At 59.8% G+C, this 47996-nt stretch carries 45 protein-coding genes and 1 tRNA gene; 13 read left to right on the forward strand and 33 right to left on the reverse strand.

Features of this window, described 5'->3' with window-relative positions:
• From P792_RS22465 to P792_RS22490, 6 genes are all read right to left on the reverse strand, one after another.
• Window positions 1-984, reverse strand: a 984-nt coding sequence (locus tag P792_RS22465) for an aminotransferase class V-fold PLP-dependent enzyme (protein WP_369794193.1), incomplete at its 3' end; no start/stop codon positions are given.
• Window positions 981-2198, reverse strand: a complete 1218-nt coding sequence (gene sufD, locus P792_RS22470) for a Fe-S cluster assembly protein SufD (RefSeq protein WP_023977502.1) — start codon at window positions 2196-2198, stop codon at window positions 981-983. The genes P792_RS22465 and sufD, both read right to left, overlap by 4 nt.
• Complete coding sequence (gene sufC / locus P792_RS22475; protein WP_023977503.1) at window positions 2195-2965, reverse strand: Fe-S cluster assembly ATPase SufC; 771 nt, start codon at window positions 2963-2965, stop codon at window positions 2195-2197. Before sufC ends, sufD begins: the two co-directional genes overlap by 4 nt.
• A gap of 11 nt (window positions 2966-2976) precedes the next feature.
• Window positions 2977-4467 carry a Fe-S cluster assembly protein SufB gene (gene sufB / locus P792_RS22480; protein ID WP_023977504.1) on the reverse strand — a complete coding sequence of 497 codons (1491 nt, stop codon included), beginning with the start codon at window positions 4465-4467 and terminating at the stop codon, window positions 2977-2979.
• Window position 4468: 1 nt separating this feature from the next.
• Window positions 4469-4954, reverse strand: a complete 486-nt coding sequence (locus P792_RS22485) for an SUF system Fe-S cluster assembly regulator (RefSeq protein WP_023977505.1) — start codon at window positions 4952-4954, stop codon at window positions 4469-4471.
• 187 nt (window positions 4955-5141) lie between these two features.
• Window positions 5142-6473 carry a DUF445 domain-containing protein gene (locus P792_RS22490; RefSeq protein ID WP_035439216.1) on the reverse strand — a complete coding sequence of 444 codons (1332 nt, stop codon included), beginning with the start codon at window positions 6471-6473 and terminating at the stop codon, window positions 5142-5144.
• Window positions 6474-6724: 251 nt separating this feature from the next.
• On the opposite strand from P792_RS22490, the gene P792_RS22495 reads away from it, so the two are divergent.
• The 3 genes from P792_RS22495 to P792_RS22505 all read left to right on the forward strand — a co-directional run bounded on the left by P792_RS22495 (window position 6725) and on the right by P792_RS22505 (window position 10332).
• Complete coding sequence (locus P792_RS22495) at window positions 6725-9478, forward strand: phosphoenolpyruvate carboxylase (protein ID WP_051395786.1); 2754 nt, start codon at window positions 6725-6727, stop codon at window positions 9476-9478.
• A 169-nt stretch (window positions 9479-9647) separates the two neighbouring features.
• A complete protein-coding gene (locus P792_RS22500; protein ID WP_023977508.1) occupies window positions 9648-9866 on the forward strand; it encodes a hypothetical protein in 219 nt (72 codons plus the stop codon).
• Between the two features lie 208 nt (window positions 9867-10074).
• Complete coding sequence (locus P792_RS22505; RefSeq protein WP_023977509.1) at window positions 10075-10332, forward strand: GlsB/YeaQ/YmgE family stress response membrane protein; 258 nt, start codon at window positions 10075-10077, stop codon at window positions 10330-10332.
• Between the two features lie 49 nt (window positions 10333-10381).
• Here the strand turns inward: P792_RS22505 and P792_RS22510 are convergent, their stop codons facing one another.
• The 4 genes from P792_RS22510 to P792_RS22525 form a co-directional block, all read right to left on the reverse strand.
• A complete protein-coding gene (locus P792_RS22510; protein ID WP_023977510.1) occupies window positions 10382-11323 on the reverse strand; it encodes an ABC transporter substrate-binding protein in 942 nt (313 codons plus the stop codon).
• Window positions 11324-11382: 59 nt separating this feature from the next.
• Window positions 11383-12402: an ABC transporter permease subunit gene (locus tag P792_RS22515; RefSeq protein WP_023977511.1), complete on the reverse strand. Its 1020-nt coding sequence runs from the start codon at window positions 12400-12402 to the stop codon at window positions 11383-11385.
• A gap of 12 nt (window positions 12403-12414) precedes the next feature.
• A complete protein-coding gene (locus P792_RS22520) occupies window positions 12415-13971 on the reverse strand; it encodes a sugar ABC transporter ATP-binding protein (protein WP_023977512.1) in 1557 nt (518 codons plus the stop codon).
• 230 nt (window positions 13972-14201) lie between these two features.
• Window positions 14202-14798, reverse strand: a complete 597-nt coding sequence (locus tag P792_RS22525) for a TetR/AcrR family transcriptional regulator (RefSeq protein ID WP_035439279.1) — start codon at window positions 14796-14798, stop codon at window positions 14202-14204.
• Between the two features lie 99 nt (window positions 14799-14897).
• Here P792_RS22525 and P792_RS22530 point away from each other — a divergent pair, with 99 nt between their 5' ends.
• Entirely contained in the window at window positions 14898-15494 is a 597-nt protein-coding gene (locus P792_RS22530) for a hypothetical protein (protein ID WP_023977514.1), read from the forward strand.
• A gap of 205 nt (window positions 15495-15699) precedes the next feature.
• Here the strand turns inward: P792_RS22530 and fusA are convergent, their stop codons facing one another.
• From fusA to P792_RS22550, 4 genes are all read right to left on the reverse strand, one after another.
• Window positions 15700-17805, reverse strand: a complete 2106-nt coding sequence (fusA, locus tag P792_RS22535; protein WP_023977515.1) for an elongation factor G — start codon at window positions 17803-17805, stop codon at window positions 15700-15702.
• Window positions 17806-18041: 236 nt separating this feature from the next.
• On the reverse strand, window positions 18042-18344 hold the full coding sequence (rpmB, locus tag P792_RS22540) for a 50S ribosomal protein L28 (protein ID WP_023977516.1): 303 nt from the start codon (window positions 18342-18344) through the stop codon (window positions 18042-18044).
• A 120-nt stretch (window positions 18345-18464) separates the two neighbouring features.
• Window positions 18465-18809 carry a hypothetical protein gene (locus P792_RS22545; protein WP_205206823.1) on the reverse strand — a complete coding sequence of 115 codons (345 nt, stop codon included), beginning with the start codon at window positions 18807-18809 and terminating at the stop codon, window positions 18465-18467.
• Between the two features lie 64 nt (window positions 18810-18873).
• Complete coding sequence (locus tag P792_RS22550) at window positions 18874-20679, reverse strand: ABC transporter ATP-binding protein/permease (RefSeq protein WP_084331019.1); 1806 nt, start codon at window positions 20677-20679, stop codon at window positions 18874-18876.
• Between the two features lie 89 nt (window positions 20680-20768).
• Here P792_RS22550 and P792_RS22555 point away from each other — a divergent pair, with 89 nt between their 5' ends.
• From P792_RS22555 to P792_RS22560, 3 genes are all read left to right on the forward strand, one after another.
• Window positions 20769-21605 (forward strand): NUDIX domain-containing protein, encoded by an 837-nt coding sequence (locus P792_RS22555; protein ID WP_023977519.1) that lies wholly within the window; start codon window positions 20769-20771, stop codon window positions 21603-21605.
• 11 nt (window positions 21606-21616) lie between these two features.
• The gene (locus P792_RS0117700) at window positions 21617-22153 is read left to right on the forward strand and encodes a DUF3574 domain-containing protein (RefSeq protein WP_023977520.1); all 537 of its coding nucleotides are present in this window, start codon (window positions 21617-21619) and stop codon (window positions 22151-22153) included.
• A 195-nt stretch (window positions 22154-22348) separates the two neighbouring features.
• Window positions 22349-23497: an AI-2E family transporter gene (locus P792_RS22560; RefSeq protein ID WP_369794196.1), complete on the forward strand. Its 1149-nt coding sequence runs from the start codon at window positions 22349-22351 to the stop codon at window positions 23495-23497.
• 249 nt (window positions 23498-23746) lie between these two features.
• Here P792_RS22560 and P792_RS22565 read toward each other — a convergent pair.
• The 7 genes from P792_RS22565 to P792_RS22590 form a co-directional block, all read right to left on the reverse strand.
• A tRNA-Pro gene (locus P792_RS22565) sits at window positions 23747-23820 on the reverse strand.
• An 84-nt stretch (window positions 23821-23904) separates the two neighbouring features.
• A complete protein-coding gene (locus P792_RS38175) occupies window positions 23905-24825 on the reverse strand; it encodes a MerR family transcriptional regulator (protein WP_235075369.1) in 921 nt (306 codons plus the stop codon).
• Complete coding sequence (locus P792_RS22570) at window positions 24822-25145, reverse strand: integration host factor subunit alpha (protein ID WP_023977523.1); 324 nt, start codon at window positions 25143-25145, stop codon at window positions 24822-24824. The genes P792_RS38175 and P792_RS22570 overlap by 4 nt, the downstream gene beginning before the upstream one ends.
• Window positions 25146-25214: 69 nt before the next feature.
• The gene (locus P792_RS22575; RefSeq protein WP_023977524.1) at window positions 25215-26168 is read right to left on the reverse strand and encodes a beta-ketoacyl-ACP synthase III; all 954 of its coding nucleotides are present in this window, start codon (window positions 26166-26168) and stop codon (window positions 25215-25217) included.
• A 68-nt stretch (window positions 26169-26236) separates the two neighbouring features.
• The gene (gene plsX / locus P792_RS22580) at window positions 26237-27328 is read right to left on the reverse strand and encodes a phosphate acyltransferase PlsX (RefSeq protein WP_023977525.1); all 1092 of its coding nucleotides are present in this window, start codon (window positions 27326-27328) and stop codon (window positions 26237-26239) included.
• A 65-nt stretch (window positions 27329-27393) separates the two neighbouring features.
• Complete coding sequence (gene rpmF / locus P792_RS22585; RefSeq protein ID WP_023977526.1) at window positions 27394-27597, reverse strand: 50S ribosomal protein L32; 204 nt, start codon at window positions 27595-27597, stop codon at window positions 27394-27396.
• 137 nt (window positions 27598-27734) lie between these two features.
• Window positions 27735-28352, reverse strand: coding sequence for a DUF177 domain-containing protein (locus P792_RS22590; RefSeq protein WP_081866767.1), 618 nt, complete (start codon window positions 28350-28352; stop codon window positions 27735-27737).
• Window positions 28353-28540: 188 nt separating this feature from the next.
• Here P792_RS22590 and P792_RS22595 point away from each other — a divergent pair, with 188 nt between their 5' ends.
• Complete coding sequence (locus tag P792_RS22595) at window positions 28541-29113, forward strand: outer membrane protein assembly factor BamE (RefSeq protein ID WP_023977528.1); 573 nt, start codon at window positions 28541-28543, stop codon at window positions 29111-29113.
• Window positions 29114-29314: 201 nt separating this feature from the next.
• Here P792_RS22595 and P792_RS22600 read toward each other — a convergent pair whose 3' ends face one another.
• The 4 genes from P792_RS22600 to def all read right to left on the reverse strand — a co-directional run bounded on the left by P792_RS22600 (window position 29315) and on the right by def (window position 32503).
• Window positions 29315-30661 (reverse strand): ATP-binding protein, encoded by a 1347-nt coding sequence (locus tag P792_RS22600; protein WP_023977529.1) that lies wholly within the window; start codon window positions 30659-30661, stop codon window positions 29315-29317.
• Window positions 30662-30668: 7 nt separating this feature from the next.
• A complete protein-coding gene (locus tag P792_RS22605; RefSeq protein ID WP_023977530.1) occupies window positions 30669-31403 on the reverse strand; it encodes a response regulator in 735 nt (244 codons plus the stop codon).
• An 83-nt stretch (window positions 31404-31486) separates the two neighbouring features.
• Window positions 31487-31969, reverse strand: a complete 483-nt coding sequence (locus tag P792_RS22610) for a MarR family winged helix-turn-helix transcriptional regulator (RefSeq protein WP_031239950.1) — start codon at window positions 31967-31969, stop codon at window positions 31487-31489.
• Window positions 31970-31972: 3 nt separating this feature from the next.
• A complete protein-coding gene (gene def / locus P792_RS22615) occupies window positions 31973-32503 on the reverse strand; it encodes a peptide deformylase (RefSeq protein WP_023977532.1) in 531 nt (176 codons plus the stop codon).
• A 221-nt stretch (window positions 32504-32724) separates the two neighbouring features.
• Between def and rpsU the strand changes: the two genes are divergently transcribed.
• Window positions 32725-32928 carry a 30S ribosomal protein S21 gene (rpsU, locus tag P792_RS22620; RefSeq protein ID WP_007283570.1) on the forward strand — a complete coding sequence of 68 codons (204 nt, stop codon included), beginning with the start codon at window positions 32725-32727 and terminating at the stop codon, window positions 32926-32928.
• 223 nt (window positions 32929-33151) lie between these two features.
• On the opposite strand, the gene P792_RS22625 is transcribed toward rpsU, so the two are convergent.
• From P792_RS22625 to P792_RS22640, 4 genes are all read right to left on the reverse strand, one after another.
• The gene (locus P792_RS22625) at window positions 33152-35302 is read right to left on the reverse strand and encodes a prolyl oligopeptidase family protein (protein ID WP_031239951.1); all 2151 of its coding nucleotides are present in this window, start codon (window positions 35300-35302) and stop codon (window positions 33152-33154) included.
• Window positions 35303-35496: 194 nt separating this feature from the next.
• Complete coding sequence (locus tag P792_RS22630; RefSeq protein WP_152530110.1) at window positions 35497-36972, reverse strand: glycosyltransferase family 39 protein; 1476 nt, start codon at window positions 36970-36972, stop codon at window positions 35497-35499.
• Window positions 36941-38032, reverse strand: a complete 1092-nt coding sequence (locus P792_RS22635) for a glycosyltransferase family 2 protein (RefSeq protein ID WP_031239953.1) — start codon at window positions 38030-38032, stop codon at window positions 36941-36943. Before P792_RS22635 ends, P792_RS22630 begins: the two co-directional genes overlap by 32 nt.
• The gene (locus tag P792_RS22640; protein ID WP_051395788.1) at window positions 38029-38526 is read right to left on the reverse strand and encodes an Lrp/AsnC family transcriptional regulator; all 498 of its coding nucleotides are present in this window, start codon (window positions 38524-38526) and stop codon (window positions 38029-38031) included. The genes P792_RS22635 and P792_RS22640 overlap by 4 nt, the downstream gene beginning before the upstream one ends.
• Window positions 38527-38785: 259 nt before the next feature.
• On the opposite strand from P792_RS22640, the gene trxB reads away from it, so the two are divergent.
• Both trxB and P792_RS22650 read left to right on the forward strand, forming a co-directional pair.
• Window positions 38786-39742, forward strand: coding sequence for a thioredoxin-disulfide reductase (gene trxB, locus P792_RS22645; RefSeq protein WP_023977537.1), 957 nt, complete (start codon window positions 38786-38788; stop codon window positions 39740-39742).
• Between the two features lie 175 nt (window positions 39743-39917).
• The gene (locus P792_RS22650) at window positions 39918-40808 is read left to right on the forward strand and encodes a LysR family transcriptional regulator (RefSeq protein ID WP_023977538.1); all 891 of its coding nucleotides are present in this window, start codon (window positions 39918-39920) and stop codon (window positions 40806-40808) included.
• Between the two features lie 189 nt (window positions 40809-40997).
• On the opposite strand, the gene P792_RS22655 is transcribed toward P792_RS22650, so the two are convergent.
• The 3 genes from P792_RS22655 to P792_RS22665 all read right to left on the reverse strand — a co-directional run bounded on the left by P792_RS22655 (window position 40998) and on the right by P792_RS22665 (window position 42888).
• Window positions 40998-41294 carry an integration host factor subunit beta gene (locus tag P792_RS22655; RefSeq protein ID WP_023977539.1) on the reverse strand — a complete coding sequence of 99 codons (297 nt, stop codon included), beginning with the start codon at window positions 41292-41294 and terminating at the stop codon, window positions 40998-41000.
• Window positions 41295-41361: 67 nt separating this feature from the next.
• On the reverse strand, window positions 41362-42306 hold the full coding sequence (sppA, locus tag P792_RS22660; RefSeq protein ID WP_023977540.1) for a signal peptide peptidase SppA: 945 nt from the start codon (window positions 42304-42306) through the stop codon (window positions 41362-41364).
• Between the two features lie 90 nt (window positions 42307-42396).
• A complete protein-coding gene (locus tag P792_RS22665) occupies window positions 42397-42888 on the reverse strand; it encodes a MucR family transcriptional regulator (RefSeq protein WP_023977541.1) in 492 nt (163 codons plus the stop codon).
• A gap of 964 nt (window positions 42889-43852) precedes the next feature.
• Between P792_RS22665 and P792_RS22670 the strand changes: the two genes are divergently transcribed.
• Both P792_RS22670 and guaD read left to right on the forward strand, forming a co-directional pair.
• A complete protein-coding gene (locus P792_RS22670; protein ID WP_235075370.1) occupies window positions 43853-45991 on the forward strand; it encodes an FUSC family protein in 2139 nt (712 codons plus the stop codon).
• Window positions 45988-47346: a guanine deaminase gene (gene guaD, locus P792_RS22675; protein ID WP_023977543.1), complete on the forward strand. Its 1359-nt coding sequence runs from the start codon at window positions 45988-45990 to the stop codon at window positions 47344-47346. The genes P792_RS22670 and guaD overlap by 4 nt, the downstream gene beginning before the upstream one ends.
• A 33-nt stretch (window positions 47347-47379) precedes the next feature.
• Here guaD and P792_RS0117710 read toward each other — a convergent pair.
• Window positions 47380-47996: alpha/beta hydrolase (locus P792_RS0117710; RefSeq protein ID WP_031239956.1), on the reverse strand; the 617-nt coding region annotated here is incomplete at its 5' end.

The following is a 47996-nucleotide window of genomic DNA, read 5'->3' on the forward strand; positions in this document are numbered from 1 at the left end:
CACGCCTTCGCTGCCACCCAGCACGTCACGCGTATAGGCCACAAGCGCATTTTCATGGGCGGCAATGGATGCAGCACCCAGCTCTTCCATAAACGAGAGCGCAGCGCCAAGCCCGATCACCTCGATGATAGGGGGCGTTCCCGCCTCGAACTTGTGCGGAATAGCGGCCCAGCTCGATTTCGCGAAACTCACCGTCTCGATCATTTCGCCGCCACCAAGGAATGGAGGCATGGCATTGAGCAATTCGCTGCGTGCCCAGAGCACACCAATCCCGGTCGGGCCGTAGAGCTTGTGTCCTGTGCAAACGAAGAAGTCAGCGTCCAGATCCTGCACGTCGATCGCGCGATGCACGGCCGATTGTGACCCGTCGAGCAGGATCTTCGCCCCGTATTGATGGGCCAAACGCGCGAGTGTCTTAGCAGGTGTCAGCGTGCCCAGAACGTTGGACATATGCGTGATGGCCACAAGCCCGACGCGGCCATCGGCCAGCAGGGATTCATAGGCATCGAGATCGAGATCGCCGGTTTCGGTAATGGGGGCAACGCGCAATTCGATCCCGGCGCGGTCACGCAGCATCTGCCACGGCACGAGATTGGAGTGATGCTCGAGTTCCGAAATCAGCACCGCCTGACGCGGCTTGAGCAAGGCGCCATAGGAATGAGCAACGAGATTGATGGCCTCGGTGCTGTTGCGCGTAAAGATGACCTCATGACGGTCGGGCGCGTTCAGAAAACGCGCGACCTGCGTACGCACCGATTCATAGGCTTCGGTCGTACGCTCGCTCATCCAGTGCAGCCCGCGATGAATATTCGCGTATTGATGCTGCATCGCGTGCATCATGGCCTCGATCACGCAATCCGGTTTCTGCGACGACGCCGCGCTGTCCAGAAAGACCAGCGGGCGGCCATGAACCGTCTCGGACAGGATCGGAAACCGGCTGCGCAGGGCAGCAAAACGGTCGAGCATGTCGATTGAGGACATCATCCCTCTCTTTTTTGCCACCAGGTATCCACGCGCTGGTCAAGCAGGGCATGAGCCGCCTCGTCAGTCACGAGAGACAGCGCATCCAGCAGGAAGGCGCGCACGAGAATAGCCCGTGCTTCCGCATAGGGGATGCCGCGCGCGCGCAGATAGAAAAGCTGCTCGTCATCAAGCGCACCAACGGTCGCGCCATGGCTGCACTTCACGTCATCCGCATAGATTTCCAGCTCGGGCTTGCTGTCAATCTGGGCCTTCTCCGAAAGGAGAAGCGCCTGATTCATCTGATAGCCATCGGTTTTCTGAGCAACACGATGAACGTGGATCTTGCCCTGGAACACGCCATGAGCCGCATCCATGAGCACGTTCTTGACGGTCTGGCGCGAATTGCAATCGGGTGCGGCATGGGTGATGACCGAGGTAAGATCGGCATGCTGCGCGCCTGCCAGAAGCTGGGCCGCATTCACATGCACCACTGCATGCTTTCCAGCCAGATGCGCCAGCACCTCATGACGCGAGAGCCTGGCCCCCAGCGTCAGGGTGAAGCTGTCATACGTTCCATGCTCAGCCACGCAGGCATTGACGAAAGCCAGGTTAGTGGCCTCAAGGCTGTCCTGCTGAACACGCAGATGGGTCAGATGCGCTTTTTCCGCGACCGACACCGTAAGGCTCGGATTGGCGAGATAGCCCCCCTCGCCCGACTGGATGTCGAGCAGGGTCAGCGAAGCCCCGGCCTCGAGCGTGACCTGATGCGCAAGATGGGTCGAGACCGGCGTATCGGTCGTCACCAGCGAAACGAGGCAGACCTGACCGGCCTCAACGTTCTCCGGCACAACCAGCGATAGACCGGGCTGACGCAAGGCGTTGTTGAGCACGCTCAAAGGCCGATCGGCCACCAGCGATGCCACGTCGCTTGTGATGACAACACCCTCAGGCAGGCGTGTCAGCCCGGAAACCAGCGACCCATTGATGAAGACAACGCGATTCCCGGTGCGCGCTTCAGGTGCCAGACTAGCGAGGAGCGCTTCCGCATCACCGAGCGACACGGGCTTTGGCGCGTCGAAGCTCGTTTTTTCAATCTCACGAAGCGGCGTATAGCGCCACGCTTCTGCACGACGCTGGGGCAGGCCCTGCTGCGCCAGCAGCGCGCGGGCTTCACCCTCATGGGCACGTGTCAGAAACGACCCGACCGCAGGCGACAAGGCTGCGACGTCGCTCATGCCACCGCCTCGAGATATTGCTGATAACCCTGGGCTTCCAGTGCGAGCGCCACTTCTGCGCCACCGCTATGGATGATGCGTCCCTTGGCCATGACATGCACACGATCCGGCTGGATATAATCCAGCAAACGCTGATGATGGGTGATGATCAGCGCCGAGAAATCAGGCCCGCGCAGGCTGTTGACGCCCTCGGCCACGATACGCAGGGCATCGATATCAAGGCCACTATCGGTTTCGTCGAGGATCGCGAATTTCGGGCGCAGCATACGCATCTGAAGCACTTCGTTGCGCTTCTTCTCGCCGCCCGAGAAGCCGACATTCACGTTACGCTTGAGCATGTCGTCCGACATGTGCAGGTGCTTGGTTTCTACGCGAACCGCCTTCAGGAAGCCCACAGTATCCAGCTCGTCTTCCTTGCGGGCGCGACGGACGGCATTCACAGCCGTGCGAAGGAAATTCGCGTTATTGACGCCCGGCAGTTCCACCGGTGCCTGAAAGGCGAGGAACAGACCAAGGGCTGCACGCTCTTCCGGCTCGAGGGCCAGCAGATCCTCGCCCTGGAAGGAGGCGCTGCCACCCGTGACTTCGTAATCGTCACGCCCGGCCAGCACATAGGACAGGGTCGACTTGCCCGATCCGTTGGGCCCCATGATGGCGTGGATTTCGCCCTTGGGTACTTCGAGATCCAGACCGCGCAGAATCTCCTTGGGGGTTCCGTTGTCGTCGATCTGCGCACAGAGACCGGAAATTTTCAGAAAATCATTCATGTTGCGGCTCTTTACCCGACGCTACCTTCAAGACTGAGTTGCAGGAGCTTCTGTGCTTCCACTGCAAACTCCATGGGGAGTTCCTTCAGGACATCCTTGCAGAACCCGTTGACGATCAGACCCACCGCATCTTCTTCCGACAGGCCACGGGACCGGCAATAGAACAGCTGGTCCTCGGAAATTTTCGAGGTGGTCGCCTCATGCTCGACACGGGCCGTCATGTTGCGGTTCTCGATATAGGGCACGGTATGCGCGCCACACTGATCACCGATCAGCAGGCTGTCGCACTGCGTGAAATTACGGGCACCACGTGCCTTGGGCATCATGCGCACCAGTCCACGATAGGTGCTGTCCGAATGTCCGGCCGAGATGGTCTTGGCGATGATGGTCGAGCGCGTATTCGGCGCCAGATGGATCATCTTCGTGCCCGTGTCAGCCTGCTGGCGGTTATTGGTCACGGCCACGGAGTAGAACTCGCCAACTGAGCCCTCACCCGCCAGAATGCAGGAAGGATATTTCCATGTAATGGCAGAGCCGGTCTCGACCTGTGTCCAGGAGATCTTGGCATTGCGACCGCGGCAGGCGCCACGTTTGGTCACGAAATTATAGATGCCGCCCTTGCCGTTCTCGTCGCCGGGATACCAGTTCTGCACCGTCGAGTACTTGATGGTGGCATCGTTCATGGCCACCAGTTCGACCACGGCCGCATGAAGCTGGTTCTCGTCGCGCATCGGCGCGGTGCAGCCCTCAAGGTACGAGACGGTCGCCCGGTCCTCACAGATGATCAGCGTACGCTCGAACTGCCCGGTATTGCGGGCATTGATGCGGAAATAGGTCGACAGCTCCATAGGGCAACGCACACCCTCCGGCACATAGACAAACGAGCCATCGGTAAACACGGCGGAGTTGAGCGCAGCGAAAAAGTTATCACTGACCGGCACAACTGAGCCGAGATAGCGCTTCACCAGCTCGGGATGCTCGCGAATGGCGTCCGATATCGGGCAGAAAATCACGCCAGCCTCTTCCAGAGTCTTGCGAAATGTCGTCACCACCGAAACGGAGTCAAACACGGCATCGACCGCTACGGGCAGGCGTGCCTCAGGCTCGCCCGCGCCCTCGACACCGGCCAAAATGGCCTGCTCGTGCAGCGGGATACCGAGCTTTTCATAGGTCCGCAGCAGCTCGGGATCGACTTCTTCCAGCGATTTCGGGCCGGGTTTCGTCTTCGGCTCGGCGAAGTAGAAAGCATCCTGATAGTCGATGGCAGGATAATGGGGCTTCTGCCAGCTCGGCTCTTCCATGGACTTCCAGGCGCGAAAAGCCTGAAGGCGCCATTCGAGCATCCATTCAGGTTCCTGCTTGCGCGCGGAAATGAACCGGATCGTGTCCTCGCTCAGGCCCTTGGGCGCAAACTCCATCTCGATCTCGGTCTCGAAACCCCATTTATAGGTCGACTGGCCAAGGGTTTCGACGGCTTCGCGTGTTTCGGTTACGGCTGGCATGTCATCCCTCCCTGGCAGGATGCTGGTCGTGATTTTCGGCGTGATCATGCGTCACGCAGCGTGACGCCGGCATGAAGCCGCCCGAGAGATGGGCGCGGCTCATATCCGCCAGATTGATGGCTTCAAGGGTCGAGCGAATGGCCGTGTTCACCATGTCCCACTGCCCCGAGGAGAGAGAACAGAGCGACTTGGCCTCGCACACACGCCCCTCGACACAGGCTGTGAGTGCAATCGGACCATCGACCGACGTAATGACGGCAGCGATCGAGATATCGGAGAGCGAACGGGCGAGACGATAGCCGCCGCGTGCCCCGCGATGCGAGGCCACAAGCCCGTCTGCTGCCAGTCCCTTGAGGAGCTTGGCAACCGTCGGCTCCGGCACACCGGTCGCACCCGCGAGCGCAGTGGCTGTCATGAGCGTGTCCTGTTGGCCAAGCTGCACGAGCAGAACCGTAGCGTAATCAGCGAGTTTCGATAACCTGAGCATCCTGCTCCCTCGATCAGTTCCGCATGAACAGAAATTAAAGACCTAAATGGTGCTATTTTTCTAGCAGATGCGCGTCCGAGGCTCCCGCGTCAACCCTTTTCGCCTTTTGTCATGCGGATAAAACAGGTGGTTGAGCATCCTGCGCGCGACATGTGACCGCACAGGCCTTGCACCGCAGGACGATGGGTCAGCCCAGATGGCCGAAACAGAGCCGCATGAGCATATCCAGCACCGCACCCACCACGAAACCGACCAGAGTCCCGTTGATACGGATATACTGCAGATCACGCCCTACACGCTGCTCCAGCCGCGCCGACAGTTCCGCCGGGTCCCACCGCTCCATGACGGAGGCGATATAGGCAGCCAGCTTGTCACGCAGCGACGGCAGGATGCGCACAAGTGTCGTCCGCAGCGTCTGCTCAAGGCGCGCGCGCATGGTGGGGTCGTGGTCAAGCTGGTCAGCCAGACTCTGCAATGCCGTCTCGATCACGCTGCGGCTCCAGCCATTCTCACAGGCCAGATCATCTTCAGCGAGGGTCCGAAAGCGCTGCCATATCTCGGACCACCACAGCTTAAGGCTGTCATGCCCAAGATAACCGCTTACGGCATCGCCAAAACGCGCCCGCCGCTCGGGGTCCTGTTCCAGCCGGTCGATCTCGGCACGTATCCAGCTGGTGAAACTCTCGCGCAGCTCGGAATCCTGAGGGTCGATCCGCTCGAGTTCCAGATAGAGGGCCGTGATCACACGATTGGCGACAGAGGGGCCAATGGCCCAGCCAATCATGCGACCGCCCTGCTCACGCACACGCTCCTCAATGAAGCTGCGCAACGTTGTCTCGCGTTTCTGCACGGCAATCTTGAAACGCTCCAGCAGCGCCGAGAGCACTTCCTGATGCAGCTCATCCTCAACCAATGCGCGCAGCGCACGGGTGATGACGTTGATGGAGGCCTCACCACGCGCCAGCACCGGCAGTGCTTTGGCAATGGCAGCACTGGCCCGCCCGTCCTCCAGACGGTCCAGCATGTCCGGCACGCTACGACGGAGGGCAGAGGCCGTGGCGTTGGCTGTGCGCGGCTGCCGCAACAGATTGGCCAGAATACGGGCGACATCTGCCGAGGCCAGCGCCCGCCCGGCATCCTCCTCAGTGAAAAACTGCGTTGAGACGAAGCGGCCCAGAGCCCGTGCCAGACGGGGCTGCTGACGTGGCAGAACAGCCGTATGCGGTATGGGCAGCCCCAGCGGATGGCGAAACAGTGCCGTGACCGCAAACCAGTCGGCAATGCCGCCCACCACCCCGGCCCGCGCCCCGGAACGCAGCACTTCCAGAACAAGGCCGTCCTTCACAAGACCCATGGCCGGCAGCCCGGCCGATACGACCATGAGCCCGCCCATTCCGACCAGCAGCCCGCCCGCCAGACGGCGGGACGCCCTGAGCGCGGCGAGCGCCTCGGCCTTGGTCGTGGCGGGTTCGGCAGGTCGTTGCGTTGGCGGCTGATTCTCGGAAAACGCTTGTTGCATGATGGATCGATTATCACCGGCGGGATAAAAAGTCCTGCGCCTCCCGCAATCCACCATTGCCATCACTCTTGGGGCATGGAAAACCGGGCGCAGTCCGTGAACTGAACATAAGCGAGAGTGCCTTGTCCAATACCGCGCCGCATCACGCCTCTTCCGGAACGCCTGCCCCGAAACCCGAGAGCAAGGCCGATCCGAAAACCGTGCCGGACCTGCGAGATGGCGCGGCTTTTGCCGAACGTCTCACCGGCGAGATGCAGGCGCTTCAGGACCGTGCCGCCCATGAGCGTCACGCGCCCGACCCGATCGAGACCCTGTCGAGCCAGATCGGTGATGAACTGATCGACGGTGCCCTGTCAGTTCCCACGCTTGAAAACGCGGTGCGCGTCCTGCGTGATGCGAATCTGAAGCAGCGTGCGGCTCGTCTGCGCAGTTATGTCGGGCTCAAGGACGAGACCACACCGGCAGCACGCCTCGCCGAGGCTGCGCGCCTGACCGTGGAAAGTTGCGACAGCGTTGAGGCGCTGGTTGCGCGCCTGTCGCGCCCCGGTTTTGCCGCTGTGTTCACCGCACATCCCACCTTCGCGCTGGCCGATAATGTCTATCGTCACATTGTCGAAATGGCGACCGAGCCGAGCCATCGCCTGCCCGAACTCAAATCCCATCGGCGCGAAGGGGCCCCGACCCTCGCGCACGAGCAGAATCTGGCGCTGACAGCCATATTGCGCGGCCGCGATGCCCTCGACATCTTCAACGCTGCCATTCTCGATCATGCCAGCAAGCGTTGGCCAGATCAGGGCGAAACGCTCGGCACACTCGATATCCGCACCCTGATTCTGGCAACCTGGGTCGGGTTCGATACAGATGGCCGCAGTGATATCCATTGGTGGGACACGCTGCGTATCCGGTTGGCGCTCAAGCGCACGCAGCTGGAACGCCTGCGCACACAGCTCGAATCCCTTCTGCCGCAGTGCTCGCAATTGGTCGCCCGCATCGATGTTGCCCTTGGCGCAGTCAAGGAGCAGGAGGCTGCCTGCCCTGACCAGCAGCATCACGACGCCAATGCCATCGCCGCCTTTGCGCAGGCGCTGGTAAGCCGACGCGAATCTGCCCTGATTTCCGCCGAGACGCTGCGCCCCCTTTTCGATGAGGCTCTGGCGCTGATCGATGGGGAAAAGCGCAGCGCCCTGCTGACCGCACGCTCGGGCTTCATGGCACATGGCCTTGGTGCTGCGCATATCCACACGCGTCTCAATGCGACACAGATCTATAACGTCGTGCGCCATCGCCTCGGCATCGAGGACGACCCGACCATTCCCTCACGCCGCCGACTGGTGCTGTCACAGATCAACGAGGCGCTGGAAGGGATCAAGGAACCGATTCCGGTCGATTTCGGCGCGGTGATGATGGAGCAGTCCTCTGCTGGCCGTCTCATGATGACGATGGCGCAGATCCTCAAACACATCGACAGCGCCACACCCATACGCTTCCTGATTGCCGAAACAGAAAGCGGCTATACGCTTCTCGCCACCCTCTGGCTGGCCCGCCTGCTGGGTATTCGCGACGAGCAGATCCAGATCTCACCCCTTTTCGAGACGCAAAGCGCCCTCGAACATGGTGAGATTATTCTGGAAGAGGCTTTCCGCTCGCCGCACTGGCGCCAGTATATCCGCAATAACGGTCGTCTCTGCCTGCAATTCGGCTATTCGGATTCGGGCCGCTATATCGGCCAGCTTGCTGCGACGAACCTCGTCGAACGCCTTCGCCTGCGTACCCTGTCGCTCATGCAAAAGCACGGCATGCAGGATATCGAACTCGTCCTGTTCGACACCCATGGCGAGAGCATCGGCCGTGGGGCACATCCTTTCAGCCTATCAGACCGCCTCAGCTATTTCTCGCCCGATCATACACGCGGCCTATTCGCAAAAGCCGGTATCCGCCTGCGCGAGGAAGCCGCTTTTCAGGGGGGCGATGGCTATACCCTGTTCGGCACGGCCCCGCTGGCAGCCTCGACGATCGCCACGCTTGCAGAACATCTTGTGCGCCCGCTCTCCACGGCGCGCGATCCGATTTATGACGAGCCCGATTTCTCCGCCGACTTCTTCTCGACCATCGCGCTCGACATGAGCAGCCTTGTGGAAGATCCGGGTTATGCGGGGCTTCTTGGTGCGTTCGGTCCGGCACTGATCGACAAATCAGGATCACGCCCTTCGGCCCGTCAGGGCGATGGCATCAGTGTCACGCGCATCACCCATCCCAGCCAGCTTCGCGCCATCCCGAACAACGCCATTCTCGAGCAGCTTGGCTGGTGGACCAATGTGCTCCAGGGCTTCGGTACGGCTGCATCACGCCACCCGGAAACATTCGAGAAACTGGCCCGCAGCAGCCGTCGCTTCGGCCTTGCGCTCGACTTTGCCCGCCAGGCTGCGGCCCATTCGGATATCGGCGCCCTGCGTGGCATCGTGCGCCTGCTGGACCCCGGCACCTGGCTTGATCGCGCGGCCTCGGCACGCAACGAGGAACAGCGCAGCCAGCACCTCGTTCTCGCCGATGGTCTGGAAGGGCTCGAATTCTGGCGCAGCCTGCCAGCCATGTTCCGCCGCATCCAGGCTGACCATATCGCGCTCGAATCCGTCTGGAGCCACACGCTCAAGATGAGCGCGCAGGAGCGCACGCTGCACGCCATTCGCCATGCCGTGATTGGGCAGATCTGGCTGTTAGCTACGCGCATCCCGTATTTCAGCCCGCGCAACGATATCAATCGTGAGACCCTGCTGCGCCTCGTGCTTCAGCTCGAAATTCCCGCCGTGCTCAAACGTCTTTCGGAAATCTTCCCGCAATCTGCGGGTATCGTGACCGATCTGGACTTCCACGAGCCGAGCGGCCCACGTGACGATCACGGCTTCACGCGCGAGCATGAAGAAATCTTTGCCCCGATGGCGCGCCTGTTTGCCCTGCTGCGTGAGATCAGCGTGGCGGTCATGCATGCCAATGGGTCGTTCGGCTAAGTCAGTCTCCCCATGCAGTCCGTCCCGCCTCTATAGGGGGCTGGACTGCATGGCCGGGCGCGACGGCTGAACAAACTCGTCCTGCCATCGTTCATGACCTGTGCGGCGCACCTTGCGCCCCTTGTCTGAAGCGGCGCCCACTTGGCCCGCATCTTGGAAAGGACAGATCATGATACGATACACTGCCCTGATTTTGTCACTCGCCGCACCCGGCATCGCCCAGGCCGCAGAGACAACGGGCATTCTTCCTGAGTCCGGGGTGAAATCACCCTATTCCGCCCCTGCCGTGCCGACAACGATGAAGCCGCTTGCCGGCTCTCTCGCCTCCCTGCTCGACCAGGGGTATGCCATCACCACAACGACACAAACCGGCCGGAACTCGTCATGACGCTGAGCCAGCGCGGCCACGTGGCGTTATGTGCACTCACACCCCCGGACCTGCGCAATGACCAGAATATTCCGACATCGCGATGCTGGGTGCTCAACGTAGCGCATTGACCTGTCACCCTTGCGACGCAAGTGGCAGGTGCCATGACGAACGCTTCGTGATACTCACGGCAACGTGATAGACTATCCTATCCAATCAAGGAGATGACATGCATCTGATCTGGACACTGATTGTCGGTTTCTTTGTGGGACTGATCGCGAAATTCCTGATGCCCGGCCGTGATCCGGGTGGTTTTATCATCACGATCTTTCTTGGTGTGGCCGGTGCGCTGCTGGCGAGCTGGATCGGCCAGAAGCTGCATTTCTATCATCCCGGTCAGCCTGCCGGTTTTGTCGCATCCGTATTCGGCGCCATGATCCTGCTGCTGATCTATCGCATCTTCGCAACCAATAATCAGCAGAACTAAAAGACTTTCCCCCGATGCCTCAGCACCGGGGGGATAGCTGCAAGGCGATTTACTCGCCAGTCCAGCCCTTGTAGCTGCCAACATTGTCACGCGTGATCAGGGTTGGCGGCATCAGGCGCACCGTACCCTTGGCAACCTTGCCATCCTTGATGGCCTGCCCCATCGCAACGCCGTCCTTGCCCATCTGGTAAGGATCCTGGCTGGCCGAGGCCACCACCGACGAGCGCGGATCCTTGAGCGACGAAACGATATCGGGTGCACCGTCGACAGAGGTAACGACAATACCCTGACGATGGGCCTGGCGAATGGCCAGATCGCCACCGATTGCCTCGGGGTCATTGATCGCGAACACACCCTTCAGGTTCGGGAAGCGTACCAGGAAGCCCTGCATCACCTTGAACCCGAGATCGCGCTCGGCACCACCATTCTGGTCGTCGCTGACGATCTTGATATCAGGGTACTTGGCAAGAACCTCCTTGCACCCCTTCACACGGTCGATAATCGACGAAACCTGCGGGCCATTTTCGATGGCGACCTCGCCCTTGCCGTCGATTTTCTTGGCCAGATACTCGCAGGAGATGCGCCCAGCGGCAACGTTATCTGTCTGAACCGTGCCATCGACACCCGCCGAGGCCACGTCAACCGCAATGACGGTCGCACCGGCCTTCTGCACACGTTTGACGGCGGGCATGACGGCCTGCGGATCCACACCATTGAGCAAGATCAGATTCACGCCAGAGGTGACGAAGCTGTCCATCTGCGAAAACTGCTTGTTGAGATCGTAATCAGCCGACAACGCATTGATGCTGGCGCTCGGGGCGATGCTCTTGAGCTGTGTGGTGGCGCCCTTCACCAGCGCCACGAAGTAGGGATTGCCGAGCGAGCCGACAGAAACACCGACATTGCTGATGCCATCAGCCCGTGCCGCGGGCGCCGCCAGAACGGTGGAGAGAGCGAGAGCACCGAGGAAAAATTTCGTACGAGTGATCATCTTGAAAAATCCGAAACGGAAGAGAAACAAACTCTGGAACCGGTGGAATAAATGGCGGCTCAGGTGCGGGCTGTCGGTGCACGGAACCTGTCGAGTGCCACGGCCACAATGATGACCAGACCCTTGACGATGAACTGCCAGATATCGGAGACGCCAATCAGGATGAGCCCGTTGGTGAGCACGGCAATCAGGAGAGCACCGACAAGCGTGCCCCAGATCGAACCGATACCGCCCACGAAAGAGGTTCCACCCAGAATGACTGCGGCAATTGCGTCGAGCTCATAGGATTGACCGAGTTGCAGGCCGTTCGCTGCGTAGAGACGCGCCGACGACATGACTGCACCCAGCCCGGCCAGAAGGCCCGAAGCCGCATAGACGAACATGAGAACCAGACCGACACGAATACCTGCCAGACGCGCAGCGGACGGATTGCCGCCAATCGCGTAGATATGCACACCCAGCACCGTGCGACGCAGGATGAACCAGCTTGCCACCACGACGGCAAAGGCGATGACAGCCAGCCAGGGAATGGTGAAGGTCGAGGTGATGGCGATGCCATCATTACCGATCCACGCAAAGGAAAGATCGGGGTTGAAGATCGTGCGGTCATTGCCCATCAGGCGGGCAAGGCCGCGCACGGCGGTCAGCGTACCAAGGGTGACGATGAAAGGCGGTATCTTCACACCCGCAATTAGCGCACCATTGAACACGCCAATCAGAAGCCCGGCACCAAGGCAGGCGGGCACGGCAAGCCAGGCCAGATGCGGCATGAGCGAGACGATCAGTCCGCACATGGCAGCGAAGGCGAGGATCGACCCAACAGACAGGTCGATACCACCTGTCAGGATGACAAAGGTCATGCCTGAGGCCAGCACGGTGTTGATTGAGGCCTGCTGGGCAATGATGGAAAGGTTCTGGCCGGACAGGAAGCGATGACCACCCAGGAAATGGAAGCCCAGCGCGAGAAGGATCAGCACAGGCAGCATGCCCGCTGCCTGAAGGATGCTGCGCGTGGTGGCGCGTGCGTTCAGCTGGGCAGCTGGTGAGGCCGCCACCGCCGGGTTGAGAGTGTTGCTCATGGAGATGATATCCTAGGCGGCGATTGGCGAGGGGGAGACGAGCCCGACAGCGAGAGACATGATGGCCTCCTGCGTGATGGCCTTGCCTTCAAGTTCACCGGTCATGTGACCTTCGCGCATGACAAGAACCCGATCACTGACGCCGATGATCTCGGCCATCTCGCTGGAGATGACGATGATCCCGAGACCCTGGGCAGCCAGATCGTTGATGATGCGGTATATTTCAGTCTTGGCCCCGATATCGACGCCGCGTGTCGGCTCGTCGAGAATCAGAACCTTGGGGCCGGTTTCGAGCAGGCGGCCAAGCAGGACCTTCTGCTGGTTGCCACCTGACAACCCCCCGACATTGGTGAGCATGTTCTGTGCCTTGATCCGCAGGGCAGAGAACGACCCGGTTGCGCGTGTGCGACCTTTGCCCTGATCGAGCACGCCCATACGGGAGTCACGCTCGACCACGCCAAGATTGATGTTGCCGCTGCACGACATATCCAGAAAAAGCCCGAGCGCCTTGCGATCTTCCGTGAGATACGCAATGCCCGCCGCCAGCGCGTCGCGCGGTGAACGGATGTCGATCTTGCGGGAGTCGAGCCACACTGTGCCGCCGGTCTTCTGATCCGCCCCGAAAATCAGGCGCGCGAGTTCGGTACGCCCTGCCCCGACCAGCCCGGCGATGCCGAGCACTTCACCGGGCCGCAGGTCGAAACTGGTTGGCTGAACGCGCTTGCCATCCGTCAGTCCCTCGACCTTCAGAATGGGCGCAGCATCATGGCGGATGTGATTGCCGTCTTTTTCGTAAAAGCTCGACAGATCACGCCCGACCATCAGGCTGACGATACGCCCGGAAGAGAGCTCATGCTTTTCGAGCGTGCCGACATGGGCACCATCGCGGAGCACTGAAACCCGATCTGCCAGCTCGTCAATCTCGTCCATGCGATGGCTGATATAGATCAGTGCCAGCCCCTTGGCCCGAAGCTGACGGATGAGCGCAAACAGACGATCCGTCTCGCGGGCTGAAAGGGCCGTGGTGGGCTCGTCGAGCACGAGAATACGGGCATCGCGATGCAGCGCGCGGGCAATCTCGACAAGTTGCTGCTCGGCTACCGACATAGTTGAGAGCAGGTCTTCCGGCCCGAAAGGTGCCCCGAGTTCCTTGAGCAGACCCCGACAGGCCTCGTTCATGGCGGCGCGGTCGATCATGCCGTTCTTGCGAAGCTCTGAACCCAGATGGATGTTTTCGGCAACGGTCAGGTTCGGCGCGAGCGCCAGTTCCTGATAGATGATGCCGATCCCAAGTGCCCGCGCTGAGCCCGGATTTGTAATTCTGGCTGTCTCGCCTGCAATGCGGATCTCGCCGCCCGGGTCTGCCGTGTAGGCACCGGAAAGGATTTTCATCAGGGTGGATTTACCGGCCCCGTTCTCTCCCATGAGCGCCAGAATCTCGCCGCCATAAGCGACCAGCGAAACATCCTTGAGAACTCTCACTCCCGAGAATGTTTTGGAAATACCCTCGACCTGCAGAAGCGGCGCACCGCCATGCGTGTCACACGAAATGTGTTGGGCCAGTGTCATGGGACCAGTCTCCCGGATTAAACGCTAGCAGCCGGACGGGTCCTTGCGCGTCCCTCTGCCTGACGAGAGAGAAGCAGATATTTTGTTAAATTTGTATAATGTTTTTGCAATCTTTAATCTTATAACGGATATGTGATAGTTAAATCCCATCCATGTTATAAATCACATTGTGAGCACTCTCATGACCGGTCGCTTGCCATCCTGATGGGACAGCATCCGATCATGGAATCTCACGATCCAGGCTTACCCTCACCGAGCGCCTTGCTCAAAAAGTCAGGAAGTACTCCGGCCTCAGCACTTTGGAGGAACGGGTCAAACATCCCGTCTATTGCCAGAAGCGAAAGGCCATGAACGCGCGCCCATAGTCCCGCCATGCGGGGCATTGCATCCGTCGAATCCGGGTAAGATTCTTCCCTGCCTGCGATTCCACGCAGAGCGGCAAAAGCACGCGATGACGCCTGCGCAAGGTCTGGCAGCGCGTAATCGAGCAAGCTACGTCGAAACATCAACCGAAACAGGTCCGGATTTTCCAGGGCAAAACCGATATAGGCCATACCTACAGCATGAGCGCTCACCCGAGGCGCTCCCGATATGGCCCGGGTCAAGGCATGGGCAAGGGCCTCATACCCTTCAGCTGCAAGAGCTGAGCGCAAGCCAGTCAGGTTGCCGAAATGTGGCACGGCAGCGGTGGCCGAGACGCCGACCTCCCGTGTTACAGCGCGCAGGGTCAGGGCCTCGATACCATCGCGCTGGATGACGACCCGCGCCGCCCGCATCAGCGCCTTGGCAAGATCGCCGTGATGATAACTCTCCAAATATTGGGTCATGAAATCCCCCTCTGCCAAATCTTTACAAGGAAAAGTTTGACATCATGACCCATGAAAATGCAATCTTTTCATGGAAAAGATTACAAGGGAAACAGATTAATGACTTATCTGAGAGATGCGCATCGTTTACCCCTCCGAGCGCTCCTTACCGAACTGGGTGCCCTCGCCCTGATCTGGGGTGGCGAATGGTTTCATGTTGAAGCATACGCCTTTCCCGCCTGCTGTGCTCTGATTGGCGCGAGCGTCTTTCGCCGTTGGCGCGCTTCTATTCCGTTCGATCGTCTGTGGCTGGCCTTGAATGGTACGGCTCTGGGATTCGGCATCATGGATATGACGCTGCGTGCGCAGCTTTCCCCGGATATCTTCGCGGCCCTCTGCGCCACACTGCTCGCAGCCCTTTTCCTGTCGGGGAGTTTCTGGCGTGTGCCCATGATCCAACTGCTAGCAGAGCAGCGCACGGGCCAGATGTTCGATCGTGGCAATCCCACTCTTCTGCGCTTCTTTCGTGTCTACACCCTCATATGGGCTGGGTATTTCAGCCTGCGTGCCCTGACACTGCTTCTGATGTCCTTGCAGACTCAGGACGTGCTTACAGAGCAGATCGGGCTGAAACTCAGCCTGCTCATCATGATCCTGCTCAGTTTTCGTGGTCCGGCGCTTTATCGCCTCTACCAGCGTGCCCACCCTGCCCTGTGACTGGATTGAGGCCGGATACATCGCCGGTGCCCATAAGCAGCGGCGGCGGGTAGAAGCGCCCCTCCTCACGCACGGCCTTGCTGGGGTTTCGCACCTCCTGCACCATCACCATCCCAGATACGCCCCCGTTGCGCACAATTGCCCAAAACGAAAAAAGCCGCCCAAAAGGGCGGCTTTTCCGTGTTCCGAGACTGAACCCGAGGGATCAGGCGCTCTTCGCCATGATCTCGTCGGCCACGTTGCGCGGCACCGGATCATAGTGATGGAACTGCATCGTGAACGACGCGCGGCCCTTGGTGGCCGAACGCAGATGCGAGATGTAGCCGAACATTTCCTTCAGCGGCACCTGAGCACGGATCATGACGGTCGAACCGGCCGTCTCCTGGCTCTGGATGATGCCACGACGACGGTTGAGGTCGCCTACCACGTCACCAACGTGATCGTTCGGGGTCGTGATTTCGACGTCCATGATCGGCTCAAGGATCACGGGGCCGGCATTCTTCATGCCTTCACGGAAGCAGGCCTTGGCGGCGATTTCGAAGGCGAGAGCCGACGAGTCAACGTCATGGTACTTGCCGTCAAGCAGCGTGAACTTGAAGTCCACCGTCGGGAAGCCGGCCAGCACGCCCGTCGAGGACTGCATGCGGATGCCCTTTTCGACAGCCGGGATGTATTCCTTCGGAACCGTACCGCCAACGACCTTGTTCTCGAAGCTGATGCCTTCGTTACGCTCGACAGGCACAAACTCGATCTTGACTTCAGCGTACTGACCCGAACCACCGGACTGCTTCTTGTGGGTGTAGGTCTCGGTGTGGGCACGCGAGATCGTCTCACGATAGGCCACCTGAGGCGCACCGACATTGGCTTCAACGCCGTATTCACGACGCAGACGGTCCACGATGATGTCCAGATGCAGCTCGCCCATGCCGGACAGGATGGTCTGACCCGTTTCCTGATCGGTCTTGAGCTGCAGCGAGGGATCTTCAGCGGCCAGCTTCTGCAGGGCCAGCGTCATCTTCTCAACGCCGTCCTTGGTCTTCGGCTCGACCGAGATGTCGATCACCGGAACCGGGAATTGCATGCGCTCCAGAACAACCGGATCGGCAGCGTCGGCCAGGGTGTCACCCGTCTGGGTGTCCTTCAGACCCACGAAAGCAGCAATATCACCAGCGCCGACCTGCTTGACTTCCTCACGCTTGTCAGCGTGCATCTGGAACATGCGGCCCACGCGTTCCTTATGGCCCTTGGTCGTGTTCAGCACGGTATCGCCCGACTTCAGGACGCCGCGATAGACGCGCACGAAGGTCAGGGTACCGTACTTGTCCGAGATGATCTTGAACGCGAGACCAGCGAACTTGCCGTCGGGATCGACCGGCACGATCGGCAGGAAGTTCTCGTCAACCTCTTCGCCTTCCGGCGGCGCGATACGGATGCCTTCGACTTCGTCAGGAGCCGGCAGGTAATCGATAACGGCATCGAGGAGCGGCTGAACGCCCTTGTTCTTGAAGGCCGTGCCGCACAGGACAGGACGGAACACACCGGAGATGGCGCCCTTCTTGATGCACTTCTTCAGCGTTGCAACATCGACATCGCCCTTCTCGAAGTATTCTTCGATAGCGGCTTCATCAACGCTCAGCGCGGTGTCCAGAAGGTTCTGGCGGGCTTCAGCTGCCTTCTCCTTCAGGTCATCGGGGATCTCGGCATAGTGGAACTTTGCGCCCAGCTCGCCGCCTTCCCAGATGATGGCGCGCATTTCGACCAGGTCGACCACGCCAACAAAGTTTTCTTCAATGCCGATCGGCAGCTGAAGCGGAATAGCGACGATGTCGAGCTTTTCCTTCAGCGTGTCGAATGCGCGATAGAAATCGGCGCCGGTACGATCGAGCTTGTTGATGAAGATGACGCGCGGAACGTTATAGCGGTCAGCCAGACGCCAGTTGGTTTCCGACTGCGGCTGAACACCGGCAACGCCTTCGATGATGAAGATGGCGCCGTCGAGCACGCGCAGCGAGCGGTTCACTTCGATGTTGAAGTCGATGTGGCCCGGGGTGTCGATGATGTTGATGCGGTGGTTTTCCCACTCGCAGGTCACGGCTGCCGAGGTGATCGTGATGCCACGCTCACGTTCCTGCGCCATGTAGTCGGTGGTCGTGTTGCCGTCATGCACTTCACCAATGCGATGCGACACGCCGGTGTAGTACAGAATACGCTCGGTCGTCGTGGTCTTGCCGGCATCAATATGCGCGGTGATACCGATATTGCGGATCTTCGAGAGAGCCGATTTGGCTTCTGCGACGCTGCTTTCGGACACGGGATACCTCCAGAATGCGATGAAAGGTGCTTCAGGCCGCCCCGAAACACCTTTGCCGTGGCCGTCACAGATCGACGCTTTTTCCGAAGAAACCCGGTAAGAAATACGTCGAAGCCGGACCGACCAAGTGGGCCTTGTGATCGAGAGGCTGAATGAAACAACCCGACCACGTTTTCAAGGCCAATTTTGTTGCAGCCAGCCTTTTCCGCCGAAGCGTCAGGCTGGCGCCGTCAGACTCAGGCGGTCTGAGCGGCCTTGCTTTCCTGAGCGCGCAAGATGCGGCGCTTGATGACCTGAGCCTCGACCGGGAGCTTGCGGTTCGGCGTGCTGATCAGGAACGAGTCCAGACCGCCATTATGCTCAACCGTACGGATGCCCTGCGTGGAGAGACGCAGACGAACGCCCGTGCCCAGAATGTCGGACAGAAGGGTGATTTCCTGCAGGTTGGGCAGGAAACGGCGACGGGTCTTGTTGTTGGCGTGGCTGACGTTGTTGCCCGTCAGCACACCCTTGCCCGTAATTTGGCAGCGGCGTGACATGGACTTGATCCTCGGTAGTAATATGATCGCCGAGACCACTCCCGGCATACGACGATGCGTTAAGGCGCGGCTTATGACGGAGCCCCCCGCTCCCGTCAAGCCGAAAGCGACCCAAACCGGTCATTCACCGTCGGAAAAGGCGTCCGCACAGAGCAGTTCACCCGATCGGACGCTGTCTATGGCCGTCTGAAGCATGCGAACCATCGTTTCGGCATCGGTTGTCCGCGCCAGCACGCCCATCGATCCGCCGAGCAGCGCCGACGCGATGAGTTCGGTCGGCAGGTTCTGTTCGACCAGATAACCGATCGCCTTGTCGATCACGACGCCGCACTGACGAAGCTCCTCAGGAATCTCGACACCTTCCGGGTCACCTGACACCTCATGAGCCGCCTGCTCGCGAATATCCTCTTCCACGGCCTGATCGGGGTGGAAATCCTGGGCGAGGTCATCAGCCGGCTTGGTCATGGGCGTTCTCCTTGTGGTTGCTTCGTATCCTTGCCCCTCACGTAGGGAAGGCCGCCCGGGAAAACTAGGCCTCTGGCCCGGATTGGTTGGACACCATATCGAAATAAGCCCCCTGACGGGCCATCAAGCTCTCGTGCGTGCCTTCCTCGACGATCCTGCCTGCCTCGATAACCAGTATGCGCGTCGCGTGGCGTATGGTGGAGAGACGATGGGCGATGGCAATGGTCGTCTGGCGCGACGTCACGCGGCGCAGGGCGTCCATAAGTCGCAGTTCGGTGCCCGTATCCAGCGCACTCGTTGCCTCGTCCAGCAGAAGAAGCCTCGGCTTGCGCAGGATGATACGTGCCAGAGCAATGCGCTGTCGTTCGCCCCCCGAGAGTTTCAGCCCGCGCTCACCGACAAGCGTCTCATATCCGTTCTCAAGCCCTTCGATGAAATCATGGATCTGGGCCAGACGTGCCGCCTCCTCGATTTCCGCCTGTGTGGCATCGAGCTGGCCATAAGCGATATTGTAGCCGATCGTATCATTGAAGAGTTGCGTGTCCTGAGGCACCACACCGATCATCCTGTGCAGGGCGACTGGCGGTATGGAGGCAAGGTCCCGGCCATCGAGCAGGATCTGACCGCTGGCTGGCGCATAGGCACCAAGGATGAGGCGCGCAATTGTCGATTTTCCGGCCCCGGTCGGACCGACCAGGGCAATGGTCTCCCCCGGCCCCGCCCGGAACGACAGGGCATGCAGGATCTCGTGGCCATCGTAGTCGAAACTGACATTCTTGAACACGAGTGAGGCAGGTTCCATCGTAGCCTCACCTTCGCGTTCCGGTACGGGCAGTGCAGGACGTGGGGCTTCGTCCATGAGGTCGGTCAGGTGTTCCAGATCGACACAGGCATTGCGCCAGCCTGCATAAACGAGATTGAGCGAAATGATGGCCTGATAGAGGGTACGCAGATAGGTGCCGATCAGCACGAACGCCGCCACATCGAGCTTGCCCGTCGCCAGATCCCGCCCGGCCATAAAAAAAATCGCCAATGTGGCGAGGGCAATCATGGCGTTCTGACTGATGGAGGATAAGCCTGCGACAAATGTCATGCGCAGGCTTGCCTTCTCCTGCTCACGCCGCGCCTGCTCGTATCGGGCATATTCATGCGGCTCATTGGCGAAATGACGCACAGCCTCAAAGTTCAGCAGGGAATCGAGGAGGAAATGCTGGGCTTTGCCATTGGCCTCGTTGCGCTGACGCCGGGCACGGACCCGCTGGCGAACGAACCATTGGGCCAGAATGATATAGCTGAGCAACGCGACAAGAATGACGCAGGCATAGCGCCCGCCAAGAAAATGAAAGACGACCGCCACTGTCAGCCCGGTGTCGAGAATGGCCGGCAGGATGTTAAACAGCGCAAGCCGCAAAAGCGTATCGGCCGCCTCCGATCCCCGCTCGATCGCGCGGGTCAGGGCACCGGTCTGGCGGTCACGATGGAAGCGATATGGCAGGTCCAGCAGGTGACGAAACGCCGCCTGCGCGGTCAGCGCCTGCAAACGCTGCCCAACGGGCTGATACACAAGCTCCTGCAGGGCAGAAAACACGCTACGGAAGAAAATCAGTCCGCCATAGCCCAGTATGAGCCCGGCCGGCACGACCACACGCAGATCCGCCGTCGCATAATGCGCGACGAGGCGGCTGAACATGTAGGGCGTGCCCAGAATACAGAGGCGCTCGGCAACCAGCAGCGCCAGAGTGAGCCCCATCCCGATACGGAAAAATCGTATGTCGTGTGACAGGACGAGACGCCAGGCACGCAAAAGGCTCGACAAGGCCAGAGGCAGGGCGAGAGGGCGGCCCACAGGACGGGAAGGAGGAAGGTTCATGTGCCCAACCTGAGCATGCGCCCGGCGTTTTGCAATCGAACGGTGATACGCGATATCGTTGTCTTTCAGACAAGAGAGTTGCGCCTTTCATGACTTCAGACAGCCTCGCCCCGTTTCTCGACCACATCAAAAGCTGCCAGACCGCCATTCTGCCCGGCGGGCGGCGGCCCGTTCTGGCTGGCAACAGGCGCTTCGGTCTTGCCGATCCGAAGGTTTTCGAGGCCCTCACCGCCCTTGGCTATGCCTCCAACGATAAGGGGGATGAGGCCTTTCGTGTGCCCGATAGCGCCGCCCTCCTGCCTCTGGGGGTCGAATTGGCCAACAGGGGGCTTTACAGACCTCATCACGAGCTCTTTGACGTGTTTGACGAGGGCGGCGAGGTCATTGGCCAGATCGATCGCGGTGCCCTTCCCCTCCTTGGCTGCACGGCTGCTGGCGTTCATCTGAACGGTCTGGTCGAGAAGGCAGATGGTCTTTATCTCTGGATGGGCCATAGAGCGCAGAACAAGCGCCTTGATCCCGGCAAGCTTGATCACCTTGCTGCGGGAGGCATCTGCACTGGGCTGACCCCGCTTGAGGCGCTCATCAAGGAAGCGGGGGAGGAAGCCGCGATTCCACCTGAGCTGGCTTCCAGGGCGCATCCGGTAGCAACATTGCGCTATGCCATGGCACGCCCGGAAGGACTGCGACAGGATACGCTTTTCTGTTACGACCTGATTCTGCCTGAGGATTTCATCCCGCAGCCCGTCGATGGCGAGGTCGCCTTCTTCGAACTCATGCCCATCGACACCGTGTTTCGTCTGGTGCGCGACACCCACGACATCAAGTTCAACGTCAATCTGGTGCTGATCGACCTGTTTATCCGTCGCGGCCTGTTTTCCGAGGCTGACAGCGCATTTTTGCGCCGCGCCCTCGATCAGCGCTGACTTCGAAAGCGATGCGCCCCGCTTCCATGCTGCAACACCGTGGACTGTCGCCCCGTGGAAACGGGTCAGGTCATGACTTCACCGCGTCGGGATGGGCTGGTCGTGTCAGCTGCCTGGCTCTGCTCGGTTTTTTTATTGGGCTTACCGGATGCAGCTCGCCCTCACCCGGCAAGCCAGCCATGCCGACCTCCGGCTGCATGGCCCAGAACATCCTGACCAACAGCCGTGAAATGCTCTCCATAACGCTGGCTTTCGGCCTTACCGAGCCGGGTGGTCGGGCCATTACTGCATCTGAATGGTCCGATTTCCTGGCACGGGAAGTCACGCCCCGCTTTCCTGCTGGGCTCTCCGTTGTCGAGGCACAAGGGCAGTGGCAAGACGAGCCCGGCGGCCCTGTAACGCATGAGCCAGCCCGGCTGGTATGGATCCTCACACCAAGAGCAGTAACGCTTGCCCCTGCTCTTGCCGCTATTCGTGACGCCTACAGGAAACGGTTCAACCAGCAATCGGTCGGCGCGTTCATCCACTCGGGCTGTGCTTCTTTCTGAAGGTTCGCCCGGCCCCTAGAACACCCGAGTCCAAATTGCGTTATTGACGCGCAGGCTGGACTTGCCGGTAATGACACGCAGGACCACGACACAGAATGACCCTTCGCAAGGCGTCACGCTGTGCTGTCATGCCCAAGATATTAAATCCGAGGCGGTACGCCGAGGTTGAGGACAATGATGACCGACCAGAACGCCATGCCACCAAACAGCCCGACCGGGGACAAAAACAAGGGTCAGGACTGTGCGGCAGAGGACGATCTTCCGGAAGAGACTGTGACAGGATCACCGGTCGGCCGGGGACAAAGACGCTCACGCGGTCTCCTCGGGTTTTTCTTCATTGCGCTCGCACTCTTCACGCTCAAGAATTTTCTGCCGGCGCTGCTCTGGGGGTGCGTGTTTGCCATTGCGTCCTGGCCGCTCTACAAGCGTACCGAGGCACGGTTCGGCCGTACCGAATGGCTCCCGATGCTTTTCACAGCGGCAATCGCGCTCATCTTCCTGATCCCGCTCAGCCTGGTGGGTTACAAGGCAGCCGAGGAAGCACAAAGCGCCCTCCACTGGATCGATGAGGTCCGCCATACAGGCATTCCCATGCCGGAATGGCTGAACGATCTGCCGTTCGAGCGGGCGCAGGTTGCGCGATGGTGGCAGAATAATCTGGTCAATCCCGAGCATCTGAACAGATTGTTCCATTCGGTCGATGCCAATCACGGTATGGCCGTGACGCGTCAGGTTACGACGCAGGTGGCCAAGAGAGCCACGCTGTTCCTGTTCTCCATCCTGACCCTGTTCTTCCTGCTCCGTGATGGCGCCGATATCATCCATCGCGTTCTGGTGGTTTCCAACCGCACATTCGGCCAACGCGGCGAGAAGCTCGCCCGTCAGATGATCTCATCCGTGCACGGCACAGTCGCAGGGCTGGTTCTGGTTGGGCTTGGTGAGGGGCTGGTGATGGGCGTGGCCTACGTGCTGACCGATACGCCACAACCCTTGCTCTTCGCACTGCTGACCGGGGTTGCCGCCATGATTCCCTTCCTCGGCCTGCCTACAGTGGTGCTCGCGGCTCTCCTGGTCATCGTTCAGGGCAAGATGATCGCGGGGATCGTGATTGTCGCGCTGGGCGCCATTGTCATCTTCGTCGCCGACCACTTTATCCGCCCTGCCCTGATTGGCGGCAGCACGCAAATGCCGTTCCTCTGGGTGCTTTTGGGTATTCTCGGCGGCGTGGAAACCTGGGGCCTGCTTGGCCTGTTCCTTGGGCCTGCGATCATGGCGGCCGTTCACCTACTCTGGCGAATCTGGAGTTCCGACTCTGAAGTCGTCCTTAAAGACGAGGCGTATTGACGCGTCGTTGCGCCGCCAGTCGCGCGGCGCAACTCACCGGCTTCTCGCTTTCGCCTTCGCGGGCCGATTGACGGCACTCCCATCACCCCCGTCAGACGCTAGCCGTCTCTGACGGTTCATCGAACATGTGATTGCTCGGGCCAGACTTCGCTTCGAAACCACGCGATGAAGTTGAGAGGGCGCTGCAGGTGCCAGCCTGCGTGACCGATCTTGTTTTTCTTGGAGAGATTACCGCAGGACAGGACGACATCGGGCAGGCGGGATTCGAACCCACGACCCCCAGTCCCCCAGACTGATGCGCTACCAGGCTGCGCTACTGCCCGTCAGTCCTGCGGTAAAGGCCATTTAGCAGCGAGGGGCTTTCCCTGCAAGCACCTGAGTGCAGGTTTTTGCAAGGAAACGATTTTTCATGCGGTGGGCAGCATCTCGCGCAGGCTATCGAGCTCGCCCAGCACGTCTTCCAGCGCCAGACGCAGGGCGCGCCGCTCCTGCTTCCAGCGCCCCTGCTCCTTGCGCAGCCCCTCAAGTTCATCCTGAAGAATTGTAACGAGCGCCCCATCCATATCCGACGAAGCAGCGGGCTGCGTCACGACAGGATCCGGCGCGGCAGAAGCCATCTCTGATGCCGCCACAACCGGAATACCGCTGGTTTCCTCGCCCGGATCAAGGATTGTCGGCTCATGGCTATCGATAGGCTCCATGGCACCGTCGCGAAGGTCCTCAGCGCCTGCGTCCCACTCAGAATCGGATGTATGGGCATCAGCTGGACCCTGTGCAGCCTCCGGCCCATCAAGATCCTCCGACTCCTCTGGCAACGCATGCCCCGCATCCATTACGGCATCACCCTCGGGAGGATACGCCAGATGCGCCGGCTCAGGCTCAGGCTCAGGCTCAGGCTCAGGAGCCTGGAATGCCGGTATCTCAAATGAGCTACGGGCCGCCTCATCAGAGGTCGCAGCGGCACCGGATTCCGTGCCAGATCCCGCCACTGGGATCGGAGCACGCACTGTCTCGGCACTTGAAAGCTGCTCCTTGAGAACGCGCTGTACGCCTTTGATCGTATAGCCCTGAACATAGAGCAGATCAGTGATATGGCGCAGGATCTCGATATCAGACGGGCTGTAATAGCGTCGCCCGCCGCCACGCTTGAGCGGCTTGACCTCGGGGAAACGCGTCTCCCAGAAACGCAGCACGTGCTGCGGCACATGAAGCTCGTCTGCCACTTCGCTGATTGTGCGATAGGCATTCGGGCCTTTTACCAGACGGTCAAAATCTGTCCGCTCTTCCGGGCCGCCCAATACGGACGCCACAGGAAAACTCGTCGTCATGAATCATCGCTTTCGCTGACCAGCCCTTCGGTCGATTCGCCGTTCACGACGGCGCGCAGGATCTGGCTGGGCCGAAACACCAGCACCGAGCGCGGCAGAATAGGCACTTCGATGCCGGTCTTTGGATTACGGCCGACACGTCGGCCTTTCTGGCGAACGGAGAAGGTTCCGAATCCACTCAGCTTGACCGTCTCCCCCTTCTCGAGGCGCGCAGCGATCAGCTCGAGAACGCTCTCGAGCAGATCGGCGGACTCGTGCCGGGACAGTCCAACCTCACTGTAGATATGCTCTGCGATTTGCGCGCGTGTCACCGTTGTCATGACACCACCGTATCATGACAGTAATGAAGGTCAATCAAATCAGTGAAGTGTAAGAGTGCGCTTTGCGCTCTACATGCGCAGAAGCGCTGATCCCCAGGTCAGACCGCCACCAAGCGCCTCGAGAAGCACGAGATCGCCCTTGCGGATACGTCCGTCGCGCACGGCTTCATCCAGCGCCAGCGGGATGGAAGCCGCTGACGTGTTGGCATGACGATCGACCGTCACGACCACACGATCGAGCGGGAGGGCAAGCTTCTTAGCCATGCCCTCGATTATGCGCAGATTGGCCTGATGAGGCACCAGCCACGCAATGTCCTGCCCGCTCAGCCCATGAAGGGCCAGAGCTTCATCCACCACTGCGGAGAGTTTGGCCACTGCGTGACGGAAAACCTCACGGCCCTGCATGTGCAGGACAGGCGACGGTGTAGAAGGACCATCGACGAAAAGAATATCGCCATGGGCGCCGTCGCTGTGCAGATGGGTCGAGAGGATACCAACGCCGTCCTCTTCGGTCGCTTCCAGAAGGACTGCGCCTGCACCATCGCCAAACAGCACGCAGGTCGTGCGGTCTTCCCAATCGAGAATCCGCGAATAGACTTCCGAGCCAATAACAAGCGCCTTGCGGATTTGACCGCTGCGGATGAACGCCTCAGCCGTCGCCAGAGCGTAGACGAAACCCGAGCAGGCAGCCGTCAGGTCGAATGCAAAACCACCGCTCAGCCCAAGCTCGGCCTGCACACGCACCGCTGTCGCAGGAAAGGTCTGATCAGGCGTCGCTGTCGCCACGATCACCGCGCCGATATCGGTCGAATCGCCCCCGGCATAATCGATGGCGGCCCGTGCTGCTGCCACGGCCATCCTGACGGCATTTTCATCCCCGCTGGCGATATGGCGCTGGGCGATACCGGTGCGCGTGCGGATCCATTCGTCAGAGGTCTCGATACGCTCGGCGAGATCGGCATTGGTGACAACCTGCTTCGGCAGATAGCTGCCAAACCCGGTCAGTCGCGCGCGCAGGGACATGTGTCTTCCTCTTGAATGATACCGGTCAAGCACTCAGGCCAGCACCGGCGGCTTCCTCAGCGCGCCCCTCAGGCAGCGCTGGGAGAGGTGGCGAGTTCGGTCTCGACATTCGCCGCCATAAGGGCTTCGACCTGGCGCAGACGCTCGCGGATCTTCTCGTTAATAGAGTGGGTTACGGCATCCATCGCAACATCAATGGCTGCCGCGAATCCTTCGGCATCAGCGCCGCCATGCGACTTCACGACGATACCGTTGAGGCCGACAAATACCGCGCCGTTATACCGTCGCGGATCGATCCATTCCTTCATGCGCTCCAGCCCGGGACGCACAAGAAGGTAACCGATACGGGTCAGCAGGCTGGTCTTGAAAACACGCTGCAGCAGCATCGAGACAAGTTTGAGCGCGCCCTCGCCTGTCTTGAGCGCAATGTTGCCGGAAAACCCGTCGGTCACGACCACGTCGGTCGTCCCCGCGGTGATGTCGTGACCTTCGACAAACCCGTGAAACTGGGCCGCAAGCGGCGATTCGCGCAGAATATCGGCCGCGGCACGCAGACGCTCGTCACCCTTGAGTTCCTCGGCACCGACATTCAGCAGACCGATACTCGGTGCGGGCAAACCCAGAACCGCCTTGGCGAAGGCCTCACCCATCACGGCAAACTCGACCAGATTGCGCGTATCGCAGGCAATATTGGCGCCAAGGTCCAGCATCACCACGTCGCCGCGGGCAGACGGGTTGACCGCTGCCATGGCAGGCCGCGTGATACCGGGGAGGGTTTTGAGAACGATCTTGGCAAGAGCCAGCATGGCGCCGCTATTGCCAGCTGACACAACGCCACCTGCCTCGCCCGATGCTACGGCATCGATCGCCATACGCAACGAAGAGTCACGCAGGCGCAAAGCCGCTGTGGGCTTCATTTCCATCGAGATGGAAGAAGGCGCGTGGCGGATCTCGCAGATACGCTGCGCCTTGGCGTAGCGCGCCAGCTGAGGGCGCAGAATAGCCTCGTCACCAACAAGCAGAATTTTTGCTGTAGGATGTCGATCGGCAGCGCGATCCAAACCAGCCAGAACGATTTCGGGGGCATGATCCCCACCCATCGCATCAATGGCCAAACTATAAGGCGCAGCCTGGCTGGCCGGCGCATCTAGGTCAGTCATGCTCCGCCCCGCGTCTTATTTTGAACAAGACGAGCCGACCCGAAGGGGGTCGACCCGATCGAGCCTCAAACGCGAACGGTCGTCTTCAGCGTCTTGCCGGAAGCCACGACTTCACGACCGTCATAATGACCGCAATGGGCGCACACGTGATGCGGGCGCTTCAGTTCACCACAGTTGCTGCATTCGGCGTGAGCCTGAACGGTCAGGGCGTGATGGCTGCGACGCATGCCCATGCGGGACGGCGTGGTCTTTCTTTTGGGGACGGCCATGGCGGGAGCCTCTTTCTTCTTAGATCGTCCCTGCTTTCGGCCGCCATTCGGCCTCAGCAGATAACGATGCTGTTCACTATGATCAGGCGGGCGGCTCTAGCAGACCCTAGGCCGGGTCGCAAGCATCCTGTTCAATTCTAGCTCAGATCTGCCTTTTTTTTGCTCAAAGACAGTCCAGCGAGGGCACCGAACGGGTTGGGTCGACCGCCTTCCTCTTCAGTTGCTTCCTCTGCCGTCTCCCGTGGGGCTTCGTCAACCGCATTTTCGAGTGCGGCCCCGGGCTTGCGAGGATAGGACGGCAGCATCAGCGCCAATTGCTCCGAGGCGACCTCACCGAGGTCAAGCGCGTTTCCCTCATACGGAATTTCGTCAATCGCCTCGAGATCCGAGGCGCTGTCCTCAGAAAAACGACGCGCCGGCACCATGCGCACGGCAAAGGATTCGTTAAGGGCATCCTCGAATGTTTCGCCCGTGATGACACATTCGAGCGTCACATGGGCGGTCAGCACCCCTTCGAGCACGAAATGATCGCCCGGTTCCGGAATAATACGAAACCGGCAGTTCAAGGCGTGGATGGCCGGGATATCGAGCCTTCCGGCCAGTTTGCGGCACTCGGCCTCGTTGGCCTTGATCGTCTCTGCCATGCCGTCATGACCGATGCGGTTAATCACAAGGCGGCGAGAAAACTCCGGAGGCGCCGTAACCGCAGCCACGGACTCAGCACGGGAGAATTTCGGGTCGTTGCTGTCTGTCATGCTGCCTTCCTGACATGCTGCTGGCAAAAACCCGGGAGCGGGCTTCCTTTTCCGAATTGCCTTAACGTCGCTCTCCGCAATATAGAAGAGCCTGATGGTCCTATCGACGTTGGTGAAACGATGTTCCCACCAATCCGAGAAGATCGCCCGGATTATTTCACGATCACTGCAGGACGACATAACCCGCCATGAAGAGCGCCTCCCAGAAGACCTCCCAGCGGCAGAAATCGCATGCGGGCCTCGCGCGCGCCCTGCTCTGCATCGCGCCCCTCGCCCTGGCGGGCTGCTCGGTTTTCAGCCCGATTCCCCAGAATCGTGGCTCGCTGATCGAAAAGGATGACTACGCACAGCTCGTACCGGGAACCAGCACACGCAACGACGTGACCGATATCCTCGGCTCACCGACCGCCCATGCGACCTTTGACGACAATACCTGGTTCTATGTGTCGATGGTGACCGTGCCCCAGCCTTTGGGCTTTCCTCGTGTGACCAAGCAGAATGTTCTGGTTCTGGCATTTGACACCACGGGCGTCCTGCGCCGCATGGACACGCTGCACCGCAAGAACGGCTATAATGTCGGCATGGTCGGCGAGACGACCCCGACGCCGGGCACCAAGGTCAACGTCCTGCAGCAGCTGCTGGGCAATGTGGGCCGCTACAACCCCATGAGCAACATGGGCAGCACATTTGGCGGCACACAGGGTCCGCTGGGTGCCGGTGTGGGCACGGGTCATGGTGGAACAGGCAACTCGCTTCCCTGATCACCCCAATCGCCTAACTGGCCCTGCGAGAGCGCTGGGACGGTATCGCCTTTTGATAAACCGGCTTCGCCCTCACGCGATGCCGGTTTTTTCATGAGGCGTCCCTTGTGGGACCGGGCCCTTTCGTTGCGCAAGGGCTCTTCGCCGGACCAGATTTGAGCCTCCCTCTCCCAGCATTGCGCCTCAGCGGGGAGAAGATCCCTATTGCGGCAGTTTGAGCATGACCCGAAGGCCACCGAGTGGACTGTTCCGCAGCACCACGCTCCCCCCATGTGCGGCCATGATATCACGCGCGATCGTGAGGCCTAGCCCGCTTCCGCCCTCCGGGCCCGCCGTGCTGCTGAAGGCCCGAAACACATCCTTACGTCGTGATTGCGCAATACCCGGTCCGTCATCGTCGATGGTAATTTCCACCATGCGCCCGGTCTGACGCAGCGCGAACATCATACGCCCGCCATGGCGACGCGCATTCTCCGCCAGATTGATCAATACACGGCGCATCGCATCCGGGCGCACAGGCACCGTCAGGCTCTGTTCGGCATGGATGGCAAGCACATCGCCTCCAGCCCGCGTCGTTGCCGCCGCGACATCGCGCAGCAGTGCGAGCAGATCGGTCGGAACGGGATCCTCCTCGCCCTCCCCCCGGGCAAAGGAGAGATAACTACCAATCAGGCGTTCCATCTCGGCAATGTCGGCAACCATATCCTCGATGTCAGGACGCAGCTCCTGTGCCTCGACCATGCCCTCGACGGGCATCATGGCCAGCGTCAGGCGCAGCCGCGTCAGAGGTGTGCGCAAATCATGCGAAACGCCAGCGAGAACCGCCGTCCGATGCGTCACAAAACGGTTCACCCGTGCCTGCATGCGATTGAAGGCGAGCGCAGCCTTGCGTATCTCCAGCGCGCCCTGCGGGTGAATCGGCCCGTCATCGCGCCCCAGGCCGAAATTCTCTGCCGCCCTAGCCAGCCGCCTGACAGCGCGAACCTGCCGACCGATGAAAAGACCGGCGACCATGAAGAGCAGGATGGCGCTTCCGACCTCCCATGCCACAAACAGCCATATGGGCCCGACATCCAGCCGCTTGCGCGGGACGATCACCTCAAGCACGCCATCATGTAGAGGAATATCAAGCCGGACACTCTGTCTCGTGGCGTTCCAGTCGATATAGCATGGGGCATCGAACACCCGACGCACTGCATTCGTCAGGTCCTCATCCATGGGGCCCAGCACGAAAGGCGCAGGTGCATCGGTCAGCCGTGCACCGGGATGAAAGGTGATTACAAGCTGCGTGCGCCAGCGGGCCTGATCCAGGATCCAGTCCTGCTGCCCCGGCATATGCTCGACCGAATCCCTGATATAGGCGAGATCCGACACCACACTGTCGGCCAGACGGCGCGACACGACGTTCAGGTAGTTGCCGTAAAAGAGCTGCAAGGCCACGATTTGGGTGATCAGTAGCGGCATGAGCACGATCAGGAGCGACCGGCCCTGAAAAGAGCGCGGCAACAGCCGGCGAACCACGCGCTCAAGCATGCGGGCGGCTTTCATGCCAGTCTCAGCTCCCCGGCTTCAGCACATAACCCTTGCCTCTGACTGTCTGAAGAAAGCGCGGCTCCTTCTGGTCTGGCTCGATCCGGCGGCGCAGGCGCGTAACCTGTACATCGACGGCACGTTCGCCAATCTCATCCATGCCCAGTGCCTCTGCAATGGCCTCGCGCGACAGGATTTCTCCCGGTACGCGGGTCAGCACACCCAGCAGGGCTGCCTCGCCGCTTGTAAGATGCACAATACCTTCCGGCCCGGTAAGGAGCCCACGACCTGTGTCGAATTCGAGCCGCCCAAGCCGTAGCAGGCGCGGCGTGCCGATAGGGCGTGGAACATGGCGGCGCAGATGCGCCTGCAGCCTGAGCAGCAACTCACGCGGCTCGAAAGGCTTGCCCAGATAATCATCCGCGCCGGATTCGAGACCGATTATACGGTCCGCAGGCTCGCCACGGGCAGTCAGAAGAATGATGGGCCAGACCTGGCCGTTTTCGCGCAGCCAGCGAGTCAGGCTCAAGCCATCTTCACCGGGCATGTTGATATCCGCCACCATCGCATCGGGCTGGGTGACAGCCAGGATCTTGCGCGCCGCCTCGGCATCAACCGCCGTGGTGATACGAAACCCGGCCTCGGTCAGAAAGCGCTGCAACAGGCGAAGGAGGCGCGCGTCATCATCCACCACAAGGATATGGGCACCATGACCGACACCCCCTTGCGATTTACCCTCTGCTGATCTGGTCTCGCCCATACCACCCCCGGATATCGTCGTATCACTCGTCTTGCCCGGCACCGCGTCTGACGCCTTTCCTGCCCTCATATCCGGCATTCCGGTCATGGTACGCCGCCTTCGCCTTGAAGGGTGGCCAGCACGCGCCTGAACCCCTCGACAGCCTGCCCTCCGGCAGCACGATAGGCCAGCGTCATGCGGTCACGCAGGGCCACAAAGATCTCCTCTTCGATGGACGCCCCTTGCGGCGTCAGATGGAGATGCTTGAGTCTCCTGTCATGCTCATCAGCGCGTTGCTCGATCAGACCGCGGGCCATGAGTTCCTGCAGGACGCGGTTGAGACTTTGCTTGGTGATATTCAGACGTCGCAGCAGCGCGCTCATGGTCAGGCCTTGATGGGTCGAAACCAGAAACATCACCCTATGATGGGCCGAGCCTAACTGGTTGTCACGCTGGAGTGGTTCACAGGTTGCGCTCAGTTCGCGCCAAGCCAGAAGCATGGCCTCGTAGGTGAGCCGGATCTGTTCTTCACGAAGGTAGAGATGCGCTTGGCCAGGAGCATCTCGCTGCATACGCAGGCCGGACATCAACTAGCCCTCACTGTCACGAGGTATGGCGAATTCCTCGGCATAGCCGAAGCTCGCGAAATCAGTCATGCGCATGGTGTAGAGAATACCATCAAGGTGATCATATTCGTGCTGCAGGACGTTGGCGTGGAACCCACGCGCTTCTCCCTGAATTACCGAGCCATCAAGATCCAGACCACGATAGGCGATGGCAGCGTGGCGTGGCACGACACCCCGTAATAGCGGGAGAGAAAGACATCCTTCCGCGCACTGCATCATCTCCTCGCCCAGAGGCATGATTTCGGGATTGATCAGCACACGCGGTGGAATCGGCGCCTCATTGGGGCCGCATCGCCCCTCAGGCACATGATAAACGAACAAGCGCAATGATTTGTGAACCTGTGGGGCGGCGAGCCCGGCGCCGCGCGAATCAAGCATCGTTTCGATCATGTCTGAAACCAGTTGTCTGACCGATAAAGAATGAGCGTCTTCAATCGGTTGCGCTCGCTGAAGCAATACCGGATGCCCCATACGCGCAATTTTCAGCAACGCCATTTCTGCACACAGCCTTCTATTCGCGGGAATAGTTCCCGCCTCCTGTCGCATGGTGACATGAATAATTTTCGGGCGATACTGCTCAAACCGTTTGTGTCCCCTTCAAAACCTGTGCTAAGGCGCTGGCCTCTCTGGAACGCTCTGCCATCGGTATCGCGTTCCTGGCATCGCATTTACAAACAGACCATGATCTTCATGGTCGGACAGGAGATGGCAGACCCGTGCAGGTTCTGGTTCGTGACAACAATGTTGATCAGGCGCTCAAGGCGCTCAAGAAAAAGATGCAGCGCGAAGGCGTTTTCCGCGAGATGAAGCTGCGTCGCCACTTCGAAAAGCCCTCCGAGCGTCGCGCTCGTGAAGCGGCCGAAGCGGTTCGTCGTGCACGCAAGATGGAGCGCAAGCGCCTGGAGCGTGAAGGCTTCTGATCAGCCTGCCGAACCGGCAAACAGAACAACCGCCGTTTTCACGGCGGTTTTTTTGTGCCTGCTTCCCGGGGGCAGTTATCGCCCTGCATCGACTTTCGCCACGCTGTTTCCCGATGCTGGCCAGCTTCCCTGCAAAAAGCCCTTGGCGAGAGAGAACTTCCCTCGCCTGTCACCTGTGGGTGATACCTGCCGCAGGTGCGAGCACTGGGCAGGTATCAGGCTCTCAGTATTTGAAGGCGGGGTCCTGATCCATGAGGCTTTTTGACAGGTAGACGGCCTCCAATGCCCGCTCATGAGCAATTTCCCGGGCGTTGACTGTCCCGGCATGACCGCCTTCCGTGTCTTCATAATAGTAGAACGGCTTGCCGAGTTCCTGCAGACGGGCGGCGAACAGACGCGCGTGAACAGGGCCCACGCGATCATCCTTGGTTGAGGTGAAGATGAACGGTACCGGGTAGGACACGTCTTTCTTCAAATGCTGCAACGGCGATATTCCCTCAAGAAATTTGCGCTCCTGCGGCACGCTCATATGGCCGTACTCCGCAGCCCAGGACGCGCCAGCCGCCATCGTCTCGAAATTCTCCATATCCAGCAGCGGCACACCGATGATGACGGCCTTCCATAGTTCCGGATGCTGGGTAAATTCCACCCCCATCAACAGGCCACCATTTGAGCGCCCGCGTATGGCAAGGTGCTCGCGATCAGCAATCTCGCGTTTGGCCAGATCGCGCCCAATCGCCGCAAAATCGTCATAGGCATGCTGACGGCCCGATTTCATCCCCGCCTCGTGCCAAGCTGGGCCGAACTCACCGCCGCCGCGAATATTGCCGACCACATAAACGCCGCCACGCTCCAGCCAGGTCTTGCCGATATCGGCATAATAGGTCGGCAGGTAGGAGAGATCGAAACCACCATAAGCGGTGAACAGCACGGGGTTATGTCCGTCCAGCTTCCAGTCCCGGCGATGGGTCACGAAATAGGGGATATCGACACCATCACTCGATTTTGCCCAAAACTGCTCGGTTCGCAGCCCCTTGGTATCGAACAGTGCCGGGGTTGTCTTGACCTTCTGGGACTTGCCCGTGTCGGTATCGAAACTCCAGAGTTCAGGCGGGATGATATAGCCCTCAACCTTGAGATACGCGTAGCTGACAGAAGCTGACGACGATTGCAGGGTCGCTGAACTCATGCGTGGCAGGACGTAGTACTTCTCCTGCCAGCCGCTCTCTTTTGCAGAGGGCGTGTAAAGCCGCACGGAAGGATGCACATCGCGATAAACCACCGCGATAATCCCTTTGGACGTAACGCCGATATCGGTTGTCGTTTCGCTGGCCTCGGGCTTGAAAACCAGAGCTGGCGCTTTGTTGGATGCTGCAGGGTCGACAGCGACAATGCTGCCACGAGAGAAGTGCCCGCCAACATTCCAGTCCTGATCGAGGCGTATGATCAGCTTGCCGGCATAGAAGCCGAGATAACCGATCTTCTCAGGCAGGGCGATCTGTCGCAGCGTCCCGGTGGCAGGGTCATAAACACGATATTCACTGCGGAAAAAGTCAAGATTACGCTGAATGATGGCGATACGCTCGCCGGTCTCGTCATGCAGCACCTCGGGCTCGACAATCATGTCGCTTTCCTGCCCGCGATAGATCTCCCTCGCTGCCGAGAGAGGTTCACCCCTTTTCACGAGACGCACGCTGAATGGATAGCCTGAGTGCGTCATGGAGCCCGCCCCCCAGTCGCGCGATACCAGAAGCGTGTCGCGGTCGAGCCACGCCACTCGCTGCTTGGAGTGGGGAAGATCGAAGCCATCGGGCACGAAACGACGCGTCTTTGTGTCGAACTCGCGGTAAGAGGCAGCGTCTTCACCCGAGAGCGACAGCGTGACGAGGCAGCGCGTTGCATCGGGCTCGAGGCAATCCGCGCCCTGGAATACCCAGTCGTGCTTTTCATCGCGTGACAGGGCGTCGATGTCGAGCATCGTCGTCCAGTCAGGCTCCGCCTTGGCGAGAGAATCTGGCGAGGTTACCCGCCAAATTCCCTTTGGGTGGTTGGCATCCTGCCAGTAATTCCACAACTTGCCTCCCGATTGCTCGGGTAGGGGCAGGCGTCCCGGCGCCTGCTCGACCGCAAGCACATCATCGTAGAATTTCTGATAGCGCTTATCGGACTGCAGGAGCCCTGCGCTACGGCTGTTCTGGGCCTTGACCCAATCGAGCGCCTGCTGCCCCTGAACCTGCTCTAGTACAGCGCGGGACGGCACATCCTTACCTGAGGGTTCAGCCGTTACCCCCGTCTGGGCGAGGGCCTGACCGACCACGGGAGGGAGGAAAGTCGTGCAGACGAGCGAGGTCATCGCCATTAAGATGCGCTTCATGAGCCATTTCCTTCATGCAAATCACAGGCAGCCTAAAGCATACCGTTACATGATGGAAAGGACCTGACACAGCTTCAGGACTGCGAATGTCGGGGCGGCCATTTCTACCCCACATGCGATGATTCGGTCAGAAAGCCCGGACATTGTGGCCTGGGGGGGACTGATCCGAAAAAAACAACCCAATGGGTAAAGTCTCAAGGTAGCCGGTACATTGCTGTCCCGGCCGGTACGTTCAGATTGATCAGACGGTAGCAGATGATCGGCTGGCCGCGCAGCAGGCGACAGAAGCGGCCCGTTTCAGCCGCGCCGAGCCACGCCGAGGGAAGATCCGGCTTTTCGCTCTCGCGTAGCAGCAATTGCGCTTTGGGCCCCGGATAGGCGTGGTCATGCGCGTCACGTCCGCCAAGAAAACCCCAGCGGCTGTCATAGCTGTATATCGGCTGATCGGGCGTCTCGTAGCGCATGATGGATGCGAGAGCATAATCGCCCACAACGAGGCTATGCCCCGGTGAAACCTCTCCCTGCACCCTGTGTGCCAGCCCGGACCAGTCCGCAGTCTGGCGGGCGATGACATCGTGATGGGCCGAGAGATGGAGCGGCGCGACCATACCCTGAAGGCTGATAAGCGCGGTGATCGCAAGACCGAGGGCGCAGGCATAACCGATGCGCCGATGCGTTGCAGCAGCCGCAAGAGCTGCTGCAGGATAGATCACTACCGGCCAGTTGGCCTGCACCCGCCCCCCAAAAGCATGCTGAACGAAAACGGCAACCGGCACGATGCATAGACAGGCCAGAAGGCGCGCCACTGGTTCGCGCCCTGCGCGTTTGATGCACCAGATAATCCCGATGCAGAAAAGCAGGAAAACCAGCGGCGTGGCCAGACCGATCTGACCTCCAGCCAGTTCCGCAAGAAAGTTGACCGCCTTGAGTGGATGCCAGTCGCTGGCCCGGCCGCCTTGCTTCAGAAAGCTAGCCCAGTGATGCGCCGCATTCCACGCCAATACGGGGAGAATGGTCGCAAGCCCGATGACGGCTCCACCAACAAGCCAGAGCCAGTGACGGCGTTGTGCGGGCGTTGCCAGTACCCAGAGCCCACAGGCAAAAGCCGGCAAGACAGCCGTGTATTTACTGTCAAAGGCCAGGCCAAAAAACAGTCCTGTTGCCAGCCACCAACGCGGCTGCCCCGTGACGATCAGGCGCCCCAGGGCCCATAGAGTAAGCGTCAGGAAAAAAACCAGCGGTGTATCCGGCGTGGCCGTGGCGGCCCCGAGGCCAAGCATGAGTGTCGCGTTGAGCAGCAGGGAGGCACGATACCCGGCCTGAACACTTCCGAGAAGATCGCGTCCGGCGCGGACTAGTACGATCGAACCAAGCAGCGCCGAGATAGGGCCGAGTACCCTGATCCCGAAAGCACTATCTCCGAACAAGGCTGTGCCAAGCCTGATCCATAGGGCGATCATGGGCGGATGATCGAGGTAACCCGCCTGAAGATGGCGCGACCACGTCCAGTAATAGGCCTCGTCTGGTGAGACACCCAATGTGGCCGCCAGACCGATGCGCAGGAGGGTCAGGACAAGCAGGACACCCCAGAACAGGGCGACGAGCTCCCTCGTTTCCCCTCTGGCGGGGGGAGCCGACTCAGCGCCAGACGAGGGTAGAGGCAATCGCATAATTCCAGACCACACCAATCACTGCGCCAGCCGCGCTGGCACGACTCCAATGCCCATGCGTGTCATAAATCAGTTCGGCAACGCCGATATTACCGAAAGCCCCGATGGTGGCGCCGATGACGAAGATACACAGTCCCGGCAGCCAACGGCGACCGCGCAGGGGGCGATCGAGATAGGTGATACGATTGTTCAACTGGAAGTTTGCAAGAATGGCGCAGGCCGTACCGAGTATCTGACTCACCTGAAAACCAGCCCCGGAGAAACGCGCGAGTTCCGAAACCAGCAAATTGACCGCGATCCCGACCAGCCCGACAGCCGCAAAAATGATGAAGCGTGTTGGCAGCCATCCACCGAAGGCACGCTCGATCAGCATGCCCAGAAACTGCACCATGACCAGCGGACTGAGTTTACTCTCACCCGATACACGCGGACGAAACACGAAGGGCACTTCAATGAGCCGCGCCTGACGCGGCACGGAGAGGACGATCTCGAGCAGGATCTTGAAGCCCGTCCCGGTAAGTTTCGGAACAGCCTGTTCGAATATCGGCCGTCTGACCGCGAAGAAACCGCTCATCGGATCGGAGAGCGGCATAGGCAGCAGTGATTGCGACAACCTTATCCCGGCCTGCGACAGCATATGCCGCCACCGATTGGCCAGGCCGCTGCTATCGCCACCCTCTATATGGCGGCTGGCGACAGCGATATCGGCATGGTTTTCAAGCAATGGCCTCACCAGATCGCGCAGGATGCCTTCATCATGCTGCAGGTCGCCGTCCATCACCGCGATAACGGGCGATGTGGAGGACAACGCGCCCTCAATCACCGCAGAGGAAAGCCCCCTGCGCCCGACGCGGCGGATCAGGCGGATCCGGGGATCCTCCTGCGCGGCCTTTTCGACCGCTTTCGATGTCCCGTCGGGCGAGTCATCATCGACAAAGACGATCTCCCAGCGCATGCCTTCAAGCGCACGGCGCACCCCCTCTATCAGGGGTGCCACATTGGCGGCTTCGTTATAGCAAGGAATGACGAGGGTCAGATCCGCCGGAAGCGGGGACATCATACCGGAACGCCGGCCCTGTTCAGACTGGTGCGTATGGTTTGCAACGTTTGCACGCGCACCACGTGATCCAGATCCGTCAGGCGCTTTGTCAGGTAGTTCTGATGCGCAGCATCACGGGCCACGAGGCGCACGAGAAAATCGCCGCCGCCCCGGATCATGTGACATTCACGCACTTCGGCCCAGCCGGCGACTTCGCGCTCGAAAGCTTCCAGTACACTGCCCTTCTGGCTCTCGAGCCCGATCAGCGCGAAGAATGTCAGCGACCAGCCGAGCCGGGAGGCATCCACATCTGCATGATAGCCTTCAATGACCCCAATTTCCTCAAGACGTCGAACACGACGCAGGCAGGGCGGTGCCGAGATGCCCGTGCGTCGCGCCAGCTCGACATTGGTCATACGGCCGTCGCGCTGCAACTCGGCCACGATCTGACGGTCGATCGAATCCAGATCGACGATCGTCGCGCTGGACGATCCCGGGGAGAGACCTGCCGACAGTGACTCGACTCGAGCCGTAGCGTCGTGAGGAGCAGCGTTGTGGGGGAAGTGGTCGTCAGGATCGTTGTCAGTCATCGTCACCGTGAGGGTCGGGCAAAACTAGTCGGTTGGCAGGCGCGCATCATCACCTATATCTGCATCCTGACCCGAGAGCCATGTCTCTTCGCAATTGTCTTGTCACTTAGGCATGGTGCATCAACACTCTGCCGGATGATCAATGACCAATGGTTAAACGAACACCAGTTCAAGGACATTTCCAGTGAGCCAGAGTTTCAGGACTGATCTGCTTGTTATTGGCGCAGGCCCGGCAGGCTATACCGCAGCAATTTACGCAGCGCGTGCCAATCTCAAGCCGATTCTTGTGGCCGGGCTGCAGCCAGGCGGCCAGTTGACCATCACCACCGATGTTGAAAACTACCCCGGCTTTGCCGAGCCGGTTCAGGGTCCCTGGCTTGTGGAGCAGATGCGCCTGCAGGCCGAGCATGTCGGCACCGAGATGCATTACGACCTGATCACGGAATGTGCCTTCAACGAAAAAACCGACGATGACTATTTTCGTCTGAAGGCGGATTCCGGCGCGGAATATCTGGCACGCACTGTTGTCATTGCCACAGGGGCCCAGGCGAAATGGCTTGGACTGCCCTCCGAAGCCAGACTGCAGAGCGGTGGCGTCTCGGCTTGCGCCACCTGCGACGGGTTCTTCTATCGCGGCAAGAAAGTGGCCGTGATCGGTGGCGGAAACACGGCGGTCGAAGAGGCGCTCTACCTCACGCACCACGCCGACCATGTGACGCTGGTTCATCGACGCGACAGCTTGCGCGCAGAACGCATCCTCCAGGACCGTCTTTTTGCCAATTCCAAGATCACGGTGCTCTGGAATAACGCGGTCGGGGAAATTCTCGGTGCTGGCAAGCCAGAGACCGTTTGTGGCGTGCGCCTGCGCAACACGCTCGATGGCAGCGAACAGACCCTGGATGTCGATGGCGTGTTCGTGGCGATTGGCCACAGCCCCAATACCGGGCCCTTCCGTGAAACGCTGGAGTGTGATTCGGAGGGCTACATCGTCACGGTGCCCGGCAGCACAAAAACCTCAGTCGAAGGCGTGTTTGCCGCTGGCGATGTGCAGGACAAGAAATTCAGGCAGGCGATTACGGCTGCTGGCACCGGATGTATGGCAGCCCTCGAAGCCGAGCATCTTCTGGCTGGACTGTCCTGACATTTCGATCGTTATTCTTCCGTAAGAGTTGCTGCATAAAATGACTTGGCAGGGCCTTAGAATGCTGCCAAGTCATAGTGATCAACATTTGATGACCGCCAGGCACGTGACCGGGAAATCCGCCCGCTCGCGCTCTTTTTCTGACGTGGTCGGGGACGAGCTCTAGGAAAGCCGCATGGACTGGGACAAATTGCGAATATTCCATGCGGTTGCCGAGGCGGGTTCGTTTACCCATGCCGGTGACCGGCTCAATTTGAGCCAGTCGGCAGTTTCCCGGCAGATTTCGGCTCTTGAAGAGACGCTGAACGTCCCGCTTTTTCATCGCCATGCCCGCGGCCTGATCCTGACCGAGCAAGGCGAGACACTCAACCACACCGTCCGGGAAGTGTTCTCGAAACTCTCCCTGACACAGGCCTATCTGAGCGAGAGCAAGGTCAAGGCCAAGGGCGAGCTCAAGATCACCACAACGTCGGGGTTTGGCCTCGGCTGGCTGGCCCCCAAACTCCAACGTTTTCTGGCGCTTCACCCCGATATCGAGGTGAGTTTGATCATGGAGGATACGGACCTCGACCTCGGGATGCGTGAGGCCGACGTCGCCATACGTATGCATCCCCCCAGGCAGGCCGATCTGATCCAGCGTCATCTGGCCAATTTTGCGATGCCTATCTATTCCAGTCAGGCCTATCTGGACCAGCACGGTGTCCCGAACAGTATTGCAGAGCTCGGCCAGCATCATCTGGTCGGGTTCGCTGGTATGTCACCTCCCCTCCCCGATGCCTTCTGGCTGCTCGAACTGGTTCGCCGGCAGTGTCATGGGTCAGTTCGCAACAAGCTGGAAATCAACAGCTTCCCGGCCATCGCCACAGCCATCGCCAAAGGTGCCGGAATCGGATCGGTCCCCACCTATCTGGCTCAGGCGCATCCGGAACTGATCCGTATTCTCGACCATGAGCCGATACCGACTGTAGAAGCCTTCTTCGTCTATCCTGAAGAACTGAAGATGTCGAAGCGGATAACAGTACTTCGCGACTTCCTGCTGAGTGAGATCCAGGCAGGAAAGCACTGAGAGCGACTGCTCGATAGTTGGAACACGCAGCCGGGTCCTGGCTCGTGCTTCTGCAAGGATAGCTTTCGGATCAATCGTCTAAAGATCGTTGGGCAGGTTCCTGCCCGATCCGGCCGAAAATTATGCTGACCTGCCTGGGCTGCGCGTCAATGCGACAGCCTATTCTCGCCTTTTACTCAACGCGCGTGCTCAGCCGCGTCGGGTCGCGTGGGCGTTCACGCGCTCGCGCAATTCCTTGCCAGCCTTGAAGAACGGGATGGTCTTTTCCTCTACAGATACAGCAGAGCCCGTGCGCGGATTGCGTCCCTGACGGGCATCGCGCTTCTTGACCACGAAAGCGCCAAAGCCACGGATCTCGACCCGATCCCCCCGCGCGAGAGCGCCGGAAATTTCGGAGAGGATGGTCTGGACAATCAACTCGATATGACGGGCACCGAGATGAGGATGCGCCGCCGAGAGTTCGGCAATGAGTTCGGATTTTGTCATCAGGGGCTCTGCAAACTCTCGGTAACAGGAGGGCGGATCGTCCGATACGCCCGACAACGCTCAGTTCTTACCGTGGCAAAATCGAGACTGCACCGTCAAGACTCTGATAGGCCATGACCTTGTCGATTGCTTCGGGCCAGGCAAACAACGAACCGCCGAAGCGATGATAGAGACGCTCCCACATCGTACGATCCGGTTTCTTGATGGCGAGCTTCCTGACTGGCAGATCCTTGCCGTCCTTGATCTGGCCGTGCAACCACGCAGCGGCCTGATCCTCATCACCAATCTGATCAATCAGATGGAGCGCAACAGCCTGGCGCCCGGTATAGGGCCGCCCGTCAGCCAGCTGGCGTATTTCCTCTATGGGGCGATGACGCCCCTTGGCGACCATCAGGACAAACTGATCAAACAGATCGTCAACGATCCCCTGGAGCATCTGCCGTCCCTCAGGCTTGAGCGCGGTGAAAGGCTGCGACTGATCCTTCATGGGGCCGGAGGTGATGCTCTCGGCCTTCACGCCAAGGCGGTCGAGCAACACGGAGGCATCGGGGCGCATCATGATGACCCCGATCGAACCGGTGATGGAAGAGGGATAGGCAAAGAGCCGCTGGGCGGGGACGGCAATCATGTAACCCGCCGAGGCCGCAAGACCCTGCATCGAAACGGCGACCGGCTTGCGACTGGCAAAGCGAGCAATGGCGTCGTGGAGCGCCTCACCGCCAGTCACACCGCCCCCCGGACTGTCAATGACAAGCAACATTCCCTTGATATGCGGATCACGCCCGGCACGCTCGATGGCTTCCACAGTCGGCCTGACCCTGTTGCCTATAACACCCGTGATCTCGAGACGCGCAATCGCGTCGCGTGGTGCATGGGGCCTGCGCGGCATAAAGAGCACCAGCATCGTTAAGATCAAGGCCGCGACAGCAATACCGCGCCAGAGCAGAAGGCGTCTCCGCTGGCGCAGCAGAGCGGCTCCGGTATCGTCATCCGTGCGATTGAACGCCGTCATCGGTCTTGTTTCCCATCACGCAAATAAAAAAGGCAACCCATCGCAGGATGGGTTGCCTTTCAAAGCGCGTCTACTGGGTAAATCCAGAGATCAGGCCTTTTTTGCACGTCCACGACGGGCCGGACGCTCTTCACCTTCGCTGCTCTCCTCTGCGGGAGCGCGCGATGCTGCATCGGCACCGGCATTGATCTTGCGGCCAAGCCCGATCTCACGAGCAAGATGCGAACGACGCTCCGCGTAATTCGGGGCAACCAGCGGGTAATCGCTCGGAAGACCCCAGCGCTCGCGATACTGCTCCGGCGTCATGCCATAAGCGCTCTGCAGGTGGCGCTTGAGCATCTTCAGCTTCTTACCGTCTTCAAGGCAGACAATATAGTCGGGGAAAACAGAGCGCTTGATCGGCACGGCAGGCTGCGGACGCTCCGGCTCGGGGTCAGCCTGACCAGCACCCTGCAGAGCGTTGTATACTTGCTTGATCATACCGGGCAGGTCATCGCCAGCCATCGAATTGTTGGCAACGTGAGAGGAAACGATCTGAGCGGTCAACTCTAGCAGGGCGACGTTGGTTTCTGACTCTGACATTTATTTTCTCTTTGTTGAAGTTTAACTCTTTTAACCGGATCTTTTATCGCATCAGTTTTACAAGGTAAATAGGTTTAACGATTTATCTTTTGTTTTTTATACTTCCAATCCAATCTCGTTAAAATCAAACTGACAAGACAGTGTTTCCAACTTCGGCACAAGAAGAAAGTTCTCACAAAAATCTTTTCGACGTTCGTTTTTCGATGCACACGTCAACACACGTGAAAACAGCCTAGTAGAACTTTGTAAAGTTTTTGATAAATTAGGGAAAATCACCCGTATTTTTTTATATCACATTTTTTCAATCAGCCGCCCCAGGCAATTGTCGAATAATTAACGCTGTGTTTTCTTCTTCCTTCCTTTCGCGTTGCCCCATTCCGGGAGGCATCGATACCCGTTCAGCCCACATGAAACGGTATTCAACGCAAAGAATCCTTGCGAAAACCATGAACGTCGTCAGGCTAGCCCACAATGGCAATACCGCGACAACGCGCGAACGTCATGATCGATTCTTCTCCATTACAGTTGGTTACTCATAGATATCGTCTCTGTCGTGCCGGTTGACTGAAGAATCCTGTCTCTGAACTCAGATACAGGCGTTCCTTCTGCGACCGCCGGGGAGCAGACCGCGATCAGCAAAGTCGGACAAAAACGAAAAATAACGCCTGTTAACTATTTGGTGATTTCCATCGTCATATCCTGCTCTGCCTGAGTGGCCGCACGGGGACCGCGCCTCAGCCCCCGACTTCTTCATCGCGGGAAGGAAATCGGGATAGTCGGCGCATCTGTTACTGATTCTTTAGGTGCGACATGTTCCGGCACGCTTTCCTTCCCGGGGGGGCGCTGCCATCATGGAGCGATGGCTACGCTGTGGCCTTTCGATTGCTCACAAACCGGTTCCGTCTCCTTGCGCCTGTTCACACACTCTTTTCTCAAAACCGGTCGTTCAGGCGGCAAAAAGCGCTTGGCAGAAAAGATATCGCTACGCCTGCCTTACACCCTCAAGCGTGACCGATGGGCCTGGCTGTTCGCCCCTTCCGCTCAATCGGTAGAGTTTGCGCTACGCAATACAATCGCAGCGCTCCTGGCACTCGGCATCGCCATGTGGATGGAACTCGACAGCCCGATCTGGGCCACCATGACCGTCTGGGCCGTGGCACAGGGCACCCGTGGCGAGAGTCTCTCCAAGGCGCGATGGCGTATTGTGGGGACAGTAATCGGTGCGATGGCGGCAATCGGCCTGTTCACGGTTTTTCCGCAACAGCCGCTCCTGTTTTTCCTGACACTCGCACTCTGGATGGGGCTCTGCGCGGGGCTGGCCACCTTCGTGAGCAATTTTCGCGCCTATGCGCTCGTCCTGTCAGGCTATACCTGCGCCATCATCGCGATGGGCGCGGTTTACGACCCCGAGAACGTTTTCATGATCGCGGTGTCACGCTCGACCTATATCGCGCTCGGCGTGATCTGCGAGGCAGGTATGGGCCTCGTCTTTGCCACCAGTCAGGAGCGACAGGCCCGACAGGCGGTGCGCACCAAGCTTCAGACTGCGCTCTCCCTCGTCTCGCTCTCCATCGCTGACATCCTCTCCGACGCCGCCACGACCCAACGCAAGGCGCGTGAGCTGTTTGCCACGATCCTGCGCCTGAACAGCGAGATCGAATTCGCTGAAATCGAGATGGGGCCTCATGGGCATGAGGGCGACCACGCCCGTGCTGCCCTAGCTGCCGTCTCCATCCTGCTTTCCCGAGGCTTTGGTATGGCGGCCCGCCTCGCGGCCCTTGCTCACAGCCACGGCAGTTTTCATGAAACCTCGCACCATGCGCAACTCTTCCTTCGTGGACTCGAGGCACGCCTGCGCGATGCGGAACCCGTTCAGGGTATTCTAGCCGACCTCCATCTGCTGATCGAGGAATGTCGCGTCCATGCCGCACCGTTCATAAGGCCGGATCACAGCGACCTGCCGGATCTTGGCCCGGTGGACGAACGGGTGTTGCATGTCGCGCTTGGTGAATTGCTCAACGATCTTGAAATCGCGATCATCGAATATGATGCCAGCACCCATCTGATTCCGCGCGACCGGTTTCACTTCAGGCTGCAAACCCATCACGATCCGCGCAACGCCATCAATAACGGCCTGCGTGTGATGGCGGCCATTCTTTTCACGGCCCTTGTGTGGGAAGTCACCGCATGGCCGAACGGCACCGGCTTCATCTCGATGACATCTCTTATCTGCGGTCTGTTTGCCACGCAGGAAAATCCGGTTCTAGGCACAACAGCCTTTCTCAAGGGAACGATCTGGTCAGTTATCGCCGGGGGTATCCTCACCTTCATATTCGTGCCGAAATTCGACACCTACGAGATGTTCATCATGGCATTCGGACCTGCCATGTTCATTGGTGGGCTGGCGCGCGCCAACGTCGCCACGGCAGGTGCCGCCGCCGCTTACGGCCTGCTCATGCCCAGCATGGTGAATGTCCAGAATCACCACCGCCTCGATGAGATTGCCTTCTATAACGGTGCCATGGGCACCCTCATGGCTGCCTGCGCCGCTGTGCTGGTCTTTCATACCTTTCTGCCTTTCAGCCCGCAGGCCGAGCGGCTGCGGCTGCGGCGGCAGATGTTGGGGGAGCTGCGCAATCTCTGCCATCTGCGCAAGGCGCCGGAAACACGACAATGGATCGGGCGCAATATCGATCGATTTGCCCGATTGATCCGCCATGCAGGCCCTTCGCCCCTTCCCGTCGTCGAGAGCTATCTGCAAGGCACGCTTGCCATCATGACCATCGGTCTCAACGCCATCCGGCTGCGCACACTGCTTGACCGCGAGCATCTGCCCGTTACAGCCCGGCGCCCTATCGAATTGCTGCTCGACCGTATGGAATATACGCGCGACCGCCACGACCGCCCTGCGCGTGTTGCCGCCGCCGCAGTGCGTCGCCTGCGTGCGCTCGACCGAACCGAAACCGACCTCGTGACACGCCTCGAACTTATTCGCGGCATTTCCTATCTCGTGGTGATTCGCGACGAACTCGTTGCCAACGCGGCCTTTCTGGATGAGACACAGGCTTTCACTAGCCGAGAGCTCCTCGAAGAGGTCAAATGAGCCCTGTGCAACCTGCTTCAGCTATCCCAGACTCCTGCCCTCCCACGCCCCGCCTCGCCCTGCGCGGGACCGTTCTGCGCTTTGTCGGCAATCCGTTCGATATGCGCCCGGATGACGCTCTGAGTTTCGACACGGATGGTCTGGTGATCATCGAGAATGGCCGCATCAGTGCTGTTGGGCCCTATGGTCAGCTGGCGCCAGGGCTCAAAGACAACAGCGCGGTCATCGACCATCGCGGCAGCCTGATCGGGCCAGGCTTCATCGATACGCACGTGCATTATCCGCAACTCGGGGTCATTGCGTCCTATGGCGAGCAATTGCTCACCTGGCTCGAACGCTACGTCTTTCCTGAGGAACGCCGCTTCGCCGAGCAGGCCTATGCCCAGCGCGTCGCCTCGGATTTTCTCGACAATCTTCTGGACCAGGGCACGACAACGGCAGCAGTTTACTGCACGGTTCATCCTGAGTCGGTCGAGGCCTTCTTCAGCGAGTCAACGCGACGCAATACGCGTATGATCGCCGGCAAGGTTCTCATGGACCGCAATGCGCCAGATTACCTGCGTGATACGGCTCAGGACGGTTATGACGAGTCCCAGCGCCTGATCGACAAATGGCATGGTCGTGGCCGTCAGCTCTATGCCGTAACGCCGCGCTTTGCCCCAACCAGCACCGAGACCCAGCTTGAGCTGGCCGGAGCCCTCCTTGATACGGCGCCCGATCTGTTCATGCAGACGCATCTTCTGGAAACACTGCGCGAGGAAGAATGGGTCCGGTCCCTTTTCCCTCATCGCACAGGCTATCTGGATGTGTATGACCAGGCAGGGCTTGTTCGACCGCGCAGTATTTTCGGCCATGCCGTCCATGTAAACGAGCAGGACCTGACGCGCTGTGCCCATGCGGGCTGCACCCTGGCGCATTGTCCGACCTCAAACGCGTTCCTGGGCAGTGGCGCCTTTCGCCTGTTCGACGCCATGCGCCCCGACCGGCGTGTGCATGTTGGGCTGGGAACCGATATTGGCGGCGGAAACAGCCTCTCCATGTTGCGCGTAATGAACGATGCCTATTGCGCTGCACAGTCACATGGAACGAGTCTGCATCCGGTGCAGGCCTATTGGCTGGCAACAGCCGGGGCAGCACAGGCGCTGGGGCTGCAGCATCAGATCGGCCAGGTCGAGCCCGGGCTCGAGGCCGATCTTTGCGTGATGGACCCCTATGCGACGCCCCTTATGGCGCAACGTGCGAAACGGGCCGAAACGGTGTCAGATCTGCTTTTCGCGCTTTCCATGCTCGGGGACGACAGGGCAATCAGCGCCACTTATGTCATGGGGCTGCGGCATCAACGCTCAACGCCGTGAAACGCCAAGCTCCCACCCCGGCACGATCAGCGCTCAGATGGCGCGGATCAGCCCGTATTGGGTAAGCCAGGATTCATACCAGACAGGCCAGTTTGCGGTAACCTGATCAGGCTCACCCATGCCGAAGCCATGCCCGCCACTGGGCAGGCGGTGATAATCGACAGCCGTCCCTATCGCCTCGCAGGTCTGGGCCATCAGTGCAGCATTATAGGGGTTCGCTATACGGTCATTATCCGCCTGGGTCAGAAACACCGGCGGATAACCTGGCCTGACATGACTTTGCACTGACCACAGACGCGCCAGATCGGGGGCTGCATCGACGCCCACAAGATCCCGATGCGTTGCCGTATGATCATAGGGCTTCTCAAGCGTGATCACAGGGTAGATCAGGGCAGCGCCCGCCGGTTTCGGCACGGATATCTTTGCAAGGACGGACGCAAACGGACCTTCCCCATGCCATTGCGAGGCAGTCATGCCCATAAGATGGCCTCCAGCCGAGAAGCCAAGCAGACTGATACGCGCCTTGTCGATACCGTCACGATGCGCATGGCGCCCGATAAGGGCAAGCGCACGGCGGGCATCCTGAAAGGGAGCGAGCGGACCCTCTGCCCACCCCTCACCCGGCAGACGATAAACCAGTACATAGGCGG

The sequence above is a fragment of the Asaia sp. SF2.1 genome (assembly GCF_000505765.1).
Lineage (GTDB): Bacteria > Pseudomonadota > Alphaproteobacteria > Acetobacterales > Acetobacteraceae > Asaia > Asaia bogorensis.

Excerpts from the sequence above, each read along its gene's own strand:
- P792_RS22560 (WP_369794196.1), top strand. The coding sequence starts at position 22,349 with ATGCCACCAAACAGCCCGACCGGGGACAAAAACAAGGGTCAGGACTGT.
- P792_RS22625 (WP_031239951.1), bottom strand. The coding sequence starts at position 35,302 with ATGAAGCGCATCTTAATGGCGATGACCTCGCTCGTCTGCACGACTTTC.
- P792_RS22530 (WP_023977514.1), top strand. The coding sequence starts at position 14,898 with ATGACTTATCTGAGAGATGCGCATCGTTTACCCCTCCGAGCGCTCCTT.
- P792_RS22485 (WP_023977505.1), bottom strand. The coding sequence starts at position 4,954 with ATGCTCAGGTTATCGAAACTCGCTGATTACGCTACGGTTCTGCTCGTG.
- P792_RS22665 (WP_023977541.1), bottom strand. The coding sequence starts at position 42,888 with ATGTCAGAGTCAGAAACCAACGTCGCCCTGCTAGAGTTGACCGCTCAG.
- P792_RS22575 (WP_023977524.1), bottom strand. The coding sequence starts at position 26,168 with ATGTCCCTGCGCGCGCGACTGACCGGGTTTGGCAGCTATCTGCCGAAG.
- sppA (WP_023977540.1), bottom strand. The coding sequence starts at position 42,306 with ATGACGGCGTTCAATCGCACGGATGACGATACCGGAGCCGCTCTGCTG.
- rpmB (WP_023977516.1), bottom strand. The coding sequence starts at position 18,344 with ATGTCACGCCGCTGCCAAATTACGGGCAAGGGTGTGCTGACGGGCAAC.
- P792_RS38175 (WP_235075369.1), bottom strand. The coding sequence starts at position 24,825 with ATGACGACGAGTTTTCCTGTGGCGTCCGTATTGGGCGGCCCGGAAGAG.
- P792_RS22600 (WP_023977529.1), bottom strand. The coding sequence starts at position 30,661 with ATGAAAGCCGCCCGCATGCTTGAGCGCGTGGTTCGCCGGCTGTTGCCG.
- sufB (WP_023977504.1), bottom strand. The coding sequence starts at position 4,467 with ATGCCAGCCGTAACCGAAACACGCGAAGCCGTCGAAACCCTTGGCCAG.
- P792_RS22605 (WP_023977530.1), bottom strand. The coding sequence starts at position 31,403 with ATGGGCGAGACCAGATCAGCAGAGGGTAAATCGCAAGGGGGTGTCGGT.
- P792_RS22505 (WP_023977509.1), top strand. The coding sequence starts at position 10,075 with ATGCATCTGATCTGGACACTGATTGTCGGTTTCTTTGTGGGACTGATC.
- P792_RS22545 (WP_205206823.1), bottom strand. The coding sequence starts at position 18,809 with ATGACCAAGCCGGCTGATGACCTCGCCCAGGATTTCCACCCCGATCAG.
- P792_RS22525 (WP_035439279.1), bottom strand. The coding sequence starts at position 14,798 with ATGACCCAATATTTGGAGAGTTATCATCACGGCGATCTTGCCAAGGCG.
- P792_RS22500 (WP_023977508.1), top strand. The coding sequence starts at position 9,648 with ATGATACGATACACTGCCCTGATTTTGTCACTCGCCGCACCCGGCATC.
- P792_RS22610 (WP_031239950.1), bottom strand. The coding sequence starts at position 31,969 with ATGTCCGGCCTGCGTATGCAGCGAGATGCTCCTGGCCAAGCGCATCTC.
- plsX (WP_023977525.1), bottom strand. The coding sequence starts at position 27,328 with ATGACTGACCTAGATGCGCCGGCCAGCCAGGCTGCGCCTTATAGTTTG.
- P792_RS22590 (WP_081866767.1), bottom strand. The coding sequence starts at position 28,352 with ATGACAGACAGCAACGACCCGAAATTCTCCCGTGCTGAGTCCGTGGCT.
- guaD (WP_023977543.1), top strand. The coding sequence starts at position 45,988 with ATGAGCCCTGTGCAACCTGCTTCAGCTATCCCAGACTCCTGCCCTCCC.
- P792_RS22515 (WP_023977511.1), bottom strand. The coding sequence starts at position 12,402 with ATGAGCAACACTCTCAACCCGGCGGTGGCGGCCTCACCAGCTGCCCAG.
- P792_RS22595 (WP_023977528.1), top strand. The coding sequence starts at position 28,541 with ATGAAGAGCGCCTCCCAGAAGACCTCCCAGCGGCAGAAATCGCATGCG.
- P792_RS22550 (WP_084331019.1), bottom strand. The coding sequence starts at position 20,679 with ATGAACCTTCCTCCTTCCCGTCCTGTGGGCCGCCCTCTCGCCCTGCCT.
- P792_RS0117700 (WP_023977520.1), top strand. The coding sequence starts at position 21,617 with ATGCGCCCCGCTTCCATGCTGCAACACCGTGGACTGTCGCCCCGTGGA.
- P792_RS22520 (WP_023977512.1), bottom strand. The coding sequence starts at position 13,971 with ATGACACTGGCCCAACACATTTCGTGTGACACGCATGGCGGTGCGCCG.
- sufD (WP_023977502.1), bottom strand. The coding sequence starts at position 2,198 with ATGAGCGACGTCGCAGCCTTGTCGCCTGCGGTCGGGTCGTTTCTGACA.
- P792_RS22635 (WP_031239953.1), bottom strand. The coding sequence starts at position 38,032 with ATGATGTCCCCGCTTCCGGCGGATCTGACCCTCGTCATTCCTTGCTAT.
- P792_RS22510 (WP_023977510.1), bottom strand. The coding sequence starts at position 11,323 with ATGATCACTCGTACGAAATTTTTCCTCGGTGCTCTCGCTCTCTCCACC.
- P792_RS22650 (WP_023977538.1), top strand. The coding sequence starts at position 39,918 with ATGGACTGGGACAAATTGCGAATATTCCATGCGGTTGCCGAGGCGGGT.
- P792_RS22630 (WP_152530110.1), bottom strand. The coding sequence starts at position 36,972 with ATGCGATTGCCTCTACCCTCGTCTGGCGCTGAGTCGGCTCCCCCCGCC.
- P792_RS22490 (WP_035439216.1), bottom strand. The coding sequence starts at position 6,473 with ATGCAACAAGCGTTTTCCGAGAATCAGCCGCCAACGCAACGACCTGCC.
- P792_RS22655 (WP_023977539.1), bottom strand. The coding sequence starts at position 41,294 with ATGACAAAATCCGAACTCATTGCCGAACTCTCGGCGGCGCATCCTCAT.
- def (WP_023977532.1), bottom strand. The coding sequence starts at position 32,503 with ATGGCGTTGCTGAAAATTGCGCGTATGGGGCATCCGGTATTGCTTCAG.
- P792_RS22570 (WP_023977523.1), bottom strand. The coding sequence starts at position 25,145 with ATGACAACGGTGACACGCGCGCAAATCGCAGAGCATATCTACAGTGAG.
- sufC (WP_023977503.1), bottom strand. The coding sequence starts at position 2,965 with ATGAATGATTTTCTGAAAATTTCCGGTCTCTGTGCGCAGATCGACGAC.
- P792_RS22495 (WP_051395786.1), top strand. The coding sequence starts at position 6,725 with ATGCAGGCGCTTCAGGACCGTGCCGCCCATGAGCGTCACGCGCCCGAC.
- rpmF (WP_023977526.1), bottom strand. The coding sequence starts at position 27,597 with ATGGCCGTCCCCAAAAGAAAGACCACGCCGTCCCGCATGGGCATGCGT.
- P792_RS22555 (WP_023977519.1), top strand. The coding sequence starts at position 20,769 with ATGACTTCAGACAGCCTCGCCCCGTTTCTCGACCACATCAAAAGCTGC.